The organism is Paraburkholderia gardini (genome assembly GCF_907164575.1).
Classification (GTDB): domain Bacteria; phylum Pseudomonadota; class Gammaproteobacteria; order Burkholderiales; family Burkholderiaceae; genus Paraburkholderia; species Paraburkholderia gardini.
Map to the genome: position 1 here is coordinate 1 of NZ_CAJQYY010000034.1, position 55,657 is coordinate 55,657.

The 55,657-nt window shown below is 60.7% G+C and carries 60 protein-coding genes; 43 read left to right on the forward strand and 17 right to left on the reverse strand.

Translation table 11 applies throughout. The features are described 5' to 3' along the window. The first annotated feature begins 179 nt into the window (after nucleotides 1-179). The 5 genes from LPA34_RS23385 to LPA34_RS23405 all read left to right on the forward strand — a co-directional run bounded on the left by LPA34_RS23385 (nucleotide 180) and on the right by LPA34_RS23405 (nucleotide 4,887). A complete protein-coding gene (locus LPA34_RS23385; protein ID WP_228982735.1) occupies nucleotides 180-1,118 on the forward strand; it encodes an ABC transporter permease in 939 nt (312 codons plus the stop codon). Then, a complete protein-coding gene (locus LPA34_RS23390; protein WP_228982737.1) occupies nucleotides 1,115-1,924 on the forward strand; it encodes an ABC transporter permease in 810 nt (269 codons plus the stop codon). The genes LPA34_RS23385 and LPA34_RS23390 overlap by 4 nt, the downstream gene beginning before the upstream one ends. 18 nt (nucleotides 1,925-1,942) lie before the next feature. Continuing rightward, the gene (locus tag LPA34_RS23395; protein WP_228982739.1) at nucleotides 1,943-3,010 is read left to right on the forward strand and encodes an ABC transporter ATP-binding protein; all 1,068 of its coding nucleotides are present in this window, start codon (nucleotides 1,943-1,945) and stop codon (nucleotides 3,008-3,010) included. A 92-nt stretch (nucleotides 3,011-3,102) separates the two neighbouring features. Continuing rightward, nucleotides 3,103-4,320: a sensor histidine kinase gene (locus LPA34_RS23400; RefSeq protein WP_228982741.1), complete on the forward strand. Its 1,218-nt coding sequence runs from the start codon at nucleotides 3,103-3,105 to the stop codon at nucleotides 4,318-4,320. A gap of 162 nt (nucleotides 4,321-4,482) precedes the next feature. Next, the gene (locus LPA34_RS23405; RefSeq protein ID WP_228982744.1) at nucleotides 4,483-4,887 is read left to right on the forward strand and encodes a transposase; all 405 of its coding nucleotides are present in this window, start codon (nucleotides 4,483-4,485) and stop codon (nucleotides 4,885-4,887) included. A 159-nt stretch (nucleotides 4,888-5,046) separates the two neighbouring features. Here LPA34_RS23405 and LPA34_RS23410 read toward each other — a convergent pair whose 3' ends face one another. From LPA34_RS23410 to LPA34_RS23435, 6 genes are all read right to left on the reverse strand, one after another. Further along, nucleotides 5,047-5,655, reverse strand: a complete 609-nt coding sequence (locus tag LPA34_RS23410) for a copper-binding protein (RefSeq protein ID WP_228982747.1) — start codon at nucleotides 5,653-5,655, stop codon at nucleotides 5,047-5,049. Nucleotides 5,656-5,762: 107 nt separating this feature from the next. Continuing rightward, nucleotides 5,763-6,746: a SphA family protein gene (locus tag LPA34_RS23415; RefSeq protein WP_228982749.1), complete on the reverse strand. Its 984-nt coding sequence runs from the start codon at nucleotides 6,744-6,746 to the stop codon at nucleotides 5,763-5,765. 261 nt (nucleotides 6,747-7,007) lie between these two features. Then, complete coding sequence (locus LPA34_RS23420) at nucleotides 7,008-8,348, reverse strand: DUF1254 domain-containing protein (RefSeq protein ID WP_228982752.1); 1,341 nt, start codon at nucleotides 8,346-8,348, stop codon at nucleotides 7,008-7,010. Between the two features lie 124 nt (nucleotides 8,349-8,472). Continuing rightward, complete coding sequence (locus tag LPA34_RS23425) at nucleotides 8,473-9,234, reverse strand: hypothetical protein (protein ID WP_228982754.1); 762 nt, start codon at nucleotides 9,232-9,234, stop codon at nucleotides 8,473-8,475. 579 nt (nucleotides 9,235-9,813) lie between these two features. Next, on the reverse strand, nucleotides 9,814-9,942 hold the full coding sequence (locus tag LPA34_RS23430) for an MFS transporter small subunit (protein WP_228982755.1): 129 nt from the start codon (nucleotides 9,940-9,942) through the stop codon (nucleotides 9,814-9,816). Between the two features lie 10 nt (nucleotides 9,943-9,952). Next, on the reverse strand, nucleotides 9,953-11,350 hold the full coding sequence (locus tag LPA34_RS23435) for an L-lactate MFS transporter (protein WP_228982756.1): 1,398 nt from the start codon (nucleotides 11,348-11,350) through the stop codon (nucleotides 9,953-9,955). A gap of 350 nt (nucleotides 11,351-11,700) precedes the next feature. Between LPA34_RS23435 and LPA34_RS27015 the strand changes: the two genes are divergently transcribed. From LPA34_RS27015 to LPA34_RS23470, 6 genes are all read left to right on the forward strand, one after another. After that, on the forward strand, nucleotides 11,701-13,266 hold the full coding sequence (locus LPA34_RS27015) for a methyl-accepting chemotaxis protein (protein ID WP_324251779.1): 1,566 nt from the start codon (nucleotides 11,701-11,703) through the stop codon (nucleotides 13,264-13,266). A gap of 309 nt (nucleotides 13,267-13,575) precedes the next feature. Further along, nucleotides 13,576-13,791, forward strand: coding sequence for a hypothetical protein (locus LPA34_RS23450; RefSeq protein ID WP_228982757.1), 216 nt, complete (start codon nucleotides 13,576-13,578; stop codon nucleotides 13,789-13,791). Beyond that, complete coding sequence (locus LPA34_RS23455; protein ID WP_228982759.1) at nucleotides 13,769-14,512, forward strand: GntR family transcriptional regulator; 744 nt, start codon at nucleotides 13,769-13,771, stop codon at nucleotides 14,510-14,512. The genes LPA34_RS23450 and LPA34_RS23455 overlap by 23 nt, the downstream gene beginning before the upstream one ends. Nucleotides 14,513-14,952: 440 nt before the next feature. Next, complete coding sequence (gene frc / locus LPA34_RS23460) at nucleotides 14,953-16,200, forward strand: formyl-CoA transferase (RefSeq protein WP_228982762.1); 1,248 nt, start codon at nucleotides 14,953-14,955, stop codon at nucleotides 16,198-16,200. Between the two features lie 49 nt (nucleotides 16,201-16,249). Beyond that, a complete protein-coding gene (locus LPA34_RS23465; protein ID WP_228982764.1) occupies nucleotides 16,250-17,068 on the forward strand; it encodes a fumarylacetoacetate hydrolase family protein in 819 nt (272 codons plus the stop codon). A 41-nt stretch (nucleotides 17,069-17,109) separates the two neighbouring features. Next, a complete protein-coding gene (locus LPA34_RS23470) occupies nucleotides 17,110-17,862 on the forward strand; it encodes an NAD(P)(+) transhydrogenase (Re/Si-specific) subunit beta (RefSeq protein WP_228982765.1) in 753 nt (250 codons plus the stop codon). A 58-nt stretch (nucleotides 17,863-17,920) separates the two neighbouring features. Here the strand turns inward: LPA34_RS23470 and LPA34_RS23475 are convergent, their stop codons facing one another. Both LPA34_RS23475 and LPA34_RS23480 read right to left on the reverse strand, forming a co-directional pair. Continuing rightward, nucleotides 17,921-18,229, reverse strand: a complete 309-nt coding sequence (locus LPA34_RS23475; protein WP_228982886.1) for an HAD family hydrolase — start codon at nucleotides 18,227-18,229, stop codon at nucleotides 17,921-17,923. 99 nt (nucleotides 18,230-18,328) lie between these two features. Further along, nucleotides 18,329-19,276 (reverse strand): LysR family transcriptional regulator, encoded by a 948-nt coding sequence (locus LPA34_RS23480; protein ID WP_228982766.1) that lies wholly within the window; start codon nucleotides 19,274-19,276, stop codon nucleotides 18,329-18,331. Between the two features lie 358 nt (nucleotides 19,277-19,634). Here LPA34_RS23480 and oxlT point away from each other — a divergent pair, with 358 nt between their 5' ends. From oxlT to LPA34_RS23495, 3 genes are read left to right on the forward strand one after another with little or no spacing between them, the layout of a single operon-like run. Next, nucleotides 19,635-20,963, forward strand: coding sequence for an oxalate/formate MFS antiporter (oxlT, locus tag LPA34_RS23485; RefSeq protein ID WP_228982767.1), 1,329 nt, complete (start codon nucleotides 19,635-19,637; stop codon nucleotides 20,961-20,963). 18 nt (nucleotides 20,964-20,981) lie between these two features. Then, complete coding sequence (locus LPA34_RS23490) at nucleotides 20,982-21,971, forward strand: LysR family transcriptional regulator (RefSeq protein ID WP_228982768.1); 990 nt, start codon at nucleotides 20,982-20,984, stop codon at nucleotides 21,969-21,971. A 58-nt stretch (nucleotides 21,972-22,029) separates the two neighbouring features. Beyond that, complete coding sequence (locus tag LPA34_RS23495) at nucleotides 22,030-23,487, forward strand: aldehyde dehydrogenase family protein (RefSeq protein WP_228982770.1); 1,458 nt, start codon at nucleotides 22,030-22,032, stop codon at nucleotides 23,485-23,487. Nucleotides 23,488-23,597: 110 nt separating this feature from the next. On the opposite strand, the gene LPA34_RS23500 is transcribed toward LPA34_RS23495, so the two are convergent. The 3 genes from LPA34_RS23500 to LPA34_RS23510 all read right to left on the reverse strand — a co-directional run bounded on the left by LPA34_RS23500 (nucleotide 23,598) and on the right by LPA34_RS23510 (nucleotide 26,113). After that, nucleotides 23,598-24,575 carry a 2-dehydropantoate 2-reductase gene (locus tag LPA34_RS23500; RefSeq protein ID WP_228982772.1) on the reverse strand — a complete coding sequence of 326 codons (978 nt, stop codon included), beginning with the start codon at nucleotides 24,573-24,575 and terminating at the stop codon, nucleotides 23,598-23,600. Nucleotides 24,576-24,810: 235 nt separating this feature from the next. Then, complete coding sequence (locus LPA34_RS23505) at nucleotides 24,811-25,431, reverse strand: LysE family translocator (RefSeq protein ID WP_228982773.1); 621 nt, start codon at nucleotides 25,429-25,431, stop codon at nucleotides 24,811-24,813. Between the two features lie 133 nt (nucleotides 25,432-25,564). Continuing rightward, nucleotides 25,565-26,113 (reverse strand): hypothetical protein, encoded by a 549-nt coding sequence (locus LPA34_RS23510; protein ID WP_228982776.1) that lies wholly within the window; start codon nucleotides 26,111-26,113, stop codon nucleotides 25,565-25,567. A 479-nt stretch (nucleotides 26,114-26,592) separates the two neighbouring features. On the opposite strand from LPA34_RS23510, the gene LPA34_RS23515 reads away from it, so the two are divergent. Then, the gene (locus LPA34_RS23515; RefSeq protein WP_228982777.1) at nucleotides 26,593-28,023 is read left to right on the forward strand and encodes a DUF2252 domain-containing protein; all 1,431 of its coding nucleotides are present in this window, start codon (nucleotides 26,593-26,595) and stop codon (nucleotides 28,021-28,023) included. Nucleotides 28,024-28,125: 102 nt separating this feature from the next. After that, on the forward strand, nucleotides 28,126-28,377 hold the full coding sequence (locus tag LPA34_RS23520; RefSeq protein WP_228982780.1) for a GlsB/YeaQ/YmgE family stress response membrane protein: 252 nt from the start codon (nucleotides 28,126-28,128) through the stop codon (nucleotides 28,375-28,377). 80 nt (nucleotides 28,378-28,457) lie between these two features. On the opposite strand, the gene LPA34_RS23525 is transcribed toward LPA34_RS23520, so the two are convergent. Further along, nucleotides 28,458-29,318, reverse strand: a complete 861-nt coding sequence (locus LPA34_RS23525) for a polysaccharide deacetylase family protein (RefSeq protein ID WP_228982782.1) — start codon at nucleotides 29,316-29,318, stop codon at nucleotides 28,458-28,460. A gap of 376 nt (nucleotides 29,319-29,694) precedes the next feature. Here LPA34_RS23525 and LPA34_RS23530 point away from each other — a divergent pair, with 376 nt between their 5' ends. From LPA34_RS23530 to LPA34_RS23560, 7 genes are all read left to right on the forward strand, one after another. After that, on the forward strand, nucleotides 29,695-31,149 hold the full coding sequence (locus LPA34_RS23530; RefSeq protein ID WP_228982889.1) for an esterase-like activity of phytase family protein: 1,455 nt from the start codon (nucleotides 29,695-29,697) through the stop codon (nucleotides 31,147-31,149). A gap of 221 nt (nucleotides 31,150-31,370) precedes the next feature. Beyond that, a complete protein-coding gene (locus tag LPA34_RS23535) occupies nucleotides 31,371-32,126 on the forward strand; it encodes an SDR family oxidoreductase (protein WP_228982891.1) in 756 nt (251 codons plus the stop codon). A gap of 109 nt (nucleotides 32,127-32,235) precedes the next feature. Next, complete coding sequence (locus LPA34_RS23540) at nucleotides 32,236-32,472, forward strand: oxidoreductase-like domain-containing protein (RefSeq protein WP_228982785.1); 237 nt, start codon at nucleotides 32,236-32,238, stop codon at nucleotides 32,470-32,472. Further along, on the forward strand, nucleotides 32,469-33,344 hold the full coding sequence (locus LPA34_RS23545; protein ID WP_228982787.1) for an NAD-dependent protein deacetylase: 876 nt from the start codon (nucleotides 32,469-32,471) through the stop codon (nucleotides 33,342-33,344). Before LPA34_RS23540 ends, LPA34_RS23545 begins: the two co-directional genes overlap by 4 nt. Nucleotides 33,345-33,369: 25 nt before the next feature. Further along, nucleotides 33,370-33,984, forward strand: a complete 615-nt coding sequence (locus tag LPA34_RS23550) for a DUF938 domain-containing protein (protein WP_228982788.1) — start codon at nucleotides 33,370-33,372, stop codon at nucleotides 33,982-33,984. 126 nt (nucleotides 33,985-34,110) lie between these two features. Further along, on the forward strand, nucleotides 34,111-35,520 hold the full coding sequence (gndA, locus tag LPA34_RS23555; RefSeq protein ID WP_228982791.1) for an NADP-dependent phosphogluconate dehydrogenase: 1,410 nt from the start codon (nucleotides 34,111-34,113) through the stop codon (nucleotides 35,518-35,520). A 255-nt stretch (nucleotides 35,521-35,775) separates the two neighbouring features. Continuing rightward, the gene (locus LPA34_RS23560; protein ID WP_228982794.1) at nucleotides 35,776-36,090 is read left to right on the forward strand and encodes a DUF4148 domain-containing protein; all 315 of its coding nucleotides are present in this window, start codon (nucleotides 35,776-35,778) and stop codon (nucleotides 36,088-36,090) included. A 120-nt stretch (nucleotides 36,091-36,210) separates the two neighbouring features. Here the strand turns inward: LPA34_RS23560 and LPA34_RS23565 are convergent, their stop codons facing one another. Further along, nucleotides 36,211-36,531, reverse strand: a complete 321-nt coding sequence (locus tag LPA34_RS23565; protein WP_228875993.1) for a hypothetical protein — start codon at nucleotides 36,529-36,531, stop codon at nucleotides 36,211-36,213. Between the two features lie 306 nt (nucleotides 36,532-36,837). On the opposite strand from LPA34_RS23565, the gene LPA34_RS23570 reads away from it, so the two are divergent. The 3 genes from LPA34_RS23570 to ltaE all read left to right on the forward strand — a co-directional run bounded on the left by LPA34_RS23570 (nucleotide 36,838) and on the right by ltaE (nucleotide 39,074). Then, nucleotides 36,838-37,149, forward strand: a complete 312-nt coding sequence (locus tag LPA34_RS23570) for a cupin domain-containing protein (protein ID WP_228982797.1) — start codon at nucleotides 36,838-36,840, stop codon at nucleotides 37,147-37,149. A 28-nt stretch (nucleotides 37,150-37,177) separates the two neighbouring features. Then, nucleotides 37,178-37,915, forward strand: coding sequence for a peptidoglycan DD-metalloendopeptidase family protein (locus tag LPA34_RS23575; protein ID WP_228982801.1), 738 nt, complete (start codon nucleotides 37,178-37,180; stop codon nucleotides 37,913-37,915). 154 nt (nucleotides 37,916-38,069) lie between these two features. Then, complete coding sequence (ltaE, locus tag LPA34_RS23580) at nucleotides 38,070-39,074, forward strand: low-specificity L-threonine aldolase (protein ID WP_228982802.1); 1,005 nt, start codon at nucleotides 38,070-38,072, stop codon at nucleotides 39,072-39,074. A 308-nt stretch (nucleotides 39,075-39,382) separates the two neighbouring features. Here ltaE and LPA34_RS23585 read toward each other — a convergent pair whose 3' ends face one another. After that, entirely contained in the window at nucleotides 39,383-39,610 is a 228-nt protein-coding gene (locus tag LPA34_RS23585) for a hypothetical protein (RefSeq protein ID WP_228982803.1), read from the reverse strand. 313 nt (nucleotides 39,611-39,923) lie between these two features. On the opposite strand from LPA34_RS23585, the gene LPA34_RS23590 reads away from it, so the two are divergent. Then, nucleotides 39,924-42,377, forward strand: a complete 2,454-nt coding sequence (locus LPA34_RS23590; protein ID WP_228982804.1) for a glycogen/starch/alpha-glucan phosphorylase — start codon at nucleotides 39,924-39,926, stop codon at nucleotides 42,375-42,377. Nucleotides 42,378-42,483: 106 nt separating this feature from the next. On the opposite strand, the gene LPA34_RS23595 is transcribed toward LPA34_RS23590, so the two are convergent. Continuing rightward, complete coding sequence (locus LPA34_RS23595; protein ID WP_324251780.1) at nucleotides 42,484-42,699, reverse strand: hypothetical protein; 216 nt, start codon at nucleotides 42,697-42,699, stop codon at nucleotides 42,484-42,486. Between the two features lie 229 nt (nucleotides 42,700-42,928). Between LPA34_RS23595 and LPA34_RS23600 the strand changes: the two genes are divergently transcribed. After that, nucleotides 42,929-43,462: a hypothetical protein gene (locus tag LPA34_RS23600; protein ID WP_228982811.1), complete on the forward strand. Its 534-nt coding sequence runs from the start codon at nucleotides 42,929-42,931 to the stop codon at nucleotides 43,460-43,462. 222 nt (nucleotides 43,463-43,684) lie between these two features. Beyond that, nucleotides 43,685-43,894: a hypothetical protein gene (locus LPA34_RS23605; protein ID WP_228982814.1), complete on the forward strand. Its 210-nt coding sequence runs from the start codon at nucleotides 43,685-43,687 to the stop codon at nucleotides 43,892-43,894. 197 nt (nucleotides 43,895-44,091) lie between these two features. Here LPA34_RS23605 and LPA34_RS23610 read toward each other — a convergent pair whose 3' ends face one another. Beyond that, nucleotides 44,092-44,415 (reverse strand): hypothetical protein, encoded by a 324-nt coding sequence (locus tag LPA34_RS23610; RefSeq protein ID WP_228982821.1) that lies wholly within the window; start codon nucleotides 44,413-44,415, stop codon nucleotides 44,092-44,094. Next, a complete protein-coding gene (locus LPA34_RS23615) occupies nucleotides 44,412-44,585 on the reverse strand; it encodes a ribbon-helix-helix domain-containing protein (RefSeq protein WP_228982823.1) in 174 nt (57 codons plus the stop codon). The genes LPA34_RS23610 and LPA34_RS23615 overlap by 4 nt, the downstream gene beginning before the upstream one ends. 509 nt (nucleotides 44,586-45,094) lie before the next feature. Between LPA34_RS23615 and LPA34_RS23620 the strand changes: the two genes are divergently transcribed. From LPA34_RS23620 to LPA34_RS23685, 14 genes are all read left to right on the forward strand, one after another. After that, complete coding sequence (locus LPA34_RS23620) at nucleotides 45,095-45,643, forward strand: hypothetical protein (protein WP_228982826.1); 549 nt, start codon at nucleotides 45,095-45,097, stop codon at nucleotides 45,641-45,643. A 139-nt stretch (nucleotides 45,644-45,782) separates the two neighbouring features. Beyond that, entirely contained in the window at nucleotides 45,783-47,414 is a 1,632-nt protein-coding gene (locus LPA34_RS23625) for a hypothetical protein (protein ID WP_228982831.1), read from the forward strand. Nucleotides 47,415-47,559: 145 nt separating this feature from the next. After that, the gene (locus tag LPA34_RS23630; RefSeq protein WP_228982832.1) at nucleotides 47,560-47,952 is read left to right on the forward strand and encodes a hypothetical protein; all 393 of its coding nucleotides are present in this window, start codon (nucleotides 47,560-47,562) and stop codon (nucleotides 47,950-47,952) included. After that, the gene (locus LPA34_RS23635; RefSeq protein WP_228982834.1) at nucleotides 47,949-48,350 is read left to right on the forward strand and encodes a hypothetical protein; all 402 of its coding nucleotides are present in this window, start codon (nucleotides 47,949-47,951) and stop codon (nucleotides 48,348-48,350) included. Before LPA34_RS23630 ends, LPA34_RS23635 begins: the two co-directional genes overlap by 4 nt. A gap of 14 nt (nucleotides 48,351-48,364) precedes the next feature. Then, nucleotides 48,365-48,631 (forward strand): hypothetical protein, encoded by a 267-nt coding sequence (locus LPA34_RS23640; protein WP_228982836.1) that lies wholly within the window; start codon nucleotides 48,365-48,367, stop codon nucleotides 48,629-48,631. 232 nt (nucleotides 48,632-48,863) lie between these two features. After that, complete coding sequence (locus LPA34_RS23645) at nucleotides 48,864-49,172, forward strand: hypothetical protein (RefSeq protein ID WP_228982839.1); 309 nt, start codon at nucleotides 48,864-48,866, stop codon at nucleotides 49,170-49,172. A 32-nt stretch (nucleotides 49,173-49,204) separates the two neighbouring features. Further along, nucleotides 49,205-51,064 (forward strand): hypothetical protein, encoded by a 1,860-nt coding sequence (locus LPA34_RS23650; protein WP_228982841.1) that lies wholly within the window; start codon nucleotides 49,205-49,207, stop codon nucleotides 51,062-51,064. A gap of 11 nt (nucleotides 51,065-51,075) precedes the next feature. Beyond that, on the forward strand, nucleotides 51,076-52,284 hold the full coding sequence (locus LPA34_RS23655) for a hypothetical protein (protein ID WP_228982846.1): 1,209 nt from the start codon (nucleotides 51,076-51,078) through the stop codon (nucleotides 52,282-52,284). A gap of 130 nt (nucleotides 52,285-52,414) precedes the next feature. Beyond that, on the forward strand, nucleotides 52,415-53,077 hold the full coding sequence (locus LPA34_RS23660) for a DUF2280 domain-containing protein (RefSeq protein ID WP_228982849.1): 663 nt from the start codon (nucleotides 52,415-52,417) through the stop codon (nucleotides 53,075-53,077). Then, nucleotides 53,055-53,330, forward strand: a complete 276-nt coding sequence (locus LPA34_RS23665) for a hypothetical protein (RefSeq protein WP_228982851.1) — start codon at nucleotides 53,055-53,057, stop codon at nucleotides 53,328-53,330. Before LPA34_RS23660 ends, LPA34_RS23665 begins: the two co-directional genes overlap by 23 nt. A gap of 377 nt (nucleotides 53,331-53,707) precedes the next feature. Then, nucleotides 53,708-54,034, forward strand: a complete 327-nt coding sequence (locus LPA34_RS23670) for a hypothetical protein (RefSeq protein WP_228982852.1) — start codon at nucleotides 53,708-53,710, stop codon at nucleotides 54,032-54,034. 4 nt (nucleotides 54,035-54,038) lie between these two features. Beyond that, nucleotides 54,039-54,362 (forward strand): hypothetical protein, encoded by a 324-nt coding sequence (locus LPA34_RS23675; RefSeq protein WP_228982854.1) that lies wholly within the window; start codon nucleotides 54,039-54,041, stop codon nucleotides 54,360-54,362. 20 nt (nucleotides 54,363-54,382) lie between these two features. Continuing rightward, entirely contained in the window at nucleotides 54,383-54,634 is a 252-nt protein-coding gene (locus LPA34_RS23680) for a hypothetical protein (protein ID WP_228982858.1), read from the forward strand. An 8-nt stretch (nucleotides 54,635-54,642) separates the two neighbouring features. Next, nucleotides 54,643-55,386 (forward strand): hypothetical protein, encoded by a 744-nt coding sequence (locus LPA34_RS23685; protein WP_228982861.1) that lies wholly within the window; start codon nucleotides 54,643-54,645, stop codon nucleotides 55,384-55,386. The last annotated feature ends 271 nt before the right edge of the window (nucleotides 55,387-55,657 follow it).

The window sequence follows — 55,657 nt, forward strand, 5'->3', positions numbered from 1 at the left end:
AACCCCCGTATTAACCGGGCTTTCGGGCTATCACCCCGGGGGGCGGCGCGGGGTGCGCGCGGCCCATGCCGCGTCCGGGCTTCACGGCGCCGGTTGCGGCCGCAACCATCGCCGCCATCGCCGGTGCGGCTACCTTCGCAATCCGTGTCTGGTCTCTTTGTCTGAGGGTTTCCTGACCTATGAGCAGTCCACCGAATGCAGGCGCTGTGCCGCCGGAGTTGCAGGCGCCTCTTGCATTGACGCCGACGCCGCCAGCAAAGGGCGCGGGCCAGTCCGCATCGTTATGGACGTGGATCGGCGTGTTGCCGTTCTTCGTGTTCGCGCTACTGTTCCTGATTTTGCCGACAGCCATTCTGGTGGTCGGTGCGTTTCAGGATCCGCAGGGTCATTTCACGCTCGCCAACTTTCGCGACCTCTTCTCGGAGGGCGTGATCGACGCGTACTGGATCAGCTTCAAGGTCAGCGCCGCATCGGCGTTCGGCGGCGCGCTCATCGGTTCGCTCCTTGCTTGGGCGGCAGTGCAGGGCCAGTTACCCGGCTGGATTCGCCCGACGCTGATGACGTTTTCCGGTGTCGCGTCGAACTTCGCCGGCGTGCCGCTGGCGTTTGCGTTCATCTGCACGCTGGGGCGCGTGGGGCTCGTCACGGTCCTGCTCAAGAAATACACGGGCCTGAATCTCTATTCGACGGGCTTCAGCATTCTGAGCTTCACCGGTTTGACGCTGACGTACCTGTATTTCCAGATTCCGTTGATGGTGCTGATCATCACGCCCGCGCTCGACGGTCTGAAGCGCGAATGGCGTGAAGCCTGTGATTGTCTTGGCGGCACCGCGTTCCAGTACTGGCGTTACGTCGCGTTGCCGGTATTGTGGCCGAGCGTGCTGGGCGCCGCGTTGCTGCTGTTTGCGAATGCATTCGGCGCAGTGGCGACCGCGTATGCGCTCACCGGCAGTTCGCTGAATATCGTGACGATCCTGCTGTACGCGCAGATTCGCGGTGACGTATTGCACAATCCGAATCTCGGTTACGCGCTCGCGCTTGGCATGATCCTGGTGACAGGCATCTCGAATGGCGGTTATATCTGGCTGCGTGCACGCGCCGAAAGGGGGCGTCGATGAATTCCCGGTCACGTGCGGGGGCGTGGGTTGCCATCGTCGTCGGTTCGCTGTATTTCCTGATTCCGCTGATCGCGACGTTCGAGTTCAGCCTGCGCATGAAGCGCGGTGTGTACAGCTTCGAAGCGTACAGGGTGGTGCTTGGCGATGCGCATTTTCAGGCGTCGTTTGGGTATTCGATCCTGATGGCGTTGCTGACGATCGTCGTCGGCATCCTGCTGGTGGTGCCGACGGCGTACTGGGTGCAGTTGCGTCTGCCGAAGCTGCGGCCGGTCGTCGAATTCATCACGCTGCTGCCGCTCGTGATTCCGGCGATCGTGATCGTCTTCGGCTATCTGCGCATGTACAACAGCAGTTCGATTTTGCCGCTGACCGGTAACGAACGCGCTACCGACCTGCTGCTCGTATTCGGATACGTGACGCTTTCGCTGCCGTATATGTACCGCGCGGTCGATGCCGGTTTGAGCGCGATCGACGTGCGCTCGCTGACCGAAGCCGCCGAATGTCTCGGCGCGAGTTGGCCGACGATCCTCTTCAAGGTGATCTTTCCGAATATCCGCTCCGGCATCCTGTCGGGCGCGTTCCTGACGTTTGCCGTGGTGATCGGCGAATTCACGATTGCGAGCCTGCTCGACCGGCCGGCGTTTGGCCCCTACCTGCAGTTGATCGGCGCGAATCGCGCATATGAACCTTCGGCGCTCGCGATCATCGCGTTCGCGATTACGTGGGCGTCGATGGGTCTGATCCAAGTGTTCGGCTCGGCCCGCAGAACGAGTCGTGCTCCTGCGCTCGCCGCACAGAAACCCTGATGAATGAAGGCGTCCGCCATGGTATTCCTTGAAATAGAAAACCTGCACAAGACCTTTGGATCGAACACCGCGCTGCATCGCTTCGACATGAAGATCGAGCGTGGCGAATTCGTCACGTTCCTCGGGCCGTCGGGTTGCGGCAAGACGACGGTGCTGCGCATGATCGCGGGCTTCGAAAGTCCGACGCGCGGCACGATCCGCCTCGATGGACGCGACGTCACGCATCTGCGCACACGTCAGCGCAAGGTCGGCATGGTGTTCCAGTCGTATGCGCTGTTTCCGAACATGACGGTGGCGGCCAACATCGGTTTTGGGCTGCGTGTCGCCGGGCGGCCGGACGCGGAAATCCGCAAGCGTGTCGATGAAATGCTGGCGCTGATCAAGCTGCCGGATCTCGGCGACCGTTACCCGTGGCAGATGTCAGGCGGACAGCAGCAGCGTGTCGCGCTGGCGCGCGCGCTTGCCGGCAAGCCGCAGGTGCTGCTGCTCGATGAACCGCTGTCGGCACTCGATGCGAAGATCCGTATTTCGCTGCGTCAGGACATTCGCATGCTGCAGCGTGAACTCGGCATCACGTCGATTTTCGTGACGCACGATCAGGAAGAAGCATTGTCGATCTCCGACAGGATCGTCGTGATGAACGAGGGGCGCGTCGAACAGGTCGGCACACCGTCGGAAATCTATAACTATCCGCGCACGCGTTTTGTGGCTTCGTTTGTCGGCACACTCAACATCCTGACGGGACATGTGGTGGACCCCTCCACGGGCAGGATGGCCGTCGAAGGACAGGAGCTGATCACGACCCAGACGCTTGCGCCGGACGACGCTGGCAGGAAGCGCATGCTTGCCTTGCGGCCGGAAGCGATCGTGCTGGAAGCGCCAGCGCCTGGCCGCAATACGCTGGCCGCAACGGTCGAGGACGTCAGTTTCCTGGGGGCTGTCGTGCGGATTCGCGCGCGCGTGCAGGAAGCGGTCATTTCGCTCGATATCTTCAACGACCCGAATCGCAGCCTGCCGGAGCGCGGCCAGCCAGTTGCGCTGGGTTTTTCCCACGAAAATCTGCTGGTGCTCGAAGAGGGCGCCTGATTTCGGGGTGGGCCGCTACTGCGCGCTTTCCTGCCGTTTTCTGTGTTCAAATGGAACCGCCGCCGTTGTCCACAGCCGGAGGTTCCCGTTTTATGTCTGCCCCGCAAGCAGGACCGTTGTGCGCCTTTGTCGCCATGCTTCGTGTAGAGCAGGCCAGTCTGACCGAGCGCTGGATGAAGGCGGTGTTCCGCGACGACGTTCTGAACGACAGCGACAAGCTCACTTACGAGCAGCTCGCCGACCATCTGCCGAATGTTTTCGACGAAATCGGCGTCGCGCTGGAAAACGAGGACCTCGACAAGGTCGAGCCCGCCATCGAGCGTAACGCGCGCCTGCACGGCAAGATGCGCTGGCGTCAGGGCTACCGGGTCGACGAACTGGTGCGCGAGCTCGAACTGTTCCGTCAGGTGCTGACGGGCGCGGTCATGCAGTTCGCCGAGGCCCATCCCGAGTTCACGCGGCGCAGCGAGGAACGCGCGCGCTACTATATCGACGAGGCACTCAGCTTCGTCACGCTGACGTCGATTCGCGAAGTCATGACCGAGCGCGACCGCAAGATCGACGAATACACTGGCCGGCTCGAACGCGCCAACCATGAGCTGCAACTGAAGCAGCATCTCGTCAGCGACCTGTATGAATCGCGCATGCAGATCACACGCAGCGTCGTGCACGATCTGCGTAACTTCCTGAACGTGTTTTCGATGGCGCTGCAACTGGCTGCCCGCACGCCGTCCAAGACGGAAACCGCGCTCGCGCTCGCCAACCGTCAGGCGGCCGACATGAAAGCGCTGGTCGACGAACTCGTCGAGTATGCGGTCGTGCTGCGCGACGCGGATACAGTCGCGATCGAGGTGTTTTCACTGCGTGAGCTGTTCGACGAACTGGTCGCGTCGTGCCGGCCTCCGGTCGAGGCGAAAGGCTTGCGGTTCGCGACGTCCTTCGACGGGCAGCTGGCGGTCGTGTCGTCGAACCGCCTCAAGCTGAAGCAGATCGCACTGAATCTGCTGACTAACGCCGCGAAGTACACGAAGACCGGCCAGATCGGCCTGACGATGACCGGAGACGGCGACGATCACTGGCGGCTGCGTGTGTCGGATACGGGTGTCGGTATCGGCCAGCACGATCGCGAACGCGTCTTCGAGGAGTTCGAGCGCATTGCGGGCGACGACGTGCCGGGCGTCGGGCTTGGCCTCGCGATCGTCAAGGAGCTGTGCCGCGTGCTGGATGGCGAGATTCACTTCGATTCGCGCGAAGGTCTCGGCACGACGTTCGAGATCCGCTTTCCCATGGTGTTAAAACTGAAGGATTGAACCGGCGGGCGTGCGTCGGGCGACGCCGGGCGCGCGCGAATGTTCGCTGGACCGCACATCGCGGGGTGGAATGCGTGCCAGAGCACAGTCACCGTATCTATCAGATGTCATGCTGGTGAAGCTACCAGTCTTGTGACCGAACTGTTCAGATACGGAGTTCAGATGGCACTGCATCGCGACCTCACCGATGCGCAATGGAGTAGCGTGGAAGGACTCTTTATCGCGTTTCGCGCCCGCAAGGATCCGCGCGGGCGGCCCACGCGCAACACGCGCATGGTACTGAACGGCGTGCTATGGGTGCTCACGAGCTGTGCCGCATGGGCCGCGCTGCCCACGCGCTACCCGGACTACCGCACGTGCCATCGGCGCTTCAAGGGATGGTTCGATTCAGGCGTTCTGCAGCGTGCGATGCACGACCTGTACGGCGAGACCGGCGACGCGATGTGCGAAGCCGTCATTGCGCGCATGCATCGTCCGCAGCCTGGGGATCGGGGCGCGTCGGGCGGTACACCGGCTTCGGGGCGCGGGCGGGATCGTGCACGACCCATGGCTCGCGCGGTCGATTGATCATCGCCGCGGGATTGTCGCCATCGACACGCGACGATGTGATCGACACGGGCAATGCGCCGTCGGTGGCAAACCGGCAAACAGATCCAGCAGGGGCGCGTGAGCCGCGCCCCTTTCCACGTGGTTCACTGTCCGGCGACGAAACGCCGGACCTCGCACTTACTTTACCGCGTTGCCTTCACGCGTGACTTCGGCTGCGGTAGCCGACACGAACACCGCGTGTACCGTATCGCCGACCTTCAGCTTGTCGATCGAAACGTCCGGCGCCACTTCGAGCGTTTGCGTGCGATTCGGGCCGCGCAGCGTCACGAGACGCTTCTTGCGGTCGATCTTCTGCACGGTGGCCAACACTTCGACGCGGCGTGCCGATGCCACGACGCCTTCCGAAGCCGGTATCGCCGCGGTCGTCTCGACGCGTTCACGGATACCGCTCGCCTGCGTCTTGTCGACAGCCAGCAGGATTGCGTTTTTGTACGCGATGTCGACCTTGTCGCCGAGTTGCAGCTTCTTCACGTCACCGACCTGCGGATCGACGTCGACCACCGCCGCGTTGCCGCGCGGCCCGCGCAGCGTGACGCTGTTCGTCACGGTGTCGATGCCGATGACGGTCGCCTGAACGTGTACGAGTGCGGCGCCGCCGATGGCTTTCTGTCCATCGGTCGAACCGGCGTTCTGTGCGAATGCTGGCCAGGACAGCGCCACCGACAACAGCATGGCTGCCTTGATCGCCGTCGTGCGTTTCAGGCCGGTTTTCAGGGGTGACTTCATGACTGCTCCTTTTGCGTTACTGCGTTGTGTTGCGAGAGATACGTAACGTGCGGGCCCGGGTGCGGTGTGCGGCAGTCCGCCGTGAAAACCATCTGCACCCGTAACGCCTACTGGAACGTGGCACCGACGGAAAGCAGGACCGCGTTGCCCTTCGGGCGTGCCTGCACTTCGAATTCATTGACCCAGCGCAGCGACGCCGAGACCGGCGTCTTGTCGATTGCGCCGGACCACGTCACGATCGGGCCGATACCGAGTGAATGGCCGCGCGCGCCGTCCGTCTGACTGGCGAGGTCGCCGGTGTCGTCGCCGAGTTGCTGGATCCAGCCGCCGACCACGCCGACGCCCCAGCCGCCCTTGAAGCGCTTGAGCGCGAGCAGGTCGAGCACGCTGAGCGGTGCGTTGTGATAGTTGGTGGCACTGTTGGTTGTGTAGAACTCGACGCCGTAGTTCGCCGACAACTCGATTTCCTGCGCGGGGAAGAGCTTCGTGTACGAGATGGTTGGCGTGAACGTCCACGTGTTCTGGCCCGCGTTCGCAAGACGGTTCGGGTTGTAGGCGCCCGTCGGCGCGTAGATCTGGACGCTTAACGCGACGTGATCGGTCTTCGTCAGGTGATAGCCCGCCACGACCGGCGTGAAGAAGATATCGGCAAACTGGGTGGCATGGTCGTCAGGCAGGATTCCGTGAAACGACGACGCATTCGTGTACTGCACCGGCACGCCGAACGACGAAGCGAAATTCCATCCGCCCGCGGTGATGCCCCACGTCTTGACCGCATTCGCGATGCTGTACACGATCTGGTAGTTCAGACCGGCTGTGATCGTGCCCGCAACCGGCAGCGTCTTGCTCGCGCCGAGCGAGCCCTGGTAGTAGATCGTCGAGAGCGACACGATCCAGTCCGAGGTGGGCGGCACCACGCCGGCGTATGGCATCACCTGCATGCCGGTGATCGGCCGGCCGACACCGCCTTCCGTTGCGTGAGCCTGCTGCGCGAAGCTCAGGCCCGCGATCCCCACAGCCAGCGTGACGTTAATGCCGGCGCGTCGTGCTTCGTGCATCGGGCGTCCGAAGTATCGAATGATATTTTTCATCCTGGCTTTACTCCCTGTAACTTTTCCGTGTTCGCATCGTGACTGAACTGTATCGCCGCGATCCTGCATGTGAGCCCTTCGCGGAAGAAACTCCGGACGGACGGTATTTCACCTGCGAGGAACGCCATCGTGTATGCGTTCGCGCCGTTTGGTGGCTCGCCCGATGCATCGTCGTCCAGATAAAAATAGCGTGTTTCGTTCGTCATGTTGATGAAAATATTCGACTGGGCCGTGCTCATGCGCCGCGCCGTCCATCTGACATCAGCCTTTTTTCGGCTCGGGAAATTTCCAGCCGCCATCGAACACGGCCTGCCCGGGGCCGTAAATGCGCATGATCACGGTGTAAGGGCCCTGCGGCGCGGGCAGCCAGTTCGCCTCTTTCGCTGCACCGGGAGAAGTGTGCTGGACGTAGATGTCGAGCGAGCCGTCGGCGTTGTATTTCAGGCCCTGGGTGCGGTCGCCAATCGAATACCGACTGATCGGATTGGGTACAAGATGGCGCGCCGGCAGGTCGTACATCGTCATTGACCAGAAGAACTTCGCCGGCGGCAGATCCGTTTTGTCGAAGTGAATCACATACGGCTGCGACCCGACCAGCTGCTGATGGTCGCCGTCCAGACGCGTGCCGACGTAGACGGCCTCTTCCTTCGTGTTGCCGTAGATCCCCATCGCCGCCGCGACGGCCCGCTTCATGTAGTCGCCCTTGAGCGCTTCGCGGGTGCCGAAGATATCGAACGAGCTGGTGGTGTGGTTCACGGCGTCCGCAAGCGCCGCCTTGCCATCGGCGACGCCGCCTTCGATCGCCGCGCGCGTGCCGGCCGGCAACGCCGCTGCGTTGAACGGCTTGCCTGGCGCGATGCCGATCTTCGCGAAGCGCTCAAGCAGTTCCGTTTCGGACGGCGCCGGCGGCTGCGTGAACGTCAGCAGGAAATTCAGGTACGCGATGAAATCGATCGATGTCGCCTTCGCTTCATCCCATTTCGGGAAGTCCGGCCGTGGCACGGCTGGCGGCGGCGCGGTGTGTTCGAATGCCGACAGCGGCGTCAGTTTGTAGCCTTTCTGGACGGCCTGCACGTTCTTCACATCGCCCGGGCCGTTGAGCGCGGTGCGCCCGAGTGCCAGGACGATATCGGTTTCCGGGCGCAATACCTGGTCGATCCCCCTGGGCGTTTCGCCTTTCCAGTCGGGGCCGGCGAGCAGGTAATGACCCGCGCCGTTGCCGGTGGTGCGCGATCCGATATAGGCGAAGTTGTATGTGAAGAGATCGACCCACTGGAACACGTAGTAGCGGTTGTCCGGCACCTCGGGCACGGTTAGCACCCACGGCTCACGACGCAGGTCGAGCCACGCCCACGAATAGGGCGTGTCGTTGTTCGGCGTGACGATTTCCCTGTTCTCGGGACCGTAGGGCTGCGAGTAATTCCGGAACCGGCCGAAACCGCCCACGTACGACTTCGACGTCGGATCGACGGCCTGCTGGTACAGCGTCTTGTAGTTGAAGAGCATGGGGTACGCGTAGATGAACGCGTCCTTCGCGATGGCGCGCGCTTCGTCCGGCGAGACGGCGTTCTGCACCTGGGCGATTGCGGCGCCGCCGATCATGAGACTGGCTCCGAGCGCTGCGGCATGCATGAAATTCGACAGTTTCCTCACATCGATCACCTTGTCTGAAACGGTTTGCTGGCCGGGTGACGCGCTCGCGCTGCGCCACCCATATGCGTCGCACTTACTTGCCAAACGTCATGTTCAGCCCGGCGAAAATCGTAAACTGCGGCACGCCCGCACCTGAATGGGCGATGGAGTACTGCGGTTCGATGAAGGCGTTATAGATGGTGGATCCGCCTTTCCATGCCTTGCCGGCACCGAGGCCAACCGGGATGTAATAGCTGCCGTGCTGGAGGTCGAACGTCCATGTGCCGGTCGAGCGGATATACCAGCCGCCCGGCAGGTTGAAAATGCCGAAGGGCTGCGCGGTGAGCGACTGCGTGGTCGGCCGGCTGCTCTGGCCGGCGAACGAGTGTTGCCACTGGACCAGCGCGCCGAGCAGCCGCGCTTTCGTCGCGCTCACGGCGACCGCGGCGAGACCCGCCTGCCATTTGCCCGTGCCGAGGCTTGGGTCGGTTGCGGTGGGCATGGTGACGAGTGGTCCGACGCCGACCTGGAACTCACCCTGACTCAGCAGAAGGATATCGAACAGGTTGATGTCGCCGAGGCCGGTGTTGTAGCCGCCGCTCGGGTCAGGGCGCGTGCTGATGGGCACCGTGCCGCGGAAAATCTGTGGCACGCCGATCAGCCCCGGGCCTACCGGCACCGTGGGACGTAGCAGCAGATCGTTGGTATGAGCGCTCCCGCCAAACACGCTCGGCGTGTAGAAATTCTGGACGTTGAACGAGGCAGCGAGATTGAGCGGGTTGTTACTCTTGTTGGCGTCTTCCGCGGTCTGCGCGTGTGCGCCCTGAGCGATAAACAAGATTGAAAGTAGCGACACCCGGAAAAACCGGCGAGCAAGGTTCATGTTTTATATAGAAAATACGGACGCGCCGAACGCAGCTACCCATTTGCTTTCGCAAACCAGATTAAACAATACGCATATCAACTGGAGCGATAATCGGCCGCACAAGGACCGATTCCGCTGAGGTCATGGCAGAATAAAATCTTTCAGTAACTGAAATGACTGTCTGCAGACCGGCTTTGCGGTCAGCCGGTTATGAAGGTGTAGGTAGAACCGTTCTCACGCACATATAGAGAGCCTCCTTGAGGGGTAGACAGTACCTGATGCGGCGAAAAAAATGGGTTCGCATGTCCCGACGGTTCGCAGATATTAGCAAACGTTCAAATACGTCACACGCATAATTTGTAACACGGCCGAAAATTTTAACGATCGAGAGGATTATTCCGACTTAGGTACCTTGAGTCAAGGCGATGATTGCACTGGCTTGATATTTCTCAGTGGACGTGAAGACGATGGGGTATTTAAGATTTTTCCAGCAGAACCGAATCGAAAATTCAAAATAAAAAAGCCGGGCATCAAGCCCGGCTTACTGTAAATAACTTAAAAGAAACGTATCTAGCTGAAGAGCTTCATTGCCTGAATCAGCGTGTTCACAACGCCCCACGCCAGGGGAATCAGCACATAGGCCCAGAAGACCACCAGTTTGCCTTTGCTGGTCGGGTGCACGGTGTTCGATGCGGTCATGTCGGTCTCCTTACTGGCCGGCGAGCTGTGTTTCGCTCATATGATGTTTGTCGTTCACGCGCTTGACGAGCAGGTTGCAGACAAAGCCCACTATCAGCAGCACGGTCATGATGTGCACGGTCATCGTGTACGCATCGGCCTTGGCCACGCCATGCGCAACCTGATAGGCGCGGATGTAGTTGACCAGCACCGGGCCCGCCACGCCAGCCGCCGCCCACGCTGTCAGCAGACGGCCGTGAATGCCGCCGACGAACGCGGTGCCGAACATGTCCGCGAGATACGCGGGAACCGTCGAGAAGCCGCCGCCATACATCGAGATAATCAGGCAGAACGCCAGCACGAAGAGCGCGATGTTGCCCGACGCGGCGAAGCCTGGCACCGAGTAGTACAGCACGGCGCCGAACACGAAGAAGACGTAGTACGTATTCTTGCGACCGATGAAGTCCGACGCCGACGCCCATACGAAACGGCCGCCCATGTTGAAGAGCGAGAGCAGCCCGACGAAGCCGGCAGCGGCGCCCGCTGTCACGGTGTTCTTGAAGCTCTCCTGGATCATCACCGAAGCCTGGCCGAGAATGCCGATGCCAGCCGTCACGTTCAGGAACAGCACCAGCCAGATCAGATAGAACTGCGGCGTCTTCAGCGCCTGATCGATGTGCACGTGGTTGCGCGTGATCATCTGGTGCGACGTTTCCGGCGGTGTCCAGCCGGCCGGCTTCCAGTCGTGCGCCGGAATGCGGATCGCAAGGGCACCGATCGTCATCGAGATGAAGTATGCGATGCCGAGCACCACGAACGTTTCGGCGACGCCGATGCTCGTTGCGCTCTTGAAGTGGTTCATCAGCGCCACCGACAGCGGCGCTGCGATCATCGCGCCGCCACCGAAGCCCATGATGGCGAGACCGGTCGCCATGCCGCGGCGGTCCGGGAACCAGCGGATCAGCGTCGAAACCGGCGACACATAACCGAGCCCGAGCCCGATGCCGCCAATCACGCCGTAGCCGAGATAGAGCAGCACGATCTGATGCAGCCACACGCCCACGGCAGAGATGATGAAACCGCCGCCGAAGCAGCATGCCGCCGTGATCATCGTGCGACGCGGCCCGACACGTTCGAGCCACTTGCCGGCGAATGCGGCGGACAGGCCGAGGAACACGATGGCGAGCGAGAAGATCCAGCCAAGGGTCGTGAGCGTCCAGTCGTCCGGTGCGGATTGCGTGATGCCGATCACTTTCGTGAGCGGGCCGTTGAAGACGGAGAACGCGTAGGCCTGGCCGATACACAGATGCACGGCGAGCGCGGCGGGTGGAACCATCCAGCGGGAAAAGCCTGGCTTTGCGACGGTAGCCTGTTTGGAAAAGAAGCCGGACGAGCCCGGGCTCTCCGGGTGGTCGGTCATGCTGCTCATGGTCGGTCTCCGTTAAGGGGTAACTGATTGATACTTATCGGCTCTGTTGCGCTTTTTCTTTAGCGCCGGTCTTCGAGTCCTGTGCGTTGCGCGCTCCACAATATGAGGAGCGGCCCGGGTTGGCAATATGAGACGCGAATGCATAACGGGTTTGCCCGAAGGAACCCACAGATGAATCGAAACCTTGCGGACAGCGCGCCACACGACGTTTTTGCGACCCACATAGTGTGATTTGCGTTCTGTTTTCAGGGGTGGATTCAGATACCGGGACGCTTAGGGTTTTGGAGCATGCAGATTGCCGGGCGCGTGTCGCTAGCAAGACGTGCAAGACCAAACCAGTGAGGAAGCGCATGATCAGAAAACTGTCTATCCGGGCGACGTTGACCGCCGTTATTGGCGTGTTGTCGCTCATGTCGATCGCGATCGGTGCGATGGGCATTGCGGGGACGCGCATGAGCAATGTCGCGCTGCAAAAAATGTACAGCGATGACACGGGCGCACTGGTCGCCCTGCATCAAAGTTCGGAAGAAGTATTGCGTGCGCGTTTGCTGATGAACAGCTATTACGCGCTCTATGGTCTTGGCGAGCCGGACCCGGCGCTCCTCGATGAGTCGCATCGCGCGGTCACTGTCGCCGATGCGGCGTACAAGCGCTTCGACGGCATCGCCAGACAGGACGACAATCTGCGTGCCGACGTGGAGAGTCTCGCCGTCACGCGCACGAAGCTTGTTTCGCAGGCGTTGCTGCCGGCGTTCAAGGCGCTCGATACCAATGACTTCATCTCGTTCAAGCAACTCCAGGGCAAGGAGACCGAAGCGATCGCCGGCCAGTACGCGCGCGCCGTCGCCTCGCTCGAAGCACGTTTGATGCAGCGTCAGGAGGGGCGTTTCCTGAAGGCGCAAAGCCGCTTCATGCTGACCGTGCAGGTGCTGGTCGGCGTGACCGTGCTGCTGCTCGCCGTGAGCATCGCCGGTCGCATGACGTTGATGCGCGCGATCATCCGTCCGGTCGAACGTGCGATCGCACAGTTTCGCCTGATCGCGGGCGGCGATCTGTCGGGCGAAATTCCCAACGAACGCAACAATGAAATGGGCGCGTTGCTGGGCGCGCTCAGCCAGATGCAGGACGGCCTGCGCCGTACGGTGGTGACGGTGCGCGGTAGCACGGATGTGATCCATACGGGCGCGCAGGAAATCGCGCTTGGCAATACCGATCTGTCGTCGCGCACGGAACAGCAGGCGGCGGCGCTCGAGAAGGCCGCCGTCGGCATGGAAGAGCTGACGATCACCGTGCGCCAGAACGCCGACAACGCGAAGCAGGCCAACGAGCTGGCGCAGAAGGCGTCGGAAACGGCCGTCGCGGGCGGCGGCGTGGTGCACGAAGCGGTCAGCACGATGCGCGACATTTCGCGCGACTCGCAGCGGATCGCCGAGATCATCGGCGTCATCGATGGCATCGCGTTCCAGACGAATATCCTCGCGCTCAACGCGGCCGTCGAATCGGCGCGTGCGGGCGAGCAGGGAAGAGGCTTCGCCGTCGTGGCCGCCGAAGTGCGCAGTCTCGCGCAACGCACGGCAGCGGCGGCGAAGGAAATCGCTTCGCTGATCGGCAGTTCCGTTGAGCGGATCCGCTCCGGCGAAGCGCTCGTGGAGCGCGCGGGTGTCACGATGAGCGACGTCGTCGCTTCCGTGCAACGTGTGACGCTCATCATGTCGGAAATCTCGAGCGCCGCGGAACAGCAGCATCACGGCCTCGAGCAGATCAACGTCACGGTCACGCAGATGGACCAGTCGACACAACAGAACGCCGCGCTCGTCGAACAGGCCGCGGCGGCGGCGGAATCTCTGCGGGCCCAGTCGAAGCTGCTGAAAGAAGCGGTCTCCGTGTTCCGCCTGGAGACGGTCGCGATCGTCTGACGCGGCCGACTTCTGCGGTGCGCGTGGTTTCGCGCGCGCCGGGCCGGTTCTCCCCACTGCTTGTGTCTCGCCGGGCGCCCGCACGCAACCTCGCTGCGTTGGCCTGCGCATGTTGCGACCCCATCGCGCGTCGGATCGCATGTCAGCATGCCAGTCAGCGCGCACCGCGAGCGCGCATCCTTCCTACCCGTGCTACCGTGTGCCTGTGTTCTAGAAGCAACAGTCAGTGATATATCACATACGAAATATTGATTTTTGCGGCAATGCAGCATATGATTGAGTCATTCACTCACTCATTCGGAGCTTCAAATGGATTTTGTTTCTCTGTCGCTGCTTGCCATCGGTGTGGTTGGTCTGGGTTCCGCTGCCACTGTTTTGCTGACAAAATGGATTCCGCAGCCGGTTGCTGAACTTGCCGCGCTGCACGGCCGTTATGTCGGCCTCGGTGAAGCGGCCTCTGCCGCGAAACCGCATCGTGAGCGTGTTCAACAAGAGGCGATGAATGTCGTCAGAACTTCAAACTGAAATAGTGGCTACACCCGCCGTTGCACTTCCGGTCGCATCGCTGACGCTGGCACTCCAGCCGATCAATGCGACCGCCAGCCTGCGCGACCAGGCTTACGCCATGCTGCGCCAGGCCATTGCGGACGCGGATATTTACCAGTCGCGCGAGGAAATCCGCCTCGACGAACGCGTGCTGAGCGAAACGCTCGGCGTGAGCCGTACACCCGTTCGCGAAGCGATGACGCTGCTGGAGCAGGAGGGCTTTTTGCGCATGGTGCCGCGTCGCGGGATCTATATCGTGCGCAAGAGCAAGCGTGAAATCGTCGAAATGATCCAGATGTGGGCCGCGCTCGAAAGCATGGCCGCGCGTCTCGCCACCCAAAACGCGACGGACGCGGAAATCGCGCATCTGCGCCACATGTTCGATCATTTCCGCGATGCCACGCCGGCCGAGCACATCGCTGAATACTCGGACGCGAATATCGCGTTCCACCAGGCGATTGTGGAACTGTCGAAGTCGCAGATCATCCTCGAAACGATCAAGAACATCTTCATCCACGTGCGCGCAATCCGCCGCATGACGATTTCGCAGAGCGACCGCGCGTCACGTTCCATCGTCGATCATCTGCGGATCATCGAGGCGCTCGAGCAGCGCGATACCGAACTGGCCGAGCGTCTGACGCGCCAGCATTCGCTGGATCTCGCCACGTTTGTCGAGGCGAACTGCGATTTTCTCGACTGAACGGTTCACTGAAGATCAGCTTCAAGGCAACAGGGCCAGCGGTGGCGTCACCGCTGGCCCTGTTGCTGTTTACGCCCCATAAATGTGGCTGCCGGCTTCATCTCATACCACGCACGATCCGGTAAACGCCGGGAAAGCCCTCCCTTGACGCCTCATGAAATCTGGTATGTGATATATCACAACGAATCGTGAATGAATGCGGCTCGGTATTTTCCCCTGGTCAAGACATGGAGACGTGACGTGCATCCGGCCGGAAACCCAGGCCAGACGGCGCTAGAGCGGATATTTGACCAGAAAGGCAGCAGCGAAAATACGCTTGAATGAATGTGATATATCACATACCGTGTCGGTCAGGGCAGGTCGATCTTGCCGCGGATCGCAGTCATGCACGACGGACCGGTGTACACACAGAACGCATACATCATTGAAGGAGACATGACATGGGTAAAGCGCTCGACGGCGTGAGGATTCTCGACTTCACACATGTGCAGTCGGGTCCGACGTGCACGCAGTTGCTGGCATGGTTCGGCGCCGACGTGATCAAGGTGGAGCGGGCCGGTGCAGGCGACATCACACGTGAGCAGTTGCGCGATATTCCGGACGTCGACAGCCTGTATTTCACGATGCTCAACCACAACAAGCGCTCGGTCACGATCGACACGAAGAACCCGGAAGGCAAGCTGGTTCTCGAAGCGCTGATCCAGAAATGCGACGTGCTGGTCGAGAATTTCGCGCCGGGCGCGCTCGATCGGATGGGCTTCACCTGGGAGCGCATCCAGGAACTCAATCCGAAGATGATCGTCGCGTCCGTGAAGGGCTTCGGCCCCGGTCCCTACGAAGACTGCAAGGTCTACGAGAACGTCGCGCAATGCGTGGGCGGCTCGGCGTCGACAACCGGTTTCGACGACGGTCCGCCGGTCGTCACCGGCGCGCAGATCGGCGATAGCGGCACGGGGCTGCATCTCGCGCTCGGCATCGTCACGGCGCTCTATCAGCGCACGATGACGGGGCGCGGCCAGAAGGTGCTGGCGGCGATGCAGGACGGCGTGCTGAACCTGTGCCGCGTGAAGCTGCGCGACCAGCAGCGGCTCGAACGTACCGGCGTCATGAAGGAATATCCGCAGTACCCGAACGGCACGTTCGGCGAAGCGGTGCCGCGCGCGGGCAATGCGTCGGGTGGCGGCCAGCCGGGCTGGATCCTGAAGTGCAAGGGTTGGGAAGCGGATCCGAACGCGTACATCTACTTCATCACGCAGGCGCCGGTGTGGGCGAAGATCTGCAACGTGATCGGCAAGGAAGAATGGGCCACCGATCCCGACTACGCGACACCGGCGGCGCGTCTGCCGCGTCTGAAGGAAATCTTCGCCGAGATCGAACGCTGGACGATGAGCAAGACCAAGTTCGAGGCCATGGAAATCCTCAACGGGCACGACATTCCGTGCGGCCCGATCCTGTCGATGAAGGAAATCGCGGAAGAGCCGTCGCTGCGCAAGACCGGCACGATCGTCGAAGTCGATCATCCGACGCGCGGCAAGTATCTGACGGTCGGCAATCCGATCAAGCTGTCGGACAGTCCCACTGAAGTGACACGCTCGCCGCTGCTCGGCGAACACACCGACGAGGTGATGGCTGAACTCGGCTACTCGCTGGAGCAGATCAGCGCGCTGCGTGTGGCCGGCGCCATCTGACGCTTTCGTTCATGCGGGAAGATCGAACTTCACTTACAGGGAATTGATCGTGGAAACCTGGATGCGCTTCAAGTCGAATGGCGGCAACATCGTCTTCGGCCGTGTTGAAAACGGCTATCTGCACGAATACGCAGGTCTTCATCATCCGGTGCCGACGGGCGCCGTGCTATCGACGCGCGCGCTCACGCAGATCGCGCCCTGCGCGCCCGGCAAGGTCGTCGCGCTGTGGAACAACTTCCATGCGCTCGCCGCAAAACTCGACAAGCCGGTGCCGTCGCATCCGCTCTTTCTGATCAAGCCGGCGGAATCGGTGATCGGGTCCGGCGATCCGATCCGGCGCCCGGTCAGCTACGCGGGCAAGATCGCCTACGAAGGCGAACTCGGCATCGTGATCGGCAAGCGCTGCCGCAACGCGAGCATCGAGGAGGCCGCGGCGTCGATCTTCGGCTACACGATCGTCAACGACGTGACGGCGGCCGAACTGCTCAACGAGAATCCGCACTTTCCGCAATGGTGCCGCGCGAAGGGCTTCGATACGTTTTGCTGTGTCGGTCCGGCGATCGTGTCGGGTCTCGACTGGCATGCGTGTCACGTCGTGACGATGGTCGACGGCGTGGAGCGGCAGAACTATCCGTTGTCGGACATGGTGTTTTCGCCGGCGGAGCAGGTCAGCATGATTTCTCACGACCTGACACTGGAACCGGGCGACGTAATCGCCTGCGGAACGTCGATTGGCGTCGGGTCGATCAAGGATGGCGCGACCGTTACGGTTTCGATCGAAGGCATTGGTACGTTGAGCAATATCCTCGCCTTGACGGGCAAGGGCACAGAACAGGCCGCTATCACGGCCGCGAGTATTTCCGTCTGATCTGGGCGACGCCGTACCACGGCGTCGCGGGAGGAGGAGACATGCCGGAAGAATCAGGCAATGCCATCTATGCAATTGTCGGCGTTCTGTTGATTGTTGCAGGTGCAACGTTTTGCGCGCGGACGGTTCGCCACCGCGACCTGCTGCACAGGCCGGGTTTCCTGACACTGCTTGGCAGCGGTGTCGGGCTGATGGTGACCGGCGCGGGCTTCGCGCGCTATCTGCTTGCCACGATGCCGGTGGGCATCGAACGCGTCGAATCATGCGTCGCGGTGTTTATCGGCGGACTCGTGTTTGCCGGCTGCGCGATTGCGTTCTTCAAGCTACACGGCCTGCTCGTGGATCGTAACGCTGCGTTTCCCGGCTACAAGATCGTCAACATCGTCGCGCTGCTGCTGTGTGCGTGGCTCGGCTACGCGTTCGTGACGGAAGACACCCATAACTTCGACGTGGCCGCGCTCTTCGCGATGAGTCTGCTTGCCGCCGCGCTCGGCGCGCACATGATGACCGCCGCCGATCACGAACCCCATGCGCCCGCGTTCGCGATACCCGGTGCGCGTGTTCATGCGCGCTGCGGCGTCATGCACCGGCGCGGCATCCTGGAGCGCATCGAATGGCGCGGTGACCCTTCACACGTTGTACCCGGCGACGATTTCTCGACGCCTTGCTGGTCGCTGCGCGACGAATGCGGCGTCCAGCGCGCGGGCGCGTACCGGCGCGACGTCGAATGGCGGTATCGCGGCAGGCAGCGTTATCGCGCGATGCGTCACCCGGTGGGTGCGCCGCCGAAGTGAGCAGGAATGAGAATGCACGCGCACTGCATGAGGCGCGTGCAGGCAGGGTTGTATCGAATCAGGCGCCGCGTGCCGGCGTGAAGGCATCGAAGTACTGGCTCTTCTTCTGCAGGATCAGCCGGGCCAGAAAGTCGGCGTCGTAGGCCTTGTGCAGATGGGCGTGAAACCGCTCGATGTACGCGGTAATACGCGCGAGTTCGCAGTTGAACTCGTTGAGCGCATCGAGCGTGTCGCGGTCCCAGCGGAACCGCAAGCCGAGGTCGCTGAATGCCGCGTTCCATGCGCTTAAGTGTGCATCGTCAGGACTGTCCGCAATGACGCGGCCAGCACGCGAGGTGGTATGAGACTGAACCGAAGCGTGGTTGATCATCATCGGGCTCCCAGGCGGTCGAGTGAAATGGCTCGACTCAAGCATAGGCATGCGCACCGATCGGCAATAGTTAAAGTTTTATTGGAAAACCATACGCTATCGCTTATACACGCCCGAATCCTTCAGGTTGGTGATCTGTTCGATGAGGTTCGCGCCTTCTTCCATCAGGAAGCGCTTGAACGCTTCGGCGACGGGCGGCAGGCGCTTGTTCTTGCGATGCACCACGTACCAGTTGAGCATGACCGGGAAGCCTTCCACGTCCAGCACGGCGAGATTGCCGACCTGCAGTTCGAGGCTGATCGTATGCGCGGACAGAAACGCGATGCCCATGCCCGCGATGACCGCCTGCTTGATCGTTTCCGTGCTCTTGATCTCCATCGCGATCTTCAGATTCGTGAGCCGGCCGGCGAAGCCTTCTTCCATCGAATTCCAGGTGTCGGAGCCGCGCTCGCGCACGATGAACGCCTCGTTCGCCAGCTGGCTCAACCTGATGTTGCTCTTTCTTGTGAGCGGATGGCTGGGCGGCGCGACGATGACGTAAGGGTGCGGCGCGAACGGCTCGTTGACCGAATCCATTTCGTGCGGCGGACGAACCATCACCGCGAGATCTGTCTGGTTGGTCGACAGCTGGTGCAGCAGTTCCTCGCGGTTGTGTACCGCAAGATTGAGCGTCACGCCCGAGTAGCGGCGCGTGAATTCGGCCAGCAGGCGCGGAAAGAAGTAGTCGCCGGCGCTGATCACCGCCACGTTCAACGTGCCGCCCGAGACGCCTTTAAGCCGGCCCATCGCTTCGTCGACTTCGTGGAACTGCTGGATGATCGCGCGGCTGTAGTGAAGCATCTCCGTGCCGGCGGGCGTCAGGTAAATCTTCTTGCCGAGCTGCTCGAAAAGAGGGAGCCCGGCGTGATCCTCAAGCTGACGGACCTGGGTGGAAACGGCCGGCTGCGTGAGATGCAGTTCCTCTGCCGCGCGCGAAAAACTGAGGTGCCGCGCGACCGTTTCGAAGACCTTCAACTGGCGAAGTGTTGCGTTTCTCATCGTCATTGGCCGATGTATAAGCAAAGGTGAATCTACATAATAACAAACTTTAATTATTAGTTATTGAGCAATGACCCTAGCATGGTTCTGTAAGACGACGGTCTTTCATGCGTGGTACGCCGGGTTAACGCGTAGGGGTCCGAGCATATGCAGTAAGGGTTTGATCCGGTTAAAGCAGGATAAACAAAGTCCGTTCTTTCAGTCTGATGATTTTCGCATTGCTTTTTATAAGGAATTATATTTGGGCAATGCAGGTGTCGAATATTCCCGATGGAGTTAATTTTCGGGTCTTAACTATAAGGTGGCATGGATGCAACATGGCGATCAGGCCCGTTGCACTGAATAGATAGCGGAGACAAGACACATGAACGTTCTTACCCAGCAACCGCCGGCCCCTTCTTTTATAGGGAACCGGTGGACTCAACTCGTCATTGGCATGGTGTGCATGGCACTCGTCGCCAATCTTCAATACGCATGGACGCTGTTCGTCGGGCCGATGAACGCGCGGCACCACTGGGGGCAGGCATCGATCCAGCTGGCCTTTTCGATTTTCATCCTGACCGAGACGTGGCTCGTGCCGGTTGAGGGCTGGCTGGTCGACAAGTTCGGTCCACGACCGGTGGTCGCCGTCGGCGCGCTGTGCGCGGGCGTCGCGTGGATCATGAATTCGTATGCAACGACCTTGCCTGAGTTGTACGCGGCCGCGGTGATCGCGGGTCTCGGCGCGGGCGGCGTGTATGGCACGTGCGTCGGCAATGCGCTGAAACTGTTTCCGGACCGGCGCGGGCTCGCGGCCGGACTGACGGCGGCGGGTTTTGGCGCCGGCGCCGCGGTCACGGTGATTCCGATCGCCAACATGATCACGCGCACGGGCTACGAACATACGTTCCTGTTCTTCGGCATCCTGCAGGGCGTATGCATCTTCGTGCTGGCGCTGCTGCTGCTCAAGCCGGCGCCGCGTCCGGCGTCCACCGCGAAGCGGAAGTTCGCGATGAGCAAGATCGATTACACGCCGGGCCAGATGATCAAGACACCGGTGTTCTGGGTGATCTACGCATCGTTCGTCGCGGTGGCCGCGGGCGGCCTGATGGCCACCGCGCAGATCGGCCCGATCGCGAAAGATTGGGGCCTCGCCAAACTGCCGATGAACTTCTTCGGCATGACGCTGCCGCTGCTCACGATGACGCTCTCGGTCGACAACATCTGCAACGGCTTCACGCGTCCTTTCTGCGGTTTCATCTCCGACAAGATCGGCCGTGAGAACACGATGTTTTTCATCTTCATCGGTGAGGGGCTCGCGCTGCTCGGCCTGATGCAGTACGGCAGCAACCCGTATGCGTTCATGACGTTCGCCGCATTGATCTTCCTGTTCTGGGGCGAGATCTTCTCGATCTTCCCGGCGATCTGCGCGGACACGTTCGGCAGCAAATATGCGGCGGCCAACGCGGGCACGCTGTATACGGCGAAGGGCACGGCATCCTTGATCGTGCCGATCGCCTCGGTGCTCTCGGCGACGGGCGGCTGGAACCTCGTGTTCATCGTCTCGGCGGTCATCACGATCGCGGCCGGCATCTCGGCGAAGTTCATTCTCGCGCCGATGCGCTCGCGCTGGGTGGATGCGAGCGAAAACCCGGTCGTGCAGACCAAAAGCGCCTCCCGACTGAGCCACTGGCCGGAGCAGACGGGTGAATAAACCACGGCCTTTAGCGTCATGAATATCTCGCTTCATCAACTGAGAGTGTTCGTTGCGGTCGCGCGCCAGCGGAGCTTTACCCGCGCGGCGCGCGAATTCGATCTCACGCAGTCGGCGGTCAGCCGCTGCGTGAGAGAGCTCGAGGAAGCGATCGAGCTGCGGCTCTTCGACCGCACGACGCGTCAGGTCGAACTGACGACGGCCGGCGCCAGTCTCGAACGCCGTATCGGCCGTCTGCTCGACGAAATCGACATCACGCTGCGCGAGGGCCGTGCCGCGCACGAGAGCCATACGGGCGTCGTGGTGATCGCGAGCAATCCGGTGCTGTCGTCGAGCTGGCTGCCCGGCGGCCTTGCACGCTGCGCGGCCGCTTTCCCCGATCTGATCATCTCCGTCAAGGACGTCCCGCAGGCGGCCGTGCTGGCAGGCGTCGAGCATGGCGAAGTCGACTTTGGCGTCGTCTCCGATTTCGATCCCGCTGCATACACCGGCATGCACGCGCAGGTGCTGTTTTCCACGCCGCTGTGCGCGGTATTACCCGAAGCTCATCCGCTCGCGCTGCGTTCCACGCTCGCTTGGAACGCGCTCGACGACGTGCCGCTCGTCACGCTGAACGCGGATGCCGGCAGTCGCGCGAGCGTCGACCGCGCGCTTGGCGCGTTGCGCCCGCGTGCGCGTCCGGTTCAGGAACTGGGGCACGTGGCCGCTGTTCTGCGCATGATCGAACTCGGGCTCGGCGTCGGGGTTCTGCCTGTCGACGCACACTGGCCCGCGCATTCGGGTCGTACCGTCACCCGGCCGCTACTTCCGGAAGTCTCGCTTGTGACGATGCTCGTCCGCCGCAAGAACCGCTCGCTCCGGCCGAACGCGGAAGCGGTCTGGTCGCAGTTCTTCAAGGAAGCACACCCTCAGGGCCAGGTCGATGGCGCGGCCCCGATGTGGCCGGGCGTCGGTCCGCGCACGCTCGCGGCGATACCCGGCAATGGCACGGCGTTACGAACGCCGTAGCCCGCGCGGTCCTGTGCTTTTGGACGCGCAATGAATGACTTTTGCAAGGAGCACGAAAATGGACATTCGAACGAACGCGGACCTCAAACGCCATGACCTGCTGATCGACGGCAAGCGCGTGCCGCCTGGCGGCGGTGAATACTCCGTCGATGTGAATCCCGCTACCGAAGAACCGATCGCGCTCGTCGCCCAGGGCAGCGCGGCGGACGTCGACAAAGCGGTCGCGGCCGCGCGCGCCGCGCTCAAGGTGTGGAACGCACTGCGCGCCGCGGAACGCGGACGCATCCTCAACCGCTTCGCCGAACTTCTGCGCACCCATCAGGATGAAATCGCCGCGCTCGAAAGCCTCGACGCGGGCAAGCCGATCGCCTCGGTGATGCGCCAGGACGTGCCTGCCGCGATCGACACGCTCGCGTACTACGCCGGCTGGTGCGACAAGATCAACGGCCAGGTGGTGCCGGTGCGCCCCGACGCGCTGACGTACACGCTGCGCGAGCCGGTCGGCGTGGTCGCCGCGATCGTGCCGTGGAATTTTCCGTTGATGATCGGCATGTGGAAGATCGCGCCGGCACTCGCATGCGGCTGCACGATGATCGTGAAGCCCGCTGAAATCACGCCGCTGTCGGCATTGCGCATCGGCGAACTCGCACTCGAAGCGGGCGTGCCGCCGGGCGTGCTGAACATCGTGACCGGCAAGGGGCGCGTGGTGGGCGACGCGCTCGTCGCGCATCCGGGCGTCGACAAGGTTACGTTCACGGGATCGCCTTCGGTGGGCCGCGGCATCCTGCAGGGCGCCGCGGGCAACTTCAAGCGCGTGACGCTCGAACTCGGCGGCAAGTCGGCGAACGTGATCTTCGACGATGCGAACGTCGACAACGCCGTGCGCGCCGCCGCATCGGGGATTTTCTTCAACACCGGGCAGGTGTGTTCGGCGGGCTCGCGCATTCTCGCGCATCGCAACGTGTACGACGAAGTGGTCGAGCGGCTTGCGGCGCGGGCAAAAGCGATCCGTGTCGGCGACCCGACTTCGCGCGAAACGGCGATGGGCCCGCTCGTTTCCGCGACGCAGATGAAGACGGTGCTCGATTACGTCGATATCGGCCGGAACGAGGGCGCTTCGCTCGTGACTGGCGGCGCGCGGATCGGCGAGCGCGGCTTCTTCGTCGAGCCGACGGTGTTCGCCAACGTCGAGCACGAGATGCGTATCTCGCAGGAGGAAATCTTCGGCCCGGTGGCGAGCGTGATTCGCTTCAACGACGAAGCCGACGCGATCCGCATCGCGAACGGCACGCTTTATAGCCTCGCGGCCGGCGTGTGGAGCAGGGACATTGGCCGCGTGCATCGCGTCGCGCGTGAACTGCGAGCGGGCACTGTGTGGATCAACACGTACGGCTATACCGATGTGCGTCTGCCGTGGGGCGGCTCGGGCGACTCGGGCTTCGGACGCGAGCATGGCGATGTCGCGATCGAAAACTTCACGGAGCCGAAGGCGGTGTGGCTGTCGCTCGATCATTGAGCGACATGCTGCGTTGATGGGTTGATGCGCTGTCGGATTGGGACCGAAAGCGAAGGGGACCGGATGCGACGCATCCGGTCCCCTTCGTCGTTCAGGCCATGCCGTGAAAATCAGTCGCCCTGCAGCGCCATCTTTTCGCGCTGCTTGACGAGCGCGAGCACGACATCGATGGTCGGCGTGGGCGCATTGACGAGGCGTCCCATCTCCTGCACGACGGTCAGGAGCGGATCGATTTCCATCGGCCGTTTGTGCAGCAGGTCGACCAGCATCGACGTTCTGTGCGCGCCGACCGCGCCCGCGCCATCGATCCGTTTCTCGACGTCGACGCGAAAGTGCACGCCGAACTGTTCGGCAATCTGCTTGCCCTCGATCATCATCGCGCGCGACAGCGCACGCGTGCCAGGATCGCTCGTGATGATGTCGAGCGTCGCGTGCGTGAGCGCGCTGATCGGGTTGAAGCAGAGATTGCCCCACAGCTTGAGCCAGATTTCGTCGCGGATGTTCTCGCGGATCGGCGCGTCGAAACCGGCGGCCTGCATGATCTCGTGAAACTGCTGGATCCGCGGCGTGCGTTCGCCGCCCGGCTCGCCGATCGGGAATTTCTTGCCGTACACGTGCTTGATGACGCCAGGCTCCGCGATCTCGGCAGCGGGATACAGCACACAGCCAATCGCGCGTTCAGGGCCCAGCCGCGACCATTGCGAGCCGTCCGGATCGACGCTCGCGAGGCGCGTGCCCGCGAACTTGCCGCCGTGTTGATAGAAGTACCAGTAAGGGATGCCGTTCGTGCCTGTGATAATGGCCGTGTGCTTGCCGAACAGCGGCTGCATCGACTCGACGACGCCTGGCAGTGAATGCGCCTTGAGCGTGATGATCACGTAGTCCTGCACGCCCAGTTCTTGCGGATCGGACGTACAACGCACCCTGGCGGAGACTTCCTCGCCATCCATCTGCAGCCGCACGCCGTGTTCACGCATGGCGGCGAGGTGCGGGCCGCGTGCGACGAAGCTCACGTCGGCCCCCGCCCGCGCCAGTTGCACACCCATCAGCCCGCCTATTGCACCCGCTCCGAAGACACAGATCTTCATGGTTTGCCCCAGTGACAATTGAAAGCCGTCTGCCCGTTACCGCAAGTCCAGCGCCTGCGCGTGAGAGGTGCCGTTACGTCGGCATTGCGCGTGTCATGCGGCCAGTTCGGGCGATGTTTCGAGAATAAGTGGATGCATCGATTGATGATAGTTAAAGTTATTGACTGAATGCATTAGCAATAACTTATGGTTCGTGCAGTTCGTGTATCCGGCGCGCTGCTGCGCGGTATGGCGCTCAGGCGTGACGCGCCAACAGGAAGCTGAGGCCGATCGCACCCAGAAACGTCCCGCAGCAGCGGTTGAACCAGCGGCGCACATCGGCGCGCGTGAGCCAGCGGCCGAGCCACATGCCTGCGGCGCAATACAGCACGATCGCAACCGATTCGAGGACGAGAAAGCTCGCGCTGAGCACGGTGAACTGCGGCAGCACCGGTTGCGTGATGTCGACGAATTGCGGCAGGAACGCGGTGAACACCAGAATCGCTTTCGGGTTGCCGGCGGCAACGAGACATTCGCGTCGTGCGAGACGCCAGAGCGACGCGTCCTCGTGTTTCGCTGATTCGAAGCTGGTGGCCTTGCTGCGCCACAACTGGACCGCGAGCCAGATCAGATAGCCCGCGCCGGCGAGCTTGATGCCGAGAAACACCCAGGCCGACGCGTGCAGCACGGCGGCAAGCCCCGTGGCGGTCAACGCGAGCATCGCGGCGAACGCGACGAGGCGGCCCGCGCCTGCGATGCCGGCCATCCAGAAGCCATGACGCGCCGCGGCATTGATCGACAGCAGGTTGTTGGGCCCAGGCGCCATGTTGAGCGCAAAACAGGCGGGCAGGAAGAACAGCCAGGCGGTAAAGGACATGAGCGACTCGCGGGATGAGCACCGTTGTTCGAGCGGTCAGCGCAACCGACCCGGCAACGGGCGACAGGACAGGTCTTGACGATTGTACCGAACTGGCGAAGCCGCGCCCTTCCAATGTTCGATCAACGTTCGGTCAATGCAGCACGCGCACGAAATCAGGATCGTCGAGTAGTACGGACACGTTGGCCGCCACGGTGTCCTCGAGCGCGATCGTGTTGCTGGTGAACGTATGGAACCGACGTCGCACGATTTTCGTCGATGCGTAGAGTTCGCGTTTCGAGTCGGTCTCGATCAGCACGTAATGCATCTTCAACGTCCACCATGCGGGCGAGCGCTCGTCTTCCACCGAGAACGCCTCGATGCGCGCGCTCAGGGTGCGCGCGTTGTCGGCGGTGTCGACGCCGGCGCGCGTGAGCGTTTTCGCAACCGCGTCGCGTACGCTCGCATCGATGTTCTTCTTGAGCGTGATGCTCGACGAAGCCGTGTTCTGGATGCGGTTCGGCGACAGCCGGCCGCCCTCCGCGGGCACATAGGCGAAACTGGACGCGGGTGCGACGGTGAGAGAGCCCGTGGTGGCGGGGAGGGTATCGCTCTTGTGCCGGTGGCCCGGGAAGAAGCAGCACGCCGACAGCAGCATCGCGCTGCCGAGCACGCCGTAGCGGGCGAAGGGGGAAAGGTTCACGTCGTCAGAGGCTCGCCGGTTCGATGGATGCGGACGTGGTGCGATGCGCCACGTCCGGGCATTTCCTGTGAAAGGACGAAAGTGTTGGGCAAGATGACGTGCCGTCGAAATGGGATGTATCCGAAAAGGCAAAGGGTGCTCTCATGAGTCTGGGTCTGTCCTGTTCGGTGAATTTTGTCTCCGTCTGGTGTCGATTCTAAACAATCGAAAAAAACATATCGATCTTTGTGATGAGGCGGATGCCCGGAAGGTCCAATTGTCATAAAGTGAGGCGCCGTGGTCCGGCCCCTTGCGCTGGCGTCCGCCGCGGGATTTAATACCCGCAGGCGATGCTGCTCCTCAAGGCCGGAGGGGCGCTACCGGCGATGGTGCGAACCGCGCGGGACATATCTTCCAGGCTGGTCAGGCAATTCAGGTCACAGCGGGTAAGCGGTCGCCGCATGCCAGTCCATGACAATTCGAAGAAACCGGAGAAATGCATGACGTCGAATACGATCGTTGAACGGGAAGCGGCCGGTCGCGCCGCGCGCGAACATAGCAAACGCTCAAGCCATCGTGCGACTGGCGATCTCGATCGCGATCCCATCGCGCTGCTACGCAAGAGCAGCGAAGGGCGCGTGTCGCGTCTTGTGCCATTGCGGTATGGGCGCATGGCGGTGTCGCCGTTCACGTTCTTTCGCGGTACCGCGATCATTCAGGCGCACGATCTCAGCAAGGTGCAGGACACGGGCATCGTCATGCCGATCTGTGGCGACGGCCATCTGATGAACTTCGGCGGCTTTGCGACACCCGAGCGGCAACTGGCGTTCGATCTGAACGACTTCGACGAAGTCGCATACGGCCCGTGGGAATGGGATCTGAAGCGGCTGACAGCGAGCTTCGTCGTCGCGGCAAGACATATGCGGCTAAGCCGCGGCACGGCCGAAGGGCTCGTGATGACGGTCGCCACGACGTACCGTGACTGGATGCGGACATACTCGGAGTACGGCACGCTCGAACTCTGGTACGACCGCATCACGTTCGAGCGGATGATCGAGACGGCGGTCTCGCCAGAGGCGCGCCGCGCCCTCAAACGCGGCATGGAAAAAGCGGCATCGCGCACGCACGAAAGCATGCTTGAGAAGATGGCTGAACGCGTCGACGATACATGGCACATACGTGATGCGCCGCCGGGTCTTTTTCACGTGCACGGCAACAACACGCTGTTCGCACCGGAGGACGACTGGCTCACGATGGGCGACTGGCGTCCGCTTGTCGGCGGCATGTACGAGGACTACCTGAAGACGCTCGCGCACGACCGGCGCAACCTGCTTCGTCACTTCGAGCCGCAGGATCTGGTGTTCAAGGTCGTGGGTGTGGGTAGCGTCGGCACGCGCTGCCTCGTGATGCTCAACACCGATCATCTCGACAAGCCGCTCTTCCTGCAGATCAAGGAAGCGAGCCAGTCGGTCATCGGGCAGTACTTCAAGCCGCCACAGCATTTCCGGACCGAAGCGGGCATCCGGCATCACGGCGAGCGCGTCGTGCGCGGGCAACGTGCGCTGCAGGCCGTCAGCGATATTTTCCTCGGCTGGACAACCGGCCCATCGGGGCGCAACTTCTATGTTCGCCAGTTGCGCGACATGAAGCTGTCCGCCAACATCGAACTGTTCGACAACACCCTGCTGGAAGGGTACGCGCGCATATGCGGCTGGATCATGGCCCGCGCGCACGCCAAGGCGAGCGGTCGGGCCATCGAGATCAGCGCATACATCGGCCGCGGCGACCAGTTCGCGGAAGCGCTGACCGGCTATGCTTCCGCCTACGCGGATCAGGTCGAAAAAGACTATGACGTATTCATCAAGGCGTGTCGCAACGGTGATCTCGAAGCACGCACCGACGAGGACATGGCCGCCGATTTTCGTGTGTAGTGTGGCTGGTCGCGGAATACGCTTCGCGCATCGACAGGCTCACGCGATGTGTTCCCGGCCGGCAAAATTCGTGTGCAACAACTTGTTCAACGGGAGAGTTATATGTTTGCGCTCATCGGTACGCTGATTGTGGGTCTGGTCGTAGGACTGATCGCACGGGCACTCAAACCCGGCGACGACAACATGGGCATCATCATGACGATGGCCGTGGGTATTGTCGGGTCGCTGATCGCGGGTTACGTGGGCCGCGCGCTCGGCTGGTATCAACCCGGTCAGGCGGCGGGCTGGATCGCGTCCGTGGTCGGGGCGATCGTGCTGCTGGTGATCGTCGGTTTCGTCAAGCGCCGGATGTAGCGTCTGAACCCGCGCGGATGGGACCGCCGCCGCTCTGGGGGCGGTTTCGTCCGCGTGCGTCACGTGGGTTTCATTCAGTTTCATGCAACCTTGCGCGCTTCGCGCAACGTGACGAAGCGCAGGTCCTGACGCCGTGCCGCTTCGATCACGCGTGGCAACACGGCGAGCACCAGCGGTTCGCCGTCCTCCGTGGCGGCGGCGTTGCCGTCGTGCAGGAGCAGGATGTCGCGGGCGGCGAGTCCGTCGAGCAACCGGTGCGCAACGATTTCCGGATCGCGCTCGCGCGTGTCGAAGCCGCGCCGCGTCCATGCCGCGAGGCGCAGATCGAGTTTCCCCAGAACCGGTTCGAGAAAGACATTGCGCAGCCCGGCGGGCGCGCGGAAAAAATACGGGCGCTCGCCGGTCAGCGTCTCGAAGGTCTGCTGCGCGGCTTCGATCTCACGCCTGAGCGCGCCGGGCGGCGTGACCGAAAACGTGTGAACGTGAACCTGCGAGTGGTTTTCCACGGCATGCCCGCGCGCGACGATTTCGCGTGTCAACGCGGCATGACGCTGTGCGTTGGCGCCGATGCAGAAGAACGTCGCACGCACGCCGTAGCGGTCGAGCAGGTCGAGCACCTGTGGCGTGACAACCGGGTCCGGGCCGTCGTCGATGGTGAGCGCGATGGCATCGGCGTTGCCTGCATGAGCAGGCAGACGCGTCCAGTTCGGACCCAGCAGCGACGAGCGCGGCCATAACCCGGCGATGGTCACCATCGCATGATTGAGCATCACGAACGCGAGCCACCAGGGCCATGCGCGGGGCGTGCTCAGGAAGCCGGCAAGCGCGAGCGCGTGCCAGGCGATGGTGGCCTTCAGCATGGGCGGAAAGCCTTCGTAGCGCCAGCGGCGCGCGGAGGGAGTGCGAGGCCCGTGCTGCGGGGCCGGACTTGATTCGATCATGATGCTTTCTGTCCACCTTCCTCGTGCGAGAAAGGGCTGCGGGTGCGCGCGAATCCGCGCCTGAACGCTCAAAGATACCATTTGCGCGCGTCCGGGCTCGCCGTCATATTTTCGCCATACGCATCGCGTACTTTCCTTCAGTCGGCTTTCTGTCGTTCCGCTGTTTTTCCCTGCCTCGTCGAATCCACGCTGTTCCCGCGGTTCCCCTGTTTCTTCATGGTCCGGCCTTGTTCTGGCATCCGGCCCGCTGGCGCTTTTCGTCGGGTCCCGCCGGTCCCGTCAGTTCGCCAGTCCTGATCACCCGTTTTTAACACCAGGAGACGTTACCGTGTTCCAGTCGAAACTGTTATCCGCGGCCATTGCGTCGCTGCTCGCGATGCCCGCCGCGTATGCCGCGCCCGACCTCGTCGCCACCGGTAGTCTGGATGGACATCTGGCCGACCGCTCGACCGAAACGGCCGCGCCGCTCGAAAACGGCGTCGCGGGCAACCTGCTCGGCGGTCTGGGTTCGGGCATCGCGTACGCCGGCTGTCAGACGTTTCTTGCCGTGCCGGACCGTGGTCCGAATGCAGTGTCGTTCAACGCGGCAGTCGACGATACCGCGTCGTACATCAACCGCTTCCAGACGCTGCGCATGCGTCTCACGCCTTCGGCGAAGGGCGCGGCACTGCCGCTCACGCTCACGCCCACGCTCGTCGCGACGACGCTCCTGCATAGCGACGATCGTCTCGTCTATGGTTCGGGCAGCGCGGCGGGTCTGCCGAACGGCGCGCCGGCGCTCAACGCGCGGCGCCACACCCACTATTTCACGGGCCGCTCCGACAATTTCGACGTGACGCATCTGTCGACCTGGCCGCGCGACGCCCGCTTCGATCCGGAAAGCATCCGCGTGAGCAACGATGGCGCAAGCGTCTTCATTTCGGACGAATACGGCCCGTACATCTATCGTTTCGATCGCCGCACCGGCGAACGCACGGGCGTGGTCAAGGTGCCCGACGCCTTCGCGGTGACGACGTTGAGCGCGCTCGGCGATCAGGAAATCAGCCAGAACACGTCGGGGCGCGTCGCCAACAAGGGCATGGAAGGACTCGCGATATCGCCGGACGGACGCACGCTGTTCGGCGCGATGCAAAGTCCGCTGCTGCAGGACAACGGTACGGACGGCGGCTACACGCGAATCCTGAAGATCGATATCGCGACGGGCGCAACGACGCAATATGCGTATCCGTTGACCAACATCGGCACCGCGAAGAAGCCGAAGTACCCGACGATCAGCGACGTGGTGGCGATCAACGATCACGAACTGCTCGTCGACGAACGCGACGGCAAGGGTCTCGGCGACGATTCGACGGCCGCGTTCAAACAGCTCTCGCGCATCGATCTGACCGGCGCGCAGGACGTGACGCATGCGGTCAGCGAAAGCGGGCTTGCGCCGTTCGCGGTTCCGAAGACGCTCTTCATCGATGTGGTGGCGGTATTGACCGCGCACGGTTTCAGTCCGGCCGACATTCCGGCGAAGCTCGAAGGCACGGCGTTCGGGCCGGATGTGATCGTGAACGGCGTGAAGAAGCACACGCTGTTTCTTGCCAACGACAACGATTTTCTCGCGACTGTGACGGACACGAACCATCCGGCCGGCATCGACAATCCGAACCGCTTCTTCGTGTTTGCTTTCGACGCGAGCGATCTGCCGTCATACGTGCCGCAACGGCTCGGTCAGCGCAACTGCGGGCGTGATGGCTTTTGCGGCTTCGACGATCACGGCGGTCACGACGGTTCGCATGGCCGCGATGGCGGTTTCGAGCCGCCGTTCGGACGCTGCGACGACTGATCGATGCGGCGTGACAAAGCGGGCGATGGCGTGCAGCCATCGCCCGCTTTTGCATTGCGGCGACGCTCGGGGTACTGGAACGTTAGCGATAGCGGCACGCCGTGACGCACCGTGCGGCGCGAACCTCGACATTTGTGATTGACGATCCGCTGCTGTATGGTGCGAGGGCGAAGAAAGCGAACCAGAACGAACACAAAGGAACAGACGTGGTGAGTACCGATATGAAGCAGGGCAAGGTTGCGTTGATCACGGGTGCGGGTAGCGGTATTGGCCGCGCGAGTGCGGAGCGCCTGTTGCAGCATGGTTATCGCGTCGTGCTGGCGGGCCGCCGCCAGGCACCGCTCGATGCCGTCGCCGAAGCCGCCGCGCAGCGCGGTGAAGACGCACTCGCCGTTTCGTGCGACGTCACGGATGAAGCCAGCGTGGCCGCGCTGTTCGACGCGATCCGCACGCGTTATGGCCGCCTCGACGTGCTGTTCAACAACGCGGGCCGCAATGCGCCGCCGGTCGATATCGACGAAATCAGCATCGATGACTGGCGCTCGGTCGTCGACACGAATCTGACCGGCGTGTTTCTGTGCACGCGCGCGGCGTTCGGCATGATGAAGACGCAGTCGCCGCGCGGCGGGCGCATCATCAATAACGGTTCGATCTCGGCGCATGCTCCGCGTCCGTGGAGCATTGCCTATACGGCCACGAAGCACGCGATTACCGGTCTCACGAAATCCGTGTCGCTCGACGGACGTCGGCACGACATCGTCTGCGGACAGATCGACATCGGCAATGCCGGGACGGAAATGGCCGCGCGGATGGCGCGCGGCGTGCCGCAGGCGAACGGCGAAACGGCGATCGAACCGTTGATGGATGTGGGGCTCGTCGCCGATGCCGTGCTGCACATGGCGAGCCTGCCGCTTTCCGCGAACGTGCAGTTCATGACGATCATGGCGAGCAAGATGCCGTTCGTCGGTCGGGGTTAGGCCAGGCGTACCGCGTCATGTGACGGGGTGCGACGGGATGTGGCGCCGGCAGCGCGCCGCGTGGGTTCCCCCTATACTGTTCAATCCCTGTCATTACCCGGATACCGTCGTGCCGCAACCCTCGACTGAGGACGACCCGATGCCGGTGCCTCCCACGCGGCCAGAACTCGAGGAGTGTTGCGGCACCGGGTGCGATCCGTGCATCTTCGATATTTACGAAGCCGCGCTTGAACGCTATCGTGCCGCGCTCGCCGCGTGGGAAGAGCGGCATCGTGCGAAGCGTGCCCCGCGCGCCGGCGATGCACGTGCCGCGCGCGAAAAGAAACCCCGCCGTACCCGTTCATGAACGAACCTCTGTTAGCTGCTGCTCCCGCTACCGAACCGCATGCGCTGTCCGCGCTGCACGATTTCGTGCGGCGCCATCCACGGCTTTTCGTGTTGACGGGAGCGGGTATCAGCACCGGCTCCGGCATCCCTGGCTATCGTGACGAGAACGGCGAGTGGAAGCGCTCGCCGCCGATCACGCTCCAGGAATTCCTCGGCACCGAACATTCCCGCAAGCGCTACTGGGCGCGCAGCATGATCGGCTGGCCGGTGGTCGCCGATGCCGCGCCGAACGCCGCGCATCGCGCACTTGCTCAACTCGAAGCCGCCGGCAACGTTGAAACGCTCGTGACGCAGAACGTCGACGGTCTGCATCAACGCGCCGGCAGTTCGGGCGTGATCGAACTGCACGGCAGCATCGGCGGCGTGACGTGTCTGGACTGCGGTGCGCAGCACACGCGCGCCACGATCCAGCACACGCTCGTCGCTGAAAATCCCGCGCTCCTCGAAGCAAGCGCCGAACCCGCCGCCGATGGCGACGCGCATCTCGAATGGCAAGATCTCGACGCATTCCGCGTGCCGCCATGTCCGGCGTGCGGTGGTTTGCTGAAACCGTCGGTGGTGTTTTTCGGCGAGAACGTGCCGCGCGAGCGTGTCGAGTCGGCCGGGCGTGCGCTCGAGGAAGCGGATGCGGTGCTGGTGGTCGGCTCTTCGCTGATGGTGTATTCGGGCTATCGCTTTTGCGTCTGGGCCGAAAAGGCCGGCAAGCCGGTTGCGGCGATCAACCTCGGCAGAACGCGCGCCGATCCGTTGCTGGCGCTGAAAGTGGTCGCGCCCTGTGCGGACGCGTTGACCGCGCTCGCCGCGCAACTGGCATCCCGGGCGAACACATGACCCGGCTCACACTCTTCCCGAATCGATGAACACACCGAACCCGAACCTGCGACAGCGCTCGCCGTCCGCCGAACGCAATCGCGATCCGATTCTCACCGTGCTACGACAGGTGCTGCCCCAGAGCGGCCTCGTGCTCGAAATCGCGAGCGGCACGGGTCAGCACGTGACGCATTTTGCATCCGCGCTGCCGGCGCTCACGTGGCAGCCGAGCGATCCGGATGCAGAAGCGCGCGCGTCGGTTGCCGGGTGGACCGCGCATGCCGGGCTCGTGAACGTGCGCGCGCCGCTCGCGCTCGATGTGCGCCGCACGCCGTGGGGCATCGACGCCGCGAACGCGGTGATCTGCATCAACATGGTCCACATTTCGCCGTGGGCCGCGACCGAAGCGCTCTTCGCCGGTGCCGGGCGCATACTGGAGCGCGGCGGCGTGCTCTTTCTGTATGGGCCGTACCGCCGCAACGGCGCGCATACCGCAGGGAGCAATGCAGCATTCGATCAGCAGTTGCGCAGTCGCGATCCCGAATGGGGCGTGCGCGATATGGAAGCCGTCGTGGAACTGGCCGCTGCCGCGGCGTTCGAAGGGGAAGAGCCGGTAGCGATGCCCGCGAACAACTTCAGTCTCGTGTTCCGCAAGCGCTAGCGTGTGCCGGATGAGTCGCAGACAAGCGGCATCCGGTCATTTCTTTTATCCTTTCACCCTCGACGCCGCGCGGGCAGGCAATCAGGCGCGGCATCCCGTTTTTCTGGACTCTGGAGAATTCATATCATGGGCAAGCAGGCAATCGGCGTGGTAGGGCTGGCGGTCATGGGCCGCAATCTGGCGCTCAACATCGAGAGCCGCGGTCACGCGGTTTCCGTCTACAACCGGAGCCGCGAGAAAACCGATGAGCTGATCAAGGACTGTCCGGATCGCAAGCTCGTGCCGGCTTACACGCTGGAAGAATTCGTCGACTCGCTGGAAAAACCGCGCCGCATCCTGATGATGGTCAAGGCCGGTGTGCCGACCGACGACACGATCGCCTCGCTCAAGCCGCTGCTGGACAAGGGCGACATCCTGATCGATGGCGGCAATACGCATTTCACCGACACGATCCGCCGCAACCAGGAACTCGCGAAAGCGGGGCTCCATTTCATCGGCACGGGTGTGTCGGGTGGCGAAGAGGGCGCGCTGAAGGGGCCGTCGATCATGCCGGGCGGCCCGCGCGACGCCTACGATCTGGTCGCCCCGATCCTCACCGAGATTGCCGCGAAGGCGCCGGACGGCGAGCCGTGCGTCGCGTACATGGGACCGGACGGCGCGGGCCACTTCGTGAAGATGGTGCATAACGGTATCGAATACGGCGACATGCAGCTGATCGCCGAAAGCTACTGGGTGCTCAAGCAGGTGCTGGGCCTGTCGAACGAAGAACTCGGCAAGGTCTACACCGAATGGAACAAAGGCGAACTCGACAGCTATCTGATCGAAATCACCTCGAAGATCTTCGGCAAGAAAGATGACGAAACGGGCAAGGACCTGGTCGACGTGATCCTCGATCGCGCGGCGCAGAAAGGCACCGGCAAGTGGACGAGCCAGAACGCGCTCGACCTCGGCATCCCGCTGCCGCTAATCACCGAAGCCGTTTTCGCACGCGTGCTGTCTTCGCTGAAGGATCAGCGCGTGGCCGCGAGCAAGGTCATCACGGGCCCGGAGAAGAAAGCGTTCAGCGGCGATCGCGCGGCCTTCATCGAGTCGGTGCGTCGTGCGCTGTACTTCAGCAAGGTGATTTCGTATGCGCAGGGCTTCGCCCAGCTGCGCGCGGCTTCCGATGAATACAAGTGGGACCTCGATTACGGCACGATCGCGAAGATTTTCCGCGCCGGCTGCATCATTCGCGCCCGCTTTCTGCAGAAGATCACCGACGCCTATTCGAAAGAGAAAGGAATCGCGAACCTGCTGCTCGATCCGTACTTCAACGATATCGCGTCGAAGTACCAGGGCGCGCTGCGCGACGTGGTCGTCGCCGCGGTGCAGGCCGGTGTCGCCGTGCCGGCGTTCGCTTCGGCGATTGCCTACTTCGACGGCTATCGCTCGGAGCGTCTGCCCGCGAACCTCGTGCAGTCGCAACGCGACTTCTTCGGTGCGCATACGTTCGAACGCATCGACAAGCCGGGCAGCTTCCACGCGAACTGGTCCTGATCGATGTAGGGCACCGGCAACGTGACATGGGTGGGCGTGACTGCGGGCACGTCCTTCCTGCTCCGTTGACTGTTGCTAAACATAACAGGACAGTTTCGGTAATCGGGTTGTCAGAACGGCAATTGTTGCAATTTCGACAATAGAGTTTAACTGGATTAGTGGTTTCCCCTGGTTGGTGGCTTCACTAGACTTGCGCTTAAGCGCTGCAGGACATGATTCCGCGGCGATTCAAAAACAAGTCCGGAGGTAGTTACCATGAAAGCACTGATCAAAGCAGCCGTTGTCGCAGCTGTTCTCGCCGCTCCTGTCGTGTCGTTCGCCCAGTCGAACGAGCCGGTCACGCGCGCCCAGGTTCGCGAAGAACTCGTACAGCTCCAGAAGGCCGGCTACAGCCCGCTCGATGACCGTAACAGCTATCCGGTTCACATCCAGGAAGCCGAGGCCCGCATCGCGGCGCAAAACGGCACCTCGCCGGTGAACAACAGCTACGGCTCGACGATGAAGGGTTCGTCGCAAGCCGGCACGCGCGCTGGGCAGACGGGTCCGCAATCGGTTTTCTTCGGCAACTGAGCCTGGAGTGACTGAGGCAGGGCGACCGCCGCGCAGCGTGCGATATCGTGCGGTTGGCAGCCAGGATCGCAGGCAATGAAAAAACGCTGGCCGGAGTCATCCGGCCAGCGTTTTTTTGCGTCAGTGCAGCGTGCGATGACGGCGGGCGATGTCGTCGAACAGTTCGCGACTCGGCTCCAGCGCAAGCAGCCAGGTTTCGTCGTAGCCGCTCAGCGTGTCGAGCGCTTCACGCAGACGTTCGATCGCGACCGCGGGTAGCTCGACGGTCGCCTCCACGCCGCTCGACAGGCGCGCGATGCTGGCGAGCTGAACCAGGGCGTCGGCCGCCTCGGCGACATCGGTGGCAAAGACAAGGTGTGTGTTCAGCAGCTCCGCCAGCCCGGGCGACGTCGCGACATCCTCGACATTGAGCTGCAGGGCCAGAAACGTGGCTTTGTTCATCCTCGAACTCCTCGCGGACAGGACATCGCGGTAATCGGCAATCGGTTCACCCGCGTGGGCTCGCGGCAGACAGTAAAGGGCAGTATAGGCCAGGGCCCGGGGTAATCAATGCAGGTCCCGGAGCGCCAATTCCGTTTCAAATGCCGCCAGTCTGCCCTGACACGGCCTGCTGCAGGCCTGCGAGCCATATAATGATCCGGCACCTTCTCCCGACCAGCAGGCTGGCCGTCCGTCATTTGCCCCAGCCCGCCCAGGCCGGCCGGGTTTGCGTGATCGGGGGACGAACCGGAAACGCATGGCACGATCATGAAAATCATCCGTACGAGGAATTTCACGGCGAGCCGCCCGTGGGGCGCGCTCGACATCGCGAACATGGGCGGCATCACCACCCGCCTGCACTGGACCGACCAGCCCTACAAATGGCACGTCAACGACGGCGAGGAAGTGTTCGCCGTCCTCGATGGCCGCGTCGAGATGCGCTATCGCGTCGACGGCGACGAACATTCGGCCATTCTGGAAACTGGCGACGTGTTTTACGCGTCTATGGGTACAGAGCATGTCGCTTATCCACTCGGCGAGGCGCGCATTCTGGTAGTTGAAACCGGAGGCAGTGTCTGACGCAGTGCAACACCAGCGAGGACGAACAATGACCGCAGCGTGGTCGCGCCGCACGGCGCAGGTTCTACTTTCCATGGGCGTGGCGATATCGATGGGCGCCTGCACGATTGTCCCGTGGAGCGATACGACGCACCCCAGTACCTCTGCCCAGGCGTATCAATCCTCTTCGGGCGGCGTGCCGGCGGGTTACTACCGCGTGAACCCAGGCGATTCGCTGCTTTCGGTGGCGACGGCCTTCGGCCAGCGTGCCGAAGATGTCGCGAGCTGGAATCATCTGGCGCCGAACGCGCCTGTCACCGCCGGGCAGATCCTGCGCGTCGCGCCACCTGCGGCGATCGTGACAGGGCCCGGCGGCGTCGTTCCGCCTGCTGGCGGCACGCCCGCGCCGGAGGTATCGATGGTCAGGCTGGAGTGGCCCGTGCACGGCCCGGTCCTGTCGACGTTCAGCGCCGCCCGGAAGGGCATCGTGATCGGCGGCAAGCCGGGTGAACCGGTCAAGGCAGCGGCGACCGGACGCGTGGTCTACGCGGGAACCGGCATGGAGGCGTACGGGCCGCTCATCATCATCAAGCACGACGCGACGATCATCACCGCGTACGGCCACAACCGCGTGCTGCTCGTGAAGGAAGGCGACGCCGTCACGCAGGGCCAGACGATCGCGGAAATGGGCGCCGACGCGAACGGTTCCGGTTCGTTGCAGTTCGAAGTGCGCAGCAACGGCAAGCCAGTCGATCCGTTGACCTTGTTGCCGAAGGCTGGCGGCTGATCCGTCCGTTCAGGTGAAGCGGCGCACGCCGACGTGCGCACGGTTCTCAGCGCATCCATATTTGCATACACTGTCAGGTTCCATCTGCCGCGCCGCTGCGATTGTCTCGTTTCGCGGTGCCGCGCGGCACCGACCGCCAGTACAGGACCTACACATGATCGATTTGCGCAGCGATACCGTTACCCGTCCCACCGCGCCGATGCTGGCCGCCATGACGTCGGCCGAAGTGGGCGACGACGTCTGGGGTGACGATCCGACCGTCCTGCGTCTGCAGGCGACGGTTGCGGAACGCACCGGCAAGGAGGACGGCCTCTTCTTCCCGAGCGGCACGCAAAGCAACCTTGCCGCGTTGATGGCGCATTGCGCTCGCGGCGACGAATACATCGTCGGTCAGCTCGCGCACACGTACAAATACGAAGGTGGCGGCGCGGCGGTTCTGGGCAGCATCCAGCCGCAGCCGCTCGAAAACGCCGCCGACGGCACACTGGCGCTCGACAAGGTCGCGGCCGCGATCAAGCCGGTCGACGATCACTTCGCGCGTACACGTCTCTTCGCGCTCGAAAACACGATCGGCGGCAGGGTGCTGCCGGCGGGTTACGTCGCCGAAGCGGTGGCGTTCGTGCGCCAGCATGGCCTTGCCACTCACCTCGACGGCGCGCGGGTCTGCAACGCGGCGGTCGGTTCGGGCCAGCCGGTCAAATCGCTGTGCGACCCGTTCGATTCGGTGTCGATCTGTTTTTCGAAGGGACTGGGCGCGCCGGTTGGCTCGGTGCTGGTGGGCAGCAAGGCGCTGATCGACAGCGCGCATCGCTGGCGCAAGGTGCTGGGCGGCGGCATGCGGCAATCGGGCGTGCTGGCGGCGGCGTGCCTGTATGCGTTCGATCACAACGTCGAGCGTCTCGCCGACGATCACGCGAACGCGGCGCACCTCGCGGCCGGGCTCGGGCAGATCGATCAGGTGAACGTGCAGTCGGTGGCGACCAACATGGTGTTCGCGCAGTTTCCGCAGGCGCACTGCGTGCCGCTCGAAGCGTGGCTCAAGGAGCGCGGCATCCTCACGCAGATGTTGTATGCATCGCGTTTCGTGACGCACATGGATGTGTCGCGCGCCGACATCGACACCTTCCTCGCGGCAGTGAAGGCGTATTTCGCGCGCTGAGCAACGATCGGCCCGACCGCGACGCTGCACCGGCGTCGCGGGACGGCCAGAGCGTGCCGTTTTGTTTCTTCAAAAACGCAACTAACGGTCAAGCTAAAACGCCGTCATCGGACACATATGCACGTGACACAAACCAGGCGGACACTGGCGTTCAGGCCAGCAGAAGGGCGCCGTGAGCCTGCCACGGCTTTGCTGACGCAGGGTGCGCCGCGGGTACAAAGCACATCGCTCAGGCCCGCGGACGTCGCATGGCGGGCCATGCCGCCTGTCCGACACTCTCGTGCGTCCGGGCGGCAGGCACGCATGCCTCAGGAAAACGAGGCGAGCAGGATCGACAGCTTGCGGATATGCGCCTTGAATGCTTCGGCCGTTTCACGATCGTGCGATGAAACCAGATGTGGCGCCTCCGCCAGTTCGGCCTGCGCCTGGAACTCATCGGCGATCCTGCGTCGCGCGTCAGGCGGCATCGAGCGCACTACCGAAACGAGGAACAGCTCCTGGGCATGGAACATGCCGAGCATTGTCTGTACGTTCATGGCGCTTTCTCCGGGGACCCGGCTGTGACGATCGCGTACGCGTCGTTCGCGGCCTTCGGCGCTGTGTGCGCGCCATTTCATGTTAGTGCACCGGACTGTGCGTATCGTGCCCTGATGCACCGGATGCGTGCGGAAACGGGCAATAACCGTTCATTCGGGAGACGGGCCGTGCGGGTCGCGGGTTTGGCGCTGCCCATGACGCGAAGCCGCAAATGTCCTACTCTGCTTATTTAACCGCCTGACCGGCACGCGCCATTTTGCCCGCCGACCGCGCGGCCGGCGCGCGCCAGACAGGCACAACCCGGAGGCTTCGATGACAACCGTCGATCTGGAATTCGACCAGCTCAACAGTACCGTCGACGCGTTACGGCGCTCCATTTCCAATCGCCTGATGTACGGCGTCGGCAAGGATGCCATAACGGCGCGTCCGCAGGACTGGTTGCATGCGGCGGCGCTCGCCGTGCGTGACCGGCTCGTTGCGCGCTGGATGAAGACCACGCGTCTGCAATACGAACAGGACGTCAAGCGCGTCTACTACCTGTCGATGGAATTCCTGATCGGCCGTACGTTCACGAACGCGCTGCTCGCGCTCGGCATCCACGACCAGATGAAGGAAGCGCTGCACGATCTGGGCGTCGACATGGAAACACTGACCGATCTCGAGCCCGATGCGGCGCTCGGCAACGGCGGTCTTGGGCGGCTGGCCGCATGCTTTCTCGATTCGATGGCGACGCTGGGCATTCCTGGCTTCGGTTACGGCATTCGTTACGAATACGGGATGTTCCGTCAGCAGATCGTCGATGGCGAGCAGGTCGAGACGCCGGATTACTGGTTGCGCGCGGGCAATCCATGGGAATTTCCGCGACCGGAAGTGCAGTACCTCGTGCACTTCGGCGGGCGCACCGTGGAGCGCGACGGCCATATCGAGTGGATCGATACCGAGCACGTCAACGCGATGGCGTATGACACCGTGATCCCCGGTTATGCGACGAGCGCGACCAACACGCTACGACTGTGGTCCGCGCGCGCGACGGAGGAGCTCGATCTCACGGCGTTCAATCGCGGCGACTACCGGCGCGCGGTCGAAGCGAAAGAGACCTCTGAAAACGTCTCGCGCCTGCTGTATCCGGACGACTCGACGCCGGCGGGTCGCGAACTGCGCCTGCGCCAGGAATACTTCTTCGTGTCGGCGACGATGCAGGACCTGATCCGCCGGTATCAGCGCACGCACAGCACGTTCGGACGTTTCGCGGAAAAGGTCGCGGTGCATCTGAACGACACGCATCCGGTGCTGGCGATTCCGGAACTGATGCGGCTGCTCGTCGACGTGCATCACGTGCCGTGGGACAAGGCGTGGAAGCACATCGAGCAGATGTTCTCGTACACGAACCACACGCTGATGCCCGAGGCGCTCGAAACGTGGGACGTCGAAATGCTGGCGCGTCTGCTGCCGCGCCACCTCGAAATCATCTTCGAGATCAACGCGGAATTTCTGAAGCACGTCAGCGAAAGGTCGGGCCACGATGCCGAAATGATCCGGCGCATTTCGCTCGTCGACGAATACGGACAGCGGCGCGTGCGCATGGCGCACCTCGCGATCGTCGCGAGCCACAAGGTGAACGGCGTGTCGAAGCTGCACTCGCAGCTGATGACCAGACACATCTTCGCCGACTTCGCTCACATGTTCCCCGAGCGCTTCACGAACGTGACGAACGGCATCACGCCGCGCCGCTGGCTCGCGCAGGCGAGCCCGTCGATGTCGTCGCTGATTGACCAGCAGATCGGCACGCGCTGGCGGCGCGATCTTTTCGAGCTCGCGAAGCTGCGCGAACTGCGCAACGACGACGCGTTCGTCGCCGCATTCCATGAGGCGAAGCGGCAGAACAAGCTGCGCCTCGCGCATCGTCTGTCACAGGCGACCGGTGTGTCGTTCGATCCCGAGGCGCTGTTCGATCTGCAGGTCAAACGTATTCACGAATACAAGCGGCAGTTGCTGAACGTGCTGCACGTGATCGTTCGCTATAACCAGATTCGCGCCCATCCGGAGCGCGACTGGGTGCCGCGCGTCGTGATGTTCGCGGGCAAGTCGGCATCTGCCTACCGGATGGCGAAGACGATCATCAAGCTCATCAACGACGTCGGCGCGAAGGTGAACAGCGACCCCGTGATCGGCGACCGGCTGAAGGTTGTGTTCGTACCGAACTACGGCGTGAGCGTGGCCGAACTCATCATTCCGGCAGCCGATCTGTCCGAGCAGATTTCGATGGCGGGCACCGAAGCGTCGGGCACCGGCAACATGAAGCTCGCGTTGAACGGGGCGTTGACCATCGGCACGATGGACGGCGCGAACATCGAAATCTGCGATGCGGTGGGCCGCGAGAATATCTTCATCTTCGGTCATACCGCCGACGAAGTCGACGATCTGCGTGCGAAAGGATACCGCCCGCGCCAGCTGTACGAAGAGAACCCGGAACTGCGCACCGCGCTCGACCAGATCCGTACCGGCTTCTTCTCACCGGAGGACCCGCTGCGCTTCTCGGATATTTTTCACACGCTCGTCGACTGGGGCGATCACTACATGGTGCTCGCCGATTTCGTCGCGTTTGCCGAAGCGCAGAAAGCCGTCGATGAACGCTTCCGCGATACGCGCGCGTGGACGGAAAGCGCGCTTGAAAACGTCGCGGGCATGGGGCAGTTTTCGTCGGATCGAACGATCACCGAGTACGCGCAGGGCATCTGGCATGTCAAATCACTCGACCTTGGATGACGACGCGGTTCAGGCGATGTTGCCGATGCCGCCGAAGTGACGACGAATGCGGTGAGGCGGGATTCACCGGCCTCGCCGCATTGTTTTTTGAGCGGCTGGCTGACGTTTAGCCGCCGAGCGCTTCGGTCGGTTTTTTCGCCCGCAAGCCGATCTGGCCGCTCGCGAAATCGAACAGCACGTCGATGTTCTGCATCGCCATCAGGCCGATGACGATGCGGTTCTGTCCGCGGCGTGTCTTCGCGACTGTGACCTGCGCGGCATCGAAGCGATGCACCCACGACCCGACGCCTAACGCGGTGTTGAAGTTGCCCTGTTTGAGCATATCGAAAACTCTCGGACCGTTGATGGGTAAGGGTTCCAGACCTTCTCTGGGCCTGATTTTCTGAGTTTTAGCCCCGTCTTAACCCCAATCTTGTCTACCCCATTTGCATTGATTGCACTCGACGCCGCAGACCGGGAAGGGGCAAACCCCTGCCTTATTCGCTCCCTTCCGTCGCGGGCGTTGAGGCATTAATCTACGCGCTGGACAACAAAAAACGACCGGACGACCCATGCAAGACCTATTCAAAACTATGCTGACGCCGCAGTGGTTGATATCAGTGGTGGTGATCGGGGTACTACTCAACATCCTGAGCAGCTATCTGAAATCCGGAATCGACCGGGGCGCATCATCGGTGATGGGCCGATTTGCCCGGTCACGATCACGCTACTGGAAAGCACGCCGGGACATGATCATCCGACTGGCGCACGATCCCGAATACAACAGAAGCACCCGGGTTCGATGCGAGATAGACGGCTTTATGAGTGTGGTCTTACTAGGTGGCGGGTTCGTGGCTTTGATATTGGCGGCATCGGGACTTTCAATGACCTACGTGCCGGGGAAAGTGCCTCCACTAAATGGGCGTCTACCGATCTTTATTCTCTTCGTGATCGGTTATTGCAGCTACATGGTCGCGGCAGGATTCCTGGGGAGAAGGATGCTGTACCGGTCGGCATTGATTTGGTCAGAGAAGCACGTGGGCGTTACCCAAGAAACGCCGCAAGTTGTTGAAACGACTTCAGCCACGGAAAGCACGACACCATGACCCGCAACCTGTACACCGGCAGAGAGAACCCGCCAGACCCCGCCACGGATTCAGAGCGAGTCGTGATCAGTCACGCGATGGGGAAAGCGACAGAAGCGCTAAAGGTAGTCCGCTCGATGGTGCTGGCCGTCAGGGTGAGCGATGACTCTGTGCGGGCACTGGAAGTGATAGACGCTGCATTGAAGGTGTTACGCTAGACGCGTTTTCAACCCAGCCGGAGGCATGATGACCACGAGCATTGATGACCAATGGAAAGACCTTTGCGAAGAACATGACCGCGCACGTGATGCCATCGCTGAAGTCATGTCCGACCGTCGATCAGGGGTGTATCAGGATTCTGATTTCTGGCAACGCCTGACAACCGCGCAAACCCGACAGAAAGCCGTGGAAAAGAAAATGAGCGACTTCCGGGAAGCGAATTCCGGAGCGTAAGGGGCGCTACTCCAGATTCCGGCAGTACAGCAACGACGTGCGCAGCATCGCATCGTGAGAGGTAAGGACCGTAGACATAGCGCGCTCCATTTTTGCAATTGATTGCAGCGGTCAGAACACAATCCGCGCGAACGCGATAAACCACGCGACCACCAGCACCGACAGAGTTGCCAGCACCGCCCACGCGCCATGGGCATTCATGATGGCAAACCGGCTTTGAGGCGGGCGAATTCATCGCGCCATGCATCCGCGAAATATCCGGCTTCCGCGCGAAGCTGTTCGTAGGAAATTTTCAATCGCGACGCGATCAAGGCGTGTTCAATCTTGGTTGATGCACCAGCTTTGGAAATAGCGTTTGCGATCCTTTGCAATGACTCCCAGCAGCCGGTAAAGGCCACGTTAAAGGCATTCAGCAACTCGAAGCGAGCCGGAGAAACTTCCATATTCTCAACGACCCATCCGATTGATTCATTCCTGAAATTCAAAAAATCATCGTATTCGCGCAGCGCGGTTTCAATCATTTCAAATCTCCCTTTAAATACAGTTCAAAAGCACGACGGGCATGCTCCGACATTGAAAGCCCGGATTTATTGGATAGCTCGACCAGAGGGGTAATTATCTGGTCTGGCAGGCTGAATATAAGGCGGCGCATTTTGAAGCGCTTTTGCGCCACTTTCGGGGCATCTGTCATTTAGAATGGTCTCACTCGACGCTGAAAGCGTAATGGCGAATTAATATCACGCCGATGACTAATCATCACGCGTCTGAAAATTGCCGTCAAGTCATTGGCTCTAAAGCAACGTTAGGTGAAAACACCTAGAAAATAAATATCGAGAGATAGTGCGGGAGCTACACGATTACTTTTAATCGAAATACCGCGTTATTCGTCAATCTGGATTTTATGGCAGAGGAAAACAGGCCGATGAAATAATTTACCCCGCTTCCCCTGAAGGGATGTCTTGTATAAGATGACCTTATTGAAGCCAGACCAGAAGGGAGTCAGATTATGGCGAATATCGCAGAATCAAACGTGGCGACGTGTATCGTCCTGCCCAGAGTACTAAGGGCGGAAGTGCAGGAATACGCGCTTAAACACGGGATATCGATGGCGGAGGTAATCCGGCAGGCAATCACAGAATGCCTGGACAAACACCGGACAGCCTCCCTGGTAGAGGAACAGACTGAACCGGGAGAACACTGATGGGAATCGTTATCGACGGGAAAGATATTGAAATCTCGGAGGCGTTCGAAGCAAATCTATTTAGTGAGGATTCCCGTAATAAGGCCACAATTGCCGCCGAAGCAGACGATTACGTAGAAGGCGGGATAGGGGTGATGTTTCCCGTAATCAGGATGCTGAAAGGCGACCTGATTGCAGCACTCGTAGTGTGCAAAATCGCGTGGGATACGCTGGAAGTCAATGGTGGAGAGCCGGAAGACCTCCTACTCGCCAACGGAAAGAGCTTTACAGGTGGAAAGCCGATATCTCCCGATAACAGCATGCTCTTTCAGTTCGATATGTCTCGCAGACACCTGGAGATGGGACTCGACCGTTACGCCGATTTTGTCATGCAATACATTGTGGCGCGCACGATAGCGGTTAACCTGACGAAAAACCCCTCTACTATCGATTCGCTAGTTGAAACGGTTCTCGTTGACGAGAAAACCGTCTGGCAAAACACCGGCCTGAAACCAGTCAAGGTGAAGAAGGCATTCGAGGATTTGAGAGCTATTGGATTGATTGAATAAAAAACCCCGAAACGTTGGCAGCGAATCGGGGTTCAAGGGTTCAGTGGTGGTCGCCATGAGAACCGGAACTAATCATCAGAGATGATTTTACTTAGTTCCGGCCAGCAACACAAATAGAATTTGAAGCCGGAGCAACATCGTGAATGAATCATCAGACCACACGCAATCACTTGCACTGTTAGACAATCCCACGAATGGCGCTATGTTCGCCGTAGCCGAAGTCGTATCGGAATCCCAGGCGAAATTAAAGAAGCCGCGTCCGATGGTCGGACTGCCGAAAGAACCGGAGCGCACGTACGATATCCGGGATATGGCCGCATGCGGTGGAAGTATTCTGGCCGCGCATATGCTGTATGACATTCGATTCTGGAAAAGCCAGCCAAAATTTGAAAATCAGCCCGTATCCCGAAGCATCGCGGAATGGGGAGTAAGGTTTAAGTGTTCCAAGCAGAATGTCCGCACCGCGATTAAGCACCTTCGTGCCAGCGGTCAGGTTCAAATCACTGAAGACTGGTTCAATGGGTCAAAAAGCACTCACTACTTTTACACCGGAGCCAAATCCCGTACCCGTGTTGTCTCTAACACAGGGTGTGTTAAAACTAACACAGGGTGTGTTAGTAGCAGCACGACCATTACAGATATAAATTCAGATGCAATGGCAGAGTCAAAGTCAAAGACAAATTCTGCACAGGCTTCGCCTGATGCAACAACCGCATACCCCGAAGTCGTCCAGGAGAAGTCAGGGAAGACCAAGCCTGAAAACAAATACACACCTCCTCCGGTTGAGGCAGCACCTGATTCGGAAAAACCGAAACCGACTGAACCTGCACATCTCCCTGAAAAATTCCTGGACGGAAAGAAGAAACTTAATTCAAGTGCCGTTCTCTGGATGGAATGCGTCAACACACCCGGCGACTCCGATCCTCTGGTGCTGGATGCTGAACACGCCAACATGCTGAAACAGGTGGCGACGAAGTTTTCGAAGAGCCAGATTTATCTCAACGAGATCATCCGGAACCTGTTCGATGGTAACTACGGGAAGTTTTTGTGGAAGATCACGACGGACTTTGGAGAGGACGTGCGATTCACCCCGAAGAACGGCCTGTACATGCTGAAATTGTTCGTGATGCATCACCACGTCGCATACAGCTTGATGCCCGCCGAATGGCGCGCGATTCACGACCCGCTCTGCAAGGCCGCGCTCGATGCCGAACTGGCCGCGTATGAGCAGCCCAAAGGGTTAACGCCTGACGCCACAGAGCCGGTCACCACGCCGACGACGGAGCCTGCCCCTGTAGAAGATACCCCTGCACCAAAGAAGGCCCTGGAAGTCCCGATGGGCGAAGCGGAAAAGGCGGCGAAGCGGGCGGAAAGTCTGGCGATGCTGCAAGCAGCGAAGAATGCCAAGCCGCAAGCCACAGACGCACCCGCCATGACGATGCCGGAGCATGTCCCCATGGCAGATACCCCGACAGAGCCGGAAGCCGTCAGCGAGCCGGAACCCGAGGCCCCGGCAGAAATCCCGAAGGCAGCAGAAATCCCGGCACCCATCGAGATTTTCGATGAACGTGCAGACGCGGCAGCGGCGATGGGCGGCATGCCCTTGACCCTGGAACAAAAATGCAGTGGAGCCGCCGACTGGCGATTGCAGCAAGCCGAGAAATCCGCAGCGATGGCAGCGGCGGAAGCGGTAGAAAAGGCCAAAAAAGCGACCAAAACGGGCAAGCCGCCAGTCCCGAAACCGCACCATCTTTTCGACGCTTACGATTAGTCAGGAGTGCAACCAGTTGCACTGAATTAGACAAACAGATTAGGTGTGCGATAGATATCGAAGAAATTTGCAAATACCTGTTCCAAGTTAATGCCCGGTTTGGAATAATCAAATACATTGGGCGACAACGCTAAGGAATCGAGAAATGGCTTATCCAACATCACACGGCATCGACGGTAGCCCGCACTATCACGGCGGATATGACGCGCCGCAGGAAGAAGGCCCGGGGGGATATCTCGGCGGCGGTCGGCCTGTTGGTAAGGTAGGCAAAGACGGACTGGTGGAGCGTATCCACACGGAAGCCCGCACGAAGCGGGATTTTTACGAGTACGGATTGCCAAAAGGTGCGACGAAGCGTTCCACGTGGATGGGAGCATTCATGCGTGAGCCTGAACTCATGATGCGCATCAGCACCAACCCGAGCACCAACAAAGCCTTTGCTGCGAGTTGGCATCGCGACCACCGCGCCGATGGAACGATGATCATCCCGCGCAATGCACAAGGCGCGCTGGTGTTGCCTGAACTGGTGCTGCGATGAGCCCCGAACAAGCCAAATTTTTCCGCGAGCAGCAGGAATTCAAGGCAATCCGCGATAAGGCCAGCCGCGTCTTTCAGGCGAACGGCAAAATCATGCCGTTTCATGGCGAAGAAACCCCGAATGAGTACCGCGTAAAACTGCTAAACGCCCTGAGTGGCCTCCCGTACAGCATCGGGTTCGCTGGCGATCCAGCAGAACTGACCCGGCAGGAGTCCAAAGTAATGAGCAGGGCACTCGAAGCTGCGCACCGCTCGCCAACCCTGAATGAAGTGGTGTACGTCGACCAAAGCGGTCGGCCGGTTTCCGAGTTTTACGGCCAGAAGCGTAGCTGGATGGATCAGTTCAAAGACGCGCCCCGGTTGATGGTAGCCGTCAACGAAGAGCCGTTTAGGCTTTAACGAGAGAGGCAGTCATGGCAGACCCGACCCAGAAGACGTGCCCCAGATGCAAGGCATCCAAACCGGTTAGCGAGTTTGGAAAGCTAAAGACACGAGCGGATGGACTGAGCCATTATTGCAAAGCTTGTAGCCGCGCAATTTTTAAGGCGTGGTACCTACGGCACCGCGAAGAGCGCCTGAAGAAAATTGCCGAGTGGAAGGCCGCGAACCCCGAAAAAGTGCGGGAACAGCAGAAAAAATATCACCAGAAGTATTACCAGCGTGCCAAGGAAACCGCGTAGGAGACACCATGACAGCAACCAGGAACAGATGGCCGGATGCCCGTATGCCCCGCTCACGCGTGGTGAGTGTCGAGCGCGCAATTCCTCCGGGTCAAAGCTGGGTGGATAAATGCATGCGTCCAGATCGCCGGGAACAATTGCTGGCAGGTAGGCCGCTGCGAAATGAGCCGCTGAAGGAAGCCCCGAAAGAAGGTGTGTGGGGTCCAGGATGGCTGACGGGAGTGGCGAAGTGATGGAAACGCAAGAATTGTCGCCATCACAGCTTTTAATGGCCGAGGTCGGAGAACTGAGCCTGGTGCTGCGGGGTTGCGCAAAAGGTGCCGAGCCAGAAATAGACAGGTCATATCGCGCGCTTGTGTTGCTAGAAAAGATGGGAGACCGTCTATATTTAGCATCGCAGTTCGATCCCGACAACACCATTTTTGCAGAATATATGGCCGATGTTGTCACGTTAATGAACAAGACCGCCGCCCACATAAAGATGCTGGAAGAGGCGATGGAAGTGGCGGTAGAAGAGGCTGCACACAGCACCCTGCACTAACGCAATTTGGGATTTGTCAAAGAAAGTTAGCAGTGCAATTGATTGCATTGGGGAAGAACGAGATGGCCGAAAAAGTTGTACTGCGTATCCCCGTGGACTCCGAAGAGTTCGACGGTTTTTTAGAGCGTTACCACGCCTACCAGGAAAGCGTAGCCAAGTCTCCGGAACAGTGGAGAGACGTCAACGCAGAAATCAATCTGCTGGGTGGTTCCTTTGAGAAGGCAGCGAGTGAATCCGCGAAGATCGAAAAGAGCCTTTCCAGCCAGAAACTCACGGGGGCCGGTGGCACGATTGCCGCGCTCGAAAAATCATCTGCCCGAACTGCTAAGTCCTGGGAAGCCACGGCCAAATCCCTGGAAAAATCCAGCCGCTTCATGGCCGCACTTTCCCGGGGAAGCATCAACCTGGCTGCATTCGGGGGTGTCTTAGGGGCGACAGCCGGAGCAGCAGCGGCAGTAGGTGGCGCGGTAGCAGCATCGGCCAGCGACATTGCCGGTCAGAATCAGGAAGCCCGTAGCCTGGATTTACCCATCGGAGCCACAAAAGATTTCGCGGCGCAATTCGAGAGATTCGGCCTGAAATCAGCGGACCTTAGCAAATTCGCCGATGCCGCAGCGGATGTTTCAAAATGGCAGCCGTTGATAACCGCAGGATTGACGCCGCACGAAATCCAGACTTATGACCCTGAACGGCTCGCCTATGAGTTCGACAAGCGGGCCAGCGCTCAGTATCGGGAAGACAAAGCCCAGGGACGACCAGCCGGAAGCATCGCGGAAGCCCGGGGCTACACACAACTCCTGGGTCTGGACCAAATACGGACGGGCGCAAGCTACTCCGACACCGACTTTGACAAGGCGCAGCAAGCGTATAAAACCCAGCTTCCCAAATTCGAAATTGATGAAAAAGACGCCCAAAAGGCGACAGACGCCAAGTCCGCACTCGACAGCAATTTCGATATTGCCAAAAACCGTATCGAGTCCGCATTCACGGAGCTAACGCCCGAGGTTATTAAGGCATCCAACGCCTTCACGGACCTGACTGTCTCTTTCCTGAAGTCAAAGGAATTGAAGAAATTCCTGGACGAGTTGCCCAATCATCTTAACGAGGCAGACGCGGGCGCAACCTGGCTTAATGACAAGATCATCGCGGCGCAACGGGGTGACTTCGACCCGAAATTCATCCACGGCGATTCCGACAAACAGCAGAAAAGTATTCAGGATAACTACAAAAAATGGCTCGACTCCGACCACAAGGCGGGCGTACTCGCGCATGACACCGGGGCTGGTTTCTGGCCCTGGGACTCACGCACCGACAAAGAAAAATCCAACACGACGACGACCGGCAGCGTCACGCCGAGCAGCGCAGCACGTCTTAACAATCCCGGAAATCTGCGCGTGCCAGGCAGCACCACGGAATTCCAGAAGTTTGCCAGCAAGCAAGCTGGCCTGAGTGCAATGGACCGCCAGCTAAATCTGTACTACACCCGCGACCATCTGAGCAGCATCGAACAAATCCTCACGAAGTACGCACCGACGAGCGAAAACGACACCGCTGGGTACATCGCGGACGTGTCGGGGAAGACCGGATTCAGGGCCGATGAAAAATTAAACCTCTCCGACCTGAAAACGCGTGCGGCACTCGAAGCGGCAATGATCCAGCACGAATCCTCGAATTTCAAGGAAATGAATGCTGACTACATTGCCCAGGCGCTATCAAAAGGCATCACGGTCAAAACCGTAAAAGACACGACCCCCACCAATGCCGCGCCGGTTAGCTACAGCCCTGCACGACCGTCTAACGATGGACGCATGGCACCGGTCAACATCAATCTGAACATCAACAGCAGGCCGGGGGCTGATATAGGGTTGAGCACCGGCGCGCTGCCTTATTAGTGGACCGTAACATGAGATATTTTCAGGTTGATATCACCGACCCCAAGACCGGCGAAATCCTCGTGCCAAATTTGAATGGGAAGCCGGGGTACACGCGCGTAGCCCGTACCACGCTGCTATCAAGTTATACATCCCTGGTTCAGGGAGCCAGCGTTTACACCCCAGGCGGCACGAATCGGGCAGCACAGGAATTCGAATGCGATATCCCGGTAACGACCGCCGAGGCATCAGTATCGAACGGGGCCATCACCTTGCATGGGGTCGGTTTAGGGGAAATCGCGCAAGCCGCGAACCTGAACGGAATGAATGTTGCCATTTACGGCGGCATGGCAAAGGGCCTGCCACTGGCTAACCCCCAACAAGCGGGGCGTCTCGCATCCGGCCAGATTTTGCAGGCGTTTGGTAACTGGATCGGTTCGGACCAGGCTTTGACGATCATCGTCAAATCTTTGGGTTCCTCTCCCACCAGTAACCAGACGACCGGCACGCCCAGCAGCTACACGACGGTACCCGCACCGACACGGAATGCAGCCCCGGCTAATCTCGTCTTTCAATGGAAAGCGGGCCAGCCGTTACTTACGCCACTTATCGCCACGCTAAGCACGGCTTTCCCCAAATACACAATCTCCGGGTCCGTAAGCCCTAACCTGGTATGGACCGGCGCGGATGAAACGGGCTACTTTGCCACGCTCCCGCAACTGGCGGCATACCTCAACCAGAAAAGTCTGAGCATCATTGGCGGATACGCCCCGAATGCTGATTATTCGGGCGTGCTAATCACTCTCGATGGAAACGATATCGTCATCGTCGATGGCACGACGGCGACCACGCCGAAGCAAATACAATTCACCGATTTAATTGGTCAGCCGACGTGGGGCCAGCCCCGGGAAGTCCAGATAACGACCGTACTGCGGGGCGATATCAAGGTATTGGATTACGTGACCTTACCCGATGCACCTGGCACCACCACCACCGCCAGCAAGTCACAATTTTTCAATCCCCAGCCGGGAAGCCAGTACGCCAGCATGAAATCCGGCAGCATTTTCACCGGCACTTTTCTGGTAAAAACTCTCCGCCATGTAGGAGCCTCAAGAAATCCGGAAGGTACAGCCTGGGTTACCACGCTGGATTGCATCTTGACCGGCCAGCCAAAGAATCCGGTCTCCAAACTACCGGTATTGCAACGACCGAACCAGGCTTACCTCTTCCACACGCCATGACGCAGGGATGCGTAGCAAACGCATAGACGACAAGCCCCGGGGAGAGAGATGATGAGTAACAAACAGACCATTAACGAGAGCAGCACCCCATAACCTTTTTATAGAGGGCACGTTCACACCCGTGCAAGCCATGAAAACTTTCCTGACCATGGAGCAGAAACGCTTCGTAGTGCGATGCTTGGCGAAATTCGATTCGCTGGGTCAGGTGGTGCGCGCCATGAAAGCGGAATTTGATATTGAGATCACACGGAACGGCATCCAAAGATACGATCCGACGACCGCACAGGGTAAGACGTTGAGCGCTGAATTGCGCACGCTCTTTCATGAGACGCGGAAGAATTTCATTGAAGAGATCGAAGTCCAGCCGCTTGCGCAACGTGCGACCCGTCTTAACGTTTTGACCCGTGCGTTAGAGAAGGCAGAGAATGCGGGCAACATCAAAAGCATCGTCAACGTGATAGAAGCAGCACGTCGTGAAGTCGCCACCTTTGAAATACTCGATGATGATCCGGATGCATTGAACGATGGGGTGGGGGCAGTCAAGGTGTCTGGCGTGCTGCAAATCGGCTGGGGTAGCAGTCCCCGTCAGATTGGTGAGCCGGTTTTTAGTGACGACCCCGTAGCTGGTGATCCGGAAGCAGCAGAGCAACCCCCAGCAACCCCCGCCCCGCAAAATGTAGCGGTGCATTCGGAGCCAGTGCAACCGCAGGGGCACGCAGTGCAATCAATTGCAGAGCCCATCGCACAGCTACAAACGCCGGAGGACGATCATGGCCAGGCAGGTAGTACGTAGACGCAAAGACCCTAACGGCAACGGTTCATGGATCAAAACCGATATTTTCGGCAGGGATTACTACTTCATTGCCAACACCCTGCCCGATGAGCCGTTAGGGGAATTAACCGAAGAAGAGCAGGAAGCGGCATGGCAACGTGCTGAGTCAGTACGTAAAGTTTACACCGGTGTTGGCGAGTTTAAAGGGGCTAAAACGCCACTAAATGCCACACCCGCCAGCACGAATGCCGCAAATAAGCCTGATAACGGATGATAAAGTTACAAAGTTATAATGAGATACGCCAAGCCATTGATAACAAAGCCCATTACGGAATTGAAAATATTTACATAATGGAAATCAGCGAGCTTTTGGCCTTTTATGTATCTGTAAGACTCGTTGTAAGCTGGAAAAATCTACAACGAAGTCTGAACGAAGTCTGAACGCAGTCTAACGAAGTCAGCACGGGGTTTAGCAGCAGCACGCATCACCCGCATCACCCGCATCACCCGGAATTGACAAAAGGTCAACCTTCATCCGGAGCGGAATAGACATTTCGTCAATTTCACCCCCCGGATTAAAGCCAGTTTAAGAAGTGCCCGCAGAGAAGTTACAGCCACTTGAATTCACCTTCATAAATAGGAGTACATATCATGCCGAACGTCACCACCAACGCACCCTTCCCGCCGACAGGATCACAGATCGCCGTGGTGATTCCCAACGTGGTGGGCGGGGTGCTTCAGAATCCCGGCACCCTCACGGGCGTGGTCGTCTCCCAGCCCATCGCCGTGAAGACCGGCAGCGCGCCGATTGATATCTCGTTTTACGACAGCGTAGGCACCCCCGCCGCCAACGCCACACCCATTGCGACCATCAAGGCCGATCAGGGCTATCAGCCCGTACCCCTGAACGTGCAATTTACGACCGGTCTTTACGCGGTGCAGCGCTCGCAATCGTCGGTAGCCGTGTCATTCGAGTAAAAAAATGCCCGCCACGGTTTTGAAGTTTGAGAGGAAGCCCGCACCGGCACCGGCAGTGCAATCAATTGCATTCAATGACCGCACGATGCTGGGCATCACCTCACCCACCCTCATTCATGCTGGCCCGTGCCGGTTGATATGGGTATCGATTATTAGCGGGGGTTTTGCCGTGTATGACGCCCGCACCCTGCACGTCGGGCCGGAGCGTCTGATTTGCAGAACAGGTCCAGGCACTGAAGGGCCCTTAATCCGGCTCGACTGGCCATGCATGAAAGGACTGGTGATCGTACCGGAAGCAGACAGCGTGATCGCGATTTTATTCGTGTAGGGATCGAAGAGAGGCAGACCATGAAAAGCGCAAAGCTAACGCCGGAACAGCATGCCGACGAACTGGAACGATGGGCTATCGAATCCACGCAACCGCACCGCCCCGGCATGGCCTTTATCACCAGCACCTATGGGGAGCGGGTGGAAGCCACGTATCAAACCGATTTACGCAAGGTCACGTGGAAAATTAACGGACGCTCTGCGACCAAAGAACAGGTGGTGCGGGCTATCGCGGATGCTGACAGACGCCCCGCACCCTCACGCATTTATTGAGGCCAGCAATGGAAGCCCTACGAACGTTCGTGATCCGGCAGAGCGAACTATCCCGCCAGCAGGTGTTCGAGGGCGAACCTAACGCGCACTGGAAGCGGGGTACGAATTCCACACTTCCACCTGCCACGCTTATTCCCGGGCCGAGGATCGTACAGCGGGACGACGAGCGGGACGAAGAGCAGCATGAAGAGCCACAGGAAGCGCCACAGGAAGCGCCCGTCACGCACAGGCGTGGTCACTCACCGGAGACCGTGGCGCGCGTGATGTTACTGACTGGGCGGGGCCGGAATTCACGGGAGATTGCTGAAAGTATGGGTCTTACCCCGTCGGCGGTGTCCAGCATCAGGGCACTGGTACGGAAGCGTAACGCGGCCCCGAAGCCCGCCCCGAAGCCCGCCCCGAAGCCCGCCCCCATCACGCAACTACAAACTCAATTGCAATCAATTGCACAGGACTGCCAACCGGCGAAGCCGATCATTGAACTGGCGAAGCCAGCATCTAACCCCTTGCTTCGCACTACGTTGCCGCGCATCCCCGATGCCCCGCGTCTGTTCGTGCTGGATTGGGCTCGCAAGCTGGCCGCCATCGAATTTGAAGCCGCGAAGCCCGTAAAAAAGCCCCGCCGTAGCACGCAGAGCCACACGAATTATCTGACCCGCTCGCAGTTAAAAGAATCCCTGAACCGGTATTTCCCCAAAGCAGCCACGGTCATCAACCCCGCCCACCATGCGCTGGAAGCGTTTTACAAATGACGCTCTTCGCACTCGAAGCCTTAAAAGAGGCAGCACACCATGGAGCCGTCCGCGTGGTAATCGGTGCAGCCATCATCACGGCATACCTCGACACGGCCAGCCACGAGGTCCGATGGGCATGCAACGGCGCAGAGAGAAGTGAGACATGGGTAGATGAATTTTTAAAGCGTAGCTGGAAACAAAATTAGAACGAAACCGCTACCTTCCCCGGGTCATTTAGCGGACATTGATAGCTATCAGTTTCCGCCCATCGCCACACCATTCCCGCACG

Coding starts and splice junctions, on each gene's coding strand:
- LPA34_RS23525 (WP_228982782.1), bottom strand. CDS start 29,318: ATGATCGAATCAAGTCCGGCCCCGCAGCACGGGCCTCGCACTCCCTCC.
- LPA34_RS23670 (WP_228982852.1), top strand. CDS start 53,708: ATGCCGAACGTCACCACCAACGCACCCTTCCCGCCGACAGGATCACAG.
- LPA34_RS23385 (WP_228982735.1), top strand. CDS start 180: ATGAGCAGTCCACCGAATGCAGGCGCTGTGCCGCCGGAGTTGCAGGCG.
- LPA34_RS23610 (WP_228982821.1), bottom strand. CDS start 44,415: ATGATTGAAACCGCGCTGCGCGAATACGATGATTTTTTGAATTTCAGG.
- LPA34_RS23450 (WP_228982757.1), top strand. CDS start 13,576: ATGGATTTTGTTTCTCTGTCGCTGCTTGCCATCGGTGTGGTTGGTCTG.
- LPA34_RS23640 (WP_228982836.1), top strand. CDS start 48,365: ATGGCAGACCCGACCCAGAAGACGTGCCCCAGATGCAAGGCATCCAAA.
- gndA (WP_228982791.1), top strand. CDS start 34,111: ATGGGCAAGCAGGCAATCGGCGTGGTAGGGCTGGCGGTCATGGGCCGC.
- LPA34_RS23545 (WP_228982787.1), top strand. CDS start 32,469: ATGAACGAACCTCTGTTAGCTGCTGCTCCCGCTACCGAACCGCATGCG.
- LPA34_RS23390 (WP_228982737.1), top strand. CDS start 1,115: ATGAATTCCCGGTCACGTGCGGGGGCGTGGGTTGCCATCGTCGTCGGT.
- oxlT (WP_228982767.1), top strand. CDS start 19,635: ATGAACGTTCTTACCCAGCAACCGCCGGCCCCTTCTTTTATAGGGAAC.
- LPA34_RS23635 (WP_228982834.1), top strand. CDS start 47,949: ATGAGCCCCGAACAAGCCAAATTTTTCCGCGAGCAGCAGGAATTCAAG.
- LPA34_RS23530 (WP_228982889.1), top strand. CDS start 29,695: ATGCCCGCCGCGTATGCCGCGCCCGACCTCGTCGCCACCGGTAGTCTG.
- LPA34_RS23415 (WP_228982749.1), bottom strand. CDS start 6,746: ATGAAAAATATCATTCGATACTTCGGACGCCCGATGCACGAAGCACGA.
- LPA34_RS23680 (WP_228982858.1), top strand. CDS start 54,383: ATGAAAAGCGCAAAGCTAACGCCGGAACAGCATGCCGACGAACTGGAA.
- LPA34_RS23560 (WP_228982794.1), top strand. CDS start 35,776: ATGAAAGCACTGATCAAAGCAGCCGTTGTCGCAGCTGTTCTCGCCGCT.
- LPA34_RS23665 (WP_228982851.1), top strand. CDS start 53,055: ATGGCCAGGCAGGTAGTACGTAGACGCAAAGACCCTAACGGCAACGGT.
- LPA34_RS23430 (WP_228982755.1), bottom strand. CDS start 9,942: ATGACCGCATCGAACACCGTGCACCCGACCAGCAAAGGCAAACTGGTG.
- LPA34_RS27015 (WP_324251779.1), top strand. CDS start 11,701: ATGATCAGAAAACTGTCTATCCGGGCGACGTTGACCGCCGTTATTGGC.
- LPA34_RS23565 (WP_228875993.1), bottom strand. CDS start 36,531: ATGAACAAAGCCACGTTTCTGGCCCTGCAGCTCAATGTCGAGGATGTC.
- LPA34_RS23480 (WP_228982766.1), bottom strand. CDS start 19,276: ATGACGATGAGAAACGCAACACTTCGCCAGTTGAAGGTCTTCGAAACG.
- LPA34_RS23500 (WP_228982772.1), bottom strand. CDS start 24,575: ATGAAGATCTGTGTCTTCGGAGCGGGTGCAATAGGCGGGCTGATGGGT.
- LPA34_RS23645 (WP_228982839.1), top strand. CDS start 48,864: ATGGAAACGCAAGAATTGTCGCCATCACAGCTTTTAATGGCCGAGGTC.
- LPA34_RS23405 (WP_228982744.1), top strand. CDS start 4,483: ATGGCACTGCATCGCGACCTCACCGATGCGCAATGGAGTAGCGTGGAA.
- LPA34_RS23435 (WP_228982756.1), bottom strand. CDS start 11,350: ATGAGCAGCATGACCGACCACCCGGAGAGCCCGGGCTCGTCCGGCTTC.
- LPA34_RS23570 (WP_228982797.1), top strand. CDS start 36,838: ATGAAAATCATCCGTACGAGGAATTTCACGGCGAGCCGCCCGTGGGGC.
- LPA34_RS23420 (WP_228982752.1), bottom strand. CDS start 8,348: ATGATCGGCGGCGCCGCAATCGCCCAGGTGCAGAACGCCGTCTCGCCG.
- ltaE (WP_228982802.1), top strand. CDS start 38,070: ATGATCGATTTGCGCAGCGATACCGTTACCCGTCCCACCGCGCCGATG.
- frc (WP_228982762.1), top strand. CDS start 14,953: ATGGGTAAAGCGCTCGACGGCGTGAGGATTCTCGACTTCACACATGTG.
- LPA34_RS23505 (WP_228982773.1), bottom strand. CDS start 25,431: ATGTCCTTTACCGCCTGGCTGTTCTTCCTGCCCGCCTGTTTTGCGCTC.
- LPA34_RS23590 (WP_228982804.1), top strand. CDS start 39,924: ATGACAACCGTCGATCTGGAATTCGACCAGCTCAACAGTACCGTCGAC.
- LPA34_RS23620 (WP_228982826.1), top strand. CDS start 45,095: ATGGGAATCGTTATCGACGGGAAAGATATTGAAATCTCGGAGGCGTTC.
- LPA34_RS23600 (WP_228982811.1), top strand. CDS start 42,929: ATGCAAGACCTATTCAAAACTATGCTGACGCCGCAGTGGTTGATATCA.
- LPA34_RS23550 (WP_228982788.1), top strand. CDS start 33,370: ATGAACACACCGAACCCGAACCTGCGACAGCGCTCGCCGTCCGCCGAA.
- LPA34_RS23675 (WP_228982854.1), top strand. CDS start 54,039: ATGCCCGCCACGGTTTTGAAGTTTGAGAGGAAGCCCGCACCGGCACCG.
- LPA34_RS23685 (WP_228982861.1), top strand. CDS start 54,643: ATGGAAGCCCTACGAACGTTCGTGATCCGGCAGAGCGAACTATCCCGC.
- LPA34_RS23455 (WP_228982759.1), top strand. CDS start 13,769: ATGTCGTCAGAACTTCAAACTGAAATAGTGGCTACACCCGCCGTTGCA.
- LPA34_RS23655 (WP_228982846.1), top strand. CDS start 51,076: ATGAGATATTTTCAGGTTGATATCACCGACCCCAAGACCGGCGAAATC.
- LPA34_RS23585 (WP_228982803.1), bottom strand. CDS start 39,610: ATGAACGTACAGACAATGCTCGGCATGTTCCATGCCCAGGAGCTGTTC.
- LPA34_RS23520 (WP_228982780.1), top strand. CDS start 28,126: ATGTTTGCGCTCATCGGTACGCTGATTGTGGGTCTGGTCGTAGGACTG.
- LPA34_RS23495 (WP_228982770.1), top strand. CDS start 22,030: ATGGACATTCGAACGAACGCGGACCTCAAACGCCATGACCTGCTGATC.
- LPA34_RS23595 (WP_324251780.1), bottom strand. CDS start 42,699: ATGCTCAAACAGGGCAACTTCAACACCGCGTTAGGCGTCGGGTCGTGG.
- LPA34_RS23515 (WP_228982777.1), top strand. CDS start 26,593: ATGACGTCGAATACGATCGTTGAACGGGAAGCGGCCGGTCGCGCCGCG.
- LPA34_RS23535 (WP_228982891.1), top strand. CDS start 31,371: ATGAAGCAGGGCAAGGTTGCGTTGATCACGGGTGCGGGTAGCGGTATT.
- LPA34_RS23490 (WP_228982768.1), top strand. CDS start 20,982: ATGAATATCTCGCTTCATCAACTGAGAGTGTTCGTTGCGGTCGCGCGC.
- LPA34_RS23630 (WP_228982832.1), top strand. CDS start 47,560: ATGGCTTATCCAACATCACACGGCATCGACGGTAGCCCGCACTATCAC.
- LPA34_RS23470 (WP_228982765.1), top strand. CDS start 17,110: ATGCCGGAAGAATCAGGCAATGCCATCTATGCAATTGTCGGCGTTCTG.
- LPA34_RS23395 (WP_228982739.1), top strand. CDS start 1,943: ATGGTATTCCTTGAAATAGAAAACCTGCACAAGACCTTTGGATCGAAC.
- LPA34_RS23410 (WP_228982747.1), bottom strand. CDS start 5,655: ATGAAGTCACCCCTGAAAACCGGCCTGAAACGCACGACGGCGATCAAG.
- LPA34_RS23400 (WP_228982741.1), top strand. CDS start 3,103: ATGTCTGCCCCGCAAGCAGGACCGTTGTGCGCCTTTGTCGCCATGCTT.
- LPA34_RS23615 (WP_228982823.1), bottom strand. CDS start 44,585: ATGACAGATGCCCCGAAAGTGGCGCAAAAGCGCTTCAAAATGCGCCGC.
- LPA34_RS23575 (WP_228982801.1), top strand. CDS start 37,178: ATGACCGCAGCGTGGTCGCGCCGCACGGCGCAGGTTCTACTTTCCATG.
- LPA34_RS23605 (WP_228982814.1), top strand. CDS start 43,685: ATGATGACCACGAGCATTGATGACCAATGGAAAGACCTTTGCGAAGAA.
- LPA34_RS23660 (WP_228982849.1), top strand. CDS start 52,415: ATGAAAACTTTCCTGACCATGGAGCAGAAACGCTTCGTAGTGCGATGC.